This window comes from Sphingomonas sp. CFBP 13720 (genome assembly GCF_014842075.1).
Classification (GTDB): Bacteria; Pseudomonadota; Alphaproteobacteria; order Sphingomonadales; family Sphingomonadaceae; genus Sphingomonas.
Map to the genome: position 1 here is coordinate 113,368 of NZ_JACYVA010000004.1, position 57,671 is coordinate 171,038.

Genomic DNA, 57,671 nt, shown 5'->3' on the forward strand with positions numbered 1-57,671 from the left:
CCAAGCTGGCAGTGGCGATCGCGGCGGCGGAGGAATCGGAGGCGAACGCAGCGGTAGCGGCGGAAGCCGTGGCGGAGTAGGACTCCGCCCACGCGTCACCCCGGCGCAGGCCGGGGTCGCTTACGGTGGAGCGCACCGCTGAACGGGAGCGGTCCCCCGGCGCTCACCCCTCGCCCAGTATCAGTCCCATCGTCACTGCCGTGATCCGAGCCGCCATCGTTGCGCACAGCCGGTGCGGATCGTCGCGTGCGGGGACATATTCCGCCAGCACCAGCCCGGCGATCGTGCCGCGTTCGGCAAGGCCGCGCAGTAGCAGCACGACTTCCTCGTACCGCATCCCACCGGGGGTGGGCATTGCCACCGCCGGGAACGCCGCCGGGTCGATGCCGTCGCAGTCGATCGATATCAGATAGCGTCCGCCCGCCGGCACCTGTGCGATGGCGGCGTCGATCCCATGCCGCAACAGGTCATAGCCGGTGACGATCCGGCTGCCCCAATCGTGCGCGTCGGCGATCTGCCATGCGCCACCGCTGCCAAGGCCACGGATGCCGACCTGTATCATGCCCGTGACATGCGGCATTTCCGCCAGTCGCCGCATCGGCGAGCCATAGCCCAGCGGTTCGTCGCGGATCACGTCGCCCCAATCGACATGCGCGTCGATCTGGACGATGGTCAGCGGACCGGCATCGGCAAAGCCTGCCGCGACCGGGATCGGCACCGAATCGTCCCCGCCCAACACGATCGGAACTGCGCCGGCCGCCAGCACGGTGCGCGTCGCCGCTTCGATCCGTTCCCGGTTCCCCGGCGCGTCGTCCGGGGATGTCGCGATATCGCCGACGTCAACCACGCCGCGCGCGTCGTCGGGATCGGGAAACGGGACAAAGCCCAGATCGAAATCCAGCTGCCCCAATTGCCGCGCGAATTCGCGCGACGCGATACGGATCGCAGCGGGGGCGTCGGCCGAATGGCTCGGTTCGGCGGGGTCATAGGGCGTCGCCTCGCTCGCGCCGAACAGGACGATGGTCGGCGATCCGAGCGAATCGAGGTCGGCGGCGGGCAGGGCGGCGAAGGTCGGGCGGGTCATCCGCCACAGAATGCTTCGCAACCGTAATGGTTCAGGAGCCGTGCTGCGCCAGCACGGTGTAGGCCATCACCGCCGTCGCCACCGCCGCGTTCAGGCTGTCGGCCTTGCCCAGCATCGGGATCTTCACCAGCAGATCGCATTCGGCCGCCATGAAATCGGGCATCCCCTGCGCCTCGTTTCCGGTCAGCAGAAACGTCGGGGCAGGGTATGTCGGGGCGCGGTAATCATGATTGGTATCGAGGCTGAGGCCGACCAGCGTACCGGCACCACTGCGCAGCCAGTCGCGGAAGGCGCTCCATTCCGCCCGCGCCACGGGCACTGTGAAGATCGCGCCCATGCTGGCACGCACTGCTTCCACGGAGAACGGGTCGACGCAATCGTCGATCAGGATCAGCCCGCCCGCACCGGTCGCATCCGCCGTGCGCAGGATGGTGCCCAGATTGCCCGGATCGCGCAACCGTTCCGCCACCAGCCACAACGACGCCGCCGACCGGTCGATCGCCGTCAGATCGGTCGCGAATTCGTCGTACACCCCGACGACGGCCCCCGGATTGTCCTTTCCCGACAGTTTCGACAGGATATCGGTCGTGGTCGAAATGGCCATGCCGCCCGCCGCTTCGGTATCGGCGATCAGCCGTTCGAGCAGCGGATGCCGTTCATGCCCCGCGAAGAACAGTTCGGCGGGCAACCGCCCGGCCTCCCGCGCTTCGGTCAGTATCCGCAATCCTTCGGCAAGGAAGCGGCCCTGTTCACGGCGATGGCGTTTTTCGCGCAGCAGGCGCGCGGCCTTCACCAGCGGGTTGGAATAGGCGGTAATCTCACGGGGCATGGGCAGCCGTTAGCGTGCCGCCCGCTCCGCGTCGATCGAATCGATGATCCGCACCCCGGCCATGAACACCGCGATCGGGCAGATCGCGAACATCACCCAGCCCGCCGGGCCGGGATATTGTTCGACGTAGTGCACGCCGCGTTCGGCCGCGCCGACCCCAAGACCATAGATGACGAGGAACGCCTCGAACTTGGTCTTGATCGTGAACAGGCTTTTGAGACGGGTCAGCATAGGCGTCCTCTCGCAAGGAACGGACCAATGGCGGTTTTGCGCCATTGCTGCGCCGCCGCCATGGTTAGCTGTCAATTAACCCGACAAGGTCGAGCGTGTCCAGCAATGCCGCCCGAGCGCCTTCGATCCGCGCGATCAGGGTCGGATCGCCGATCGCACCGGGGGCGATCGCTTCGGGCCAGTGCGCCTCGATCACCGCCGCGATCCGGTCCAGCCGATCGGCATCGACGAGGAAGCGCGGATCGATCGTCGCGGGATCGGCGACAATGCGCAGGCGCAGACACGCGGGACCGCCGCCGTTCGCCATCGATTCGCGCACGTCGACCACCTCCAGCCGCCGGATCGGGCCGTTGCCCGCGACCAGTTCCTGTAACCATGCCCATACCGCCGGGGTCGCCCGCGCCTCGCCCGGCAGGATCAGTGCCATGCCGCCGCCGTCGGGCAGGGTGACGAGCTGCGCATTGAACAGATAGGAGGCGATGGCATCGGACAGGCTGACGCGGTCGGCGGGTACTTCGACGATCTCGACCGACGGCATCGCGGCGCGCAGATCGGCGAAGAAGCCGTCGCGGTCGTGGAACGCCTGTTCATGCGCGAACAGCACGCGTTCGTTGGCGACCGCGACCACGTCGTTGTGGAACGCACCCGCCGCGATCGCAGCATCGGACTGGCGAACGAAGAACGTGCGTGCGGCGTCGAGGCCGTGGCTGCGCGCGATGGCTTCGCTGGCGTCGCGATGCTGGCGCGCCGGAAAGGGGCCACCACCGATGCCATAGACGAAGATTTCGACGCCCGGCATGTCGTGCGTATCGCACAGCCGCATGTGATTGGCCGCGCCCTCATCGCCGAACGGGGCGGGGACGGGGCCATGCACGGTGAACGCCGGATCGGCGAAGGCGAGGCGTAGCTGCGCCAGCGTTCCCGGCCATTCGTGGCTGCGATGCGGCATCGTCACCAGATTGGCGACGGTCAGGTGACAGCGCCCATCCCCGCAATCGGCGGCGGGCGAAACGGTGGCGGCGTTGGCCGCCCACATCGCGGACGCCGACAATGCCTGCGCACGCAGATGCGCCGGTGCGTCCGCATATCGGGTGGAGAGGCTGTTCAGCCAGCGATGATCGGGTCGGGCATGCGGGAGCAGGATACCCTGATGCAGCCCCAGCGCGAGATTGGCGCGCATCTTCGCCACGCCCTGCAAGGTCGCCGCGCGCGGGTGCGATACCAGACCGGCGTTGCGGGTAGCGGCAAGGTTGCCGTGGCTGAGGCCGGCGTAATTGTGGCTGGGACCGATGATCCCGTCGAAATTGATCTCGACCATGTCAGCGCGCCACATGACAGATGGATTCGCCGATTTCGACATCCAGCGCCGCCGCCGCCGCCGCATCGATCGCGATGCCGTCGTCGCGCACCGTCACGTCGCCCAGACAGGCGCGGAACCCCGCCAGCCGCCCGGTCGACAGCAGCGACGGGGTGCCGCCTTCGGCGATCGCGACGATCGTGCCCTCGCGCCGGCCACGGATCGTCGCGATCTGGTCGGTCCGCGCAGTCATCGACGGGCCGCCGTCAAAGATGTCGACATAATTCTCGAACGCGAAGCCTTCGTTTTCCAGCATCCGCATCGCCGCGCGGCCATTGGGGTGGGGCAGGCCGATCACCGCCCGCGCGCTGTCGGGCAGCATCGCGATATAGACCGGGTGGCGCGGCATCAGATCGGCGATGAACTGGTTGCCGTGGATCGCATTGAACTGGTCCGCTTCCTGAAAGGTCATGCCGAAGAAACGGCCGGCGACCCCGTCCCAGAACGGCGATCCGCCCGCTTCGTCGATGATGCCGCGCAACTCCGCCAGCACCCGGTCGGCGAAGCGTCCGCGATGCCGCGCGATGAACAAATAGCGCGACCGGGCGAGCAGCAGACCCAGCCCACCCGCGCGCTCACCGGGGTGCAGGAACAGCCCGCCGACCTCGCTCGATCCTTCCAGATCGTTGACGAGGTTCAGGATCTCGGCGCGAAACGTGCGGCCCAGCGCTTCGCTGTGCTTGGTCAGGGTCGCCATGCGATAGGAATAGAAGGGCCAGCGCTGCCCGACCTTGGTAAAGATCTGCGACGTGCCGCGCACCTCGCCGGTCGCGGTGTTTTCCAGCACCAGGATGAACGCCTCGTCCCGCGGCGTATCCGCGTCGTGGCTGAAGGCAAGCTCGCTGCGTTCCAGCCGGGTGGCCAGCGCGCCGCGATCGGGCGGCAGGTTGGTGAAACCGCCCCCGGTCAGCTTGGCCATTTCATACAGATATTTGACGTCGCTTTCGCGCGCCGCACGGATTCGGAACGTCACAAGCCCCCCCGTTGCGCGATCCTTGCGATCGCCAGTGCCGACAGGCTCGCGCGTTCGGCAAGGCTGTCGACGATCATATATTCCTGATCCGAATGGATCGCGCCGCCCCGCACGCCCATCGTATCGATGACTGGCACGCCGCAGGCGGCGATGTTGTTGCCGTCGCACACCCCGCCGGTATCGCGCCATCCGATCGTCAGGCCAAGGTCGGCACCGCTGGCCCGCACCAGTTCGAACAGCCGTGCCGCGCCCGCATCGATCGGCTTGGGCGGACGATTGAAGCTGCCATGCACCGCGATGCGGACGTCGTGCTGCGCCGCGACCATCGCCACCGCCGCGTCGATATGCGCGCGGGCGCGTTCGATCTCGTCGGCACCGTGCGGGCGGAAATTGACGCGCAGCACCGCATGGTCGGGCACGACATTGTTGGGGCCGCCCCCTTCGATCTTCGCCGGATTGACCGCCAGCCGGGGGCCGCGCACCGCCGCCAGCCGCACCGCGATATCGGCGGCGGCGACGATCGCGTTGCGGCCTTCCTCCGGGTTGCGCCCGGCATGCGCGCTGCGGCCGGTCACGACGATCGAGAAATTGCCGGTGCCGCCGCGCGCGCCCGCCAGCGTGCCGTCGGGCAGTGCGGGTTCATAGGTGAAGGCGGCGACCTTTCCCGCCGCATGCCGTTCGATCAGCGCGGCGGAGGCGAACGATCCGGTTTCCTCGTCGGAATTGAGCACCACGTCATATCCGAACCGTGTGGCATCCGGTCCCGCCTCGACCGCCGACAGCGCGGCGAGCATTACCGACAGCCCGCCCTTCATGTCGGCCGCGCCGGGGCCGTTCAGCGCGCCGTCGTCGCGCCAGGTCGCGTGCTGGAACGGATGATCGACCGGGTACACCGTGTCCATATGGCCGGTGAACAGCATCCGCACCGGCGCGTCGGGCCGGACGCGCAGCAGCAGGTGGCGGCCATGATCGATCGCACGCACCACGCCGTCGGCGCCGACCTGTTCGACCGGCACCGGATTGATCAGCGCGATCTCGCCCGGCAGGACCGCGAACGCATCCGCCAGCAGCCCGGCCATCGTCGCCAGCCCGGACAGGTTGCGCGTCCCGCTGTTCACCGCGACCCAGCGTTCGACCTGCGCCAGCATCGCGGTCTGGTCGATATGGGCGATCAGGGCGTGTTCGGCGGGCGTCAGTGGCTGCATAGCCCGGTGTAGCGCCGCCGCGCCCGATCAGAAAGCGTATACGAGCGAGGCGCGACCGGTGGTGTCGGTATTGACCCGGCCGACCGGCGGCAGGCTTTCATACTGGATGTTGTACGAGAACCGCGCGGACAGCGGCCCCAGCAGCTTGGCGTCGACCGCGCTCAGGCTGGTCACCGTGCTGTTCGCCGCCTGGACATAGGCGGACGTATCCTGCCGGAACGTCAGCGCCGGGGTCAGTTTCCAGTCGAAATCGACCGATCCGCGTGCCGCGAGATTGCGTTCGGTATTGCCGCCGGTGAAGGCGGTATGCCGGAACGCCGGCCCCAGTTCGAGTTCGAGCGTCACCGGCCCGCGTGCGATCGCGGTATAGCCCGCGCCCGCCGACGCGGAATAGCGGTTGGTGTAGCCGAAGAACCGGTCCGATTCATACTGCGCCGCGCCATAGGCGTAGAGCCGGTCGTCGACCTTGTAGTTCGGTTCGAACGCCGCGAGATAATGTTCGCGGCTGCTGACGCCCTCGTTTTCCTGATAGTCCGCCTGAAGCTTCAGCTTGTGACGCCAGCGATAGCCCTCGCGTGACAGGTCGAGCACGCCGGTCAGGCCCATATTGTTCGAATTGCCGCTGTTGATCCAGCCGCCGATCTCGGCACGCCCCTTCAACAGCGCGCCGAACGACGCGGTGCGCAACTGTCGCACCGTCTTTTCGGAGCGTTCGGACGTGTAGTGCGACGCGAGGTCCGCGATCTTCTGCGAATGTTTCGGCGCGGCGCGACGGGCATATTTGACGATCGTCGCCACGTCGGCATCGTTGCGCGACGCCATCGCCTCTTCCAGCATCGTGCGGATCTCGATCGGCAGATCCGGCTCGGGCGGGGGTTCGGCGAAGAACAGGCCAAGCGGCAGGAGGATCGGATTCGGCATGTCCGCTACCTATCACCGATCGGTACGCGGGCGCACCAACGCACCGTCCGAAATTCGGCGCGGTTCATCGGCGCAGGTGATCCGCGAAACCGGCCAGCACCGCTTCGTACAGCGACCGTTTGAACGGGACGATCATCGACGGCAGGTCGGCCGGATCGGACCAGCGCCACGCGCGGAATTCGGGTTCAGGCGTGACGATGTCGATATCTGCATCGGTGCCTTCGAACGCGAACAGGAACCAGCGCTGCCGCTGTCCGCGCCATTTCCCCTTCCAGATCCGCCCGATCATGTCGTCGGGCAGGTCGTAGAGCAGTTCGTCCGGCAGTTCGGCGACCAGCCGCACCTTGTCGGCGGCGATGCCGGTTTCCTCCCGCAATTCGCGCACGGCGGCGTCGATCGGGGCTTCGCCGGGATCGATACCACCCTGCGGCATCTGCCATGCCTCCAGCATCGAATCGAGCCGTTGCCCGACGAAGACCCGGCCTTCGCGGTTCAGCAGCATGACACCCGCGCAGGGGCGATAGGGGAGCAGGGTCTTGTCCATGCCGCTTCCTAACCCCGCCGCCGATAAAGTCGAGGCGTACGGAAGCTTTGAAGGGGCGTGCCGGCAACCTATCTGTCCCACCGTGATCCCGGTCGTCCACCATCCCGATTATGTCGCCGAGGCTCCGGCGGGCAGCCGCTATCGCTGGGGCAAGAACGGGCTGGTCCGCGACCTGCTGCGCGAACGCACCGATATCGACTGGCACGACGGCATGGCGATGCCGCGCGCGTGGATCGAGGCGGTGCACGACCCCGACTATGTCGCGGAGGTGATCGAGGTGCGGGTGCCGCCGCACAAGGAACGCCGCATCGGCTTTCCCGTGACGCCGCCGATGGCGTTGCGCGCGGTCGCGGTGCCGGGCGGCACCTATGCCGCCGCGCGCGTCGCGATGGAACGGGGTTATGCCGCGAATACCGCCGGGGGCAGTCACCATGCGCTGGCGGAAACGGGTGCGGGCTATTGCGTGTTCAACGATCTGGCGATCGCGGCGTACCGGGTGGTCGAGGAGGATGCCGGGGCGCGGGTGCTGGTGATCGACGTCGACGTGCATCAGGGCGACGGCACCGCATCGTTATTGGCGGGGCGCGAGGATCTGGCGACCTATTCGATCCATGCCGAAAAGAATTTTCCGGTGCGCAAGGCGCAGTCGACGCTGGATATCGGCCTGCCCGACGGAGTGGGCGACGACGAATATCTGACGACTCTGGCCGCGACGCTGGTGCCGCTGATCGATTCGTTCGGGCCGACGCTGCTGCTGTATCAGGCGGGGGTCGATCCGTTCGCGGGTGACCGGCTGGGGCGGCTGGCGTTGAGCGAGGCGGGACTGGTCGAGCGCGACCGGTGGATGGGCGGGCTGGCGCGGGCGCGCGGGCTGCCGATCGCCAGTGCGCTGGGCGGCGGCTATGGCGACCTGATGGAGGTATCGCACCGCCACGTCGCGTCGATCGTGGCGGTCGCGCAGGGAACCGGACTCGTGCCGCCGGCGTAACATGCCGCGATGACCGAACCCGTCCTGCTCTGGCTCCGCCAGGACCTCCGCCTGAACGATCAACCCGCGCTGGTCGCCGCCGTGGCGGAGGGTGCGGTGATCCCGGTCTATATCCTCGACGACGAAACGCCGGGCGACTGGCGGATCGGCGGGGCGCAGCGCTGGTGGCTGCATCACAGCCTTTCCGCACTCGACGCGGCGTTGCGCGACAAGGGATCGCGGCTGATCCTGCGGCGTGGGGCGGCGACCGACGTGTTGCGGACGCTGTGCACGGAAACCGGCGCGGTCGCGATCCATGCGATGCGCCATTACGAGCCATGGTGGGTGAAGGCGCAGGACGCGCTGGGCGATGCACTGACGCTGCACGACGGCAACCAGTTGCGCCCGCCCGAAAGCGTCCGCACCGGATCGGGCGGCATGTTCAAGATCTATTCCAGCTTCTGGAAGGCACTGAACCAGATGCTGCCGCCCGACGAACCGGTCGCTGCCCCCGATCGCATTCCCGCGCCCGCAAAATGGCCGAAATCCGACGACCTCGCGGACTGGGCGCTGTTGCCGGCAAAGCCCGACTGGTCGGCGGCTTTCGGCGAGACGTGGCAACCGGGCGAGGCGGCGGCGGCGCGCACCCTCGACGATTTCACCGACAACGTCGACGACTATGAAACCGGTCGCAACCTGCCCTCGATCGACGGCAGTTCCAGCCTGTCGCCCTATCTCCATCATGGCGAGATCAGCCCGCGACAGGTGTGGGCTGCGTTGGACGGGCGGGGCGACGGGCTGACGACGTTCCGCAAGGAGCTGGCGTGGCGCGACTTCACCAGCGGCGTGGTGCTGGCCATGCCCGATTATGCCGACGCCAATGGCCGTCCGCGCTACGACCGGATGCCGTGGCGGACGGGGCCGGATGCCGATGCCGATCTGAAAGCTTGGCAACGGGGGCGCACCGGCTATCCGATCGTCGACGCCGGAATGCGGCAATTGTGGCAGATCGGGTGGATGCACAACCGGGTGCGGATGATCACCGCATCGTTCCTCATCAAGCATCTGCTGATCGACTGGCGCGCGGGGGAGCGCTGGTTCTGGGACTGTCTGATCGATGCGGATTACGGGAACAACGCGGTCAATTGGCAATGGGTCGCGGGCACCGGGGTGGATTCGAACATGTTCGGGCGGATCATGGCCCCCCTGACCCAGTCGGAAAAGTTCGACGCGGGCGACTATATCCGCCGCTGGGTGCCCGAACTGGCCGGGCTGCCGGATGCCGCGATCCACGATCCCGACGCGGCGGGGTGTCGGCCGGACGCCTATCCCGCGAAACGGATCGGCCACCGCGAGGCGCGCGAACGCGCGCTGGCAGCGGCAAAGGGGGTCTGAGCGAGCCGTCGCGCGCCGCGACTCAGGGTAGGATCACCCGCACAGCGGCTTGCCCCGAGGATCGCGCAGTGCCTCCGCTTCGGACACGCTGTCGCTCAACCGTTCCATCGCGATGCCGGCCAGCGATGCGCGTCGGGTACACAGCATCTCGCACGCCGCCGGGACGGTGCCGGCAAAGCGCAGGTGATCGCCGTCGAACGCCGCATCGAACGCGCAGCCCCGGCCGAAATCGATGCGCAGCCGTTCGCCGGTCTGCGTAACGCCGCCACGTCCGGTGCAGCCGATGCCGTTGCCATAGTCGATGAACGTGCCGATCCGCGTCGCGCCGCCGCGCTCGATCACGCACAGCCGGTCGCCTTCGCGCGCATACAGACCGGTCAGCGTCCGTGCCGCCGGATCGCGGATCACGCCGCGTTCGATCGCGGCATCCTCCAGCCCCGTGCCGGGCGGGGCGGGGGCCGGTTCGGGCGAACAGCCGGCCAGCAGCAGCGCCGGCACAAGCGCCGCCCATGCCTTCATTCGGCGGGCACCAGCGAATCGCCGTCGATCCGGCGGAAGAAACAGGTCCGCGCGCCGGTGTGACAGGCGGGGCCAGCCGGTTCCACGCGCAGCCACACGGCATCCTGATCGCAATCGATCCGCGCCTCCACGACGCGCAGCACGTTGCCCGACGTCTCACCCTTCTTCCACAGGCGGGCGCGACTCCGCGACCAGAAGGTCGCTTCGCCGGTTTCGATCGTCAGCCGCAGCGCGTCGGCATTCATATGCGCGACCATCAGCGGTTCCAGCGTCGCGGCGTCGACCGCGATCGCGGTCAGCAGGCCATCGGCATCATATTTCGGGTTCAGCGTCAGGCCGGTATCGCGTGGGGTCATCGCGAACCCCTATCGCGCAAACCGGTTCCGCCGCAATCGACGAACGGAGGGCGACAAATGTGAATCGCGTCCCTATATGGCGGTCGTGTGACACACGAACCCCCGAAGGGCCGATGCTGACCACCCATCCATTCGACGACGACAAGCTGCGCGAAGAGTGCGGCATTTTCGGTGTATCCGGCGCGGACGGCGCGGCGGCGCTGGTGGCCCTCGGCCTCCATGCGTTGCAGCATCGCGGGCAGGAGGCGGCGGGCATCTGCAGCTGGGATGGGGCGATGTTCCATACCCAGCGGGCGCAGGGCCATGTCGCAGGCAATTTCGACCGGCCGGAGATCATCGAATCGCTGCCGGGCGCAACCGCCTGTGGCCATGTCCGCTATTCGACCACCGGTGAAACGTCGAACCGCAACATCCAGCCGCTCTATGCCGAACTGGCGTCGGGCGGTTTCGCGATCGCGCACAACGGCAATCTTTCCAACGCCATGCGGCTGCGGAAGGATCTGGTGCGCACCGGATCGATCTTTCAGTCGACCAGCGACACCGAAGTCATCATCCATCTGGTGGCGACGTCCAACTACCGGACGCTGCTCGACCGGTTCATCGATGCGCTGAAACAGGTCGAGGGCGCGTACTCGCTGATCTGCATGACGCCCGAAGGGATGATCGTGTGCCGCGATCCGCTGGGCATCCGTCCACTGGTGATGGGCAAGCTGGGCGAAACCTATGTCTTCGCGTCGGAAACCGTCGGTCTCGACGTCGTCGGCGCGCAATTCGTGCGCGAAGTCGATCCGGGCGAACTGGTGATCGTCAAGAACGGCGAACTGCGCTCGATCCGTCCGTTCGCGCCGCTGTCGCCGCGTCCGTGCATCTTTGAATGGGTCTATTTCTCGCGTCCCGACTCGATCTCCGAAGACCGCTCGATCTATTCGGTGCGCAAGGCGATCGGCGCGGAACTGGCGGGCGAGAACCCGGTCGATGCCGATCTGGTCATTCCCGTGCCCGATTCGGGCGTGCCGGCGGCGATCGGCTATGCGCAGGCGTCGGGTATCCCGTTCGAACTCGGCATCATCCGTTCGCACTATGTCGGACGGACCTTCATCCAGCCGGGCGACAAGGTCCGCCATCTGGGCGTCAAGTTGAAGCACAATGCCAATCGCAAGCTGATCGAGGGGCGCAAGATCGTCCTGATCGACGACTCGATCGTGCGCGGCACCACCAGCCTGAAGATCGTGCAGATGATGCGCGATGCCGGCGCGGCCGAAGTGCATATGCGCATCGCCAGCCCGCCGACGCGGCATAGCTGCTTCTACGGCGTCGATACGCCCGAACGGGCCAAGCTGCTGGCGGCCAAGCTCGATCTGAGCGGGATGACCGAATATATCCAGGCCGACAGCCTGTCGTTCGTGTCGATCGACGGTCTGTACCGTGCGCTGGGCGAAGCCAATCGTGCGTCGGTTCGCCCGAAATATTGCGACGCCTGCTTCACCGGCGATTATCCTACGCCGCTGACCGATCAGGACGAAACCTGTTCGGTGGACCAGTTGGCGATGCTCGAAGAACGGGTCGGCTGAACCGATGGGTGAACGACTGGCGGGACAGCTGGCACTCGTGACGGGTGCCAGCCGCGGGATCGGGGCGGCGACGGCGATCGCGCTAGCGGCGGAGGGCGCGCACGTCGTGCTGACCGCGCGCACCACTGGCGGGCTCGAGGAGGTCGAGGACGCGATCTATGCCGCCGGGGGATCGGCGACGATCGCACCGATGGACTTCGCGGATCGCGACGGCATTCCCCGGCTGGTGGCCGCCATTGCCGAACGCTGGCGCGCGCTCGACATGCTGGTGCTCAACGCCGGGGTGCTCGGCACGCTGGGACCGGTGCCGTCGTTCGATTTCAAGGAATTCGAACGGGTGATGGCGGTCAATGTCGTTGCCCCGGCGGCGACGATCGCGGCTTTTTCGCCGATGCTGCGGCTGGCGCGGGCCGGGCGCGTGGTCGGCGTCACCTCTTCGGTCGGTGCGGTCCCGCGCGCCTATTGGGGCATGTACGGCGCGTCGAAGGCGGCGTTCGACAATATCATCGCCAGCTATGGCGCGGAAATGGCCAACATCTCCCCCGTCCGTACCGCAATCGTCGATCCGGGCGCGACGCGGACCAAGATGCGCGCGCGTGCCTATCCCGGTGAGAATCCCGACAGCGTCAAGCCGCCCGAACGCGTCGCCGATGCGATCGTCAAGCTGCTGGCCGATGGATTCGACACCGGCACGCGCATCCGCGTCGACTGACGAAGGTTCCGAACACCAACGAAAACATATAGTTGGCCGGCGACGGGGCCGCGCCCGGACTGGCTCGTTGACCCGCCGCTGCCATGGTGCAGCGACCGTTCGAGGAGCTTGTATCGATGGCCGTCAAATTCGCCGGAACGATGAACGCGATCAATCGCGGACTGGACGAAACCAAGCCCGCCAAGGGCGCCGACATGATCGAGGATTGGGAAGCGGCGCTGGCCGATACCGACGTCTCGGGCGCCAAGGGCATTCTGCGCGACCTCGCCTCGCTCCGCAAACAGCTGGAAAAGGACGCGCCCGATACCGACCGGGTCCACGACCTGCTCCACCGGCTGGGCACGGCGACGACGAAGATCGCCGACCGCAGCGACAAGTCGCAGGACAAGCTGCGCGCGCTGGGCGAAGCACTGACCGAAGCGGGCGAAGCGACGCCCGACGAGGAAGAAGACACCGTAGCCGCCGCCGCCCCCAAGCGCGCGCGCAAGAAGGCGTAACGCCCTTCGTCACTCCCGGACGGCCAGATCAAGGTCCCGTCGTCCGGGGGCGACTTCCCCCTTTCCTACACCGCCAGGACGTGCGCAGGCTGCGCGCCAATCCGTCGCATGGCCACTTTCGGCCGGTCTTTGGCAAGGAAGCAGGGGCGCATTTCCTACAGCGTCACGAGTGTGACTTTCGTGACCTTTGGACTTCAGTCACGGCTCGATCGTCGGAGTCCATGGCCGTTCGCGAAACCATTTCGTGATGATGTATTTGGTCCCTTCGACCACCGCCATGCCTTCGTGCAGCGTCGCCAGATTGGGGCTGCCATCGGCCATCATGTTGTCCCACGCGACCAGCATGCCCGGACGCGGATTGAACCGCACGCCCGCCTGCGGAAACCAAGTCGCGCCGCCCTGCTCGACATCGTTCAGATAGACCATGGCGGTCCATGTCCGCTGCCCGCCCTGCACCGCCATGCTGGCCCAATAGGGTTCGTTTTCGTTGAAATAATCATGGTGTGCGCGGAATTGCTGGCCACCCGCATAGCGCTGCCCCTGCATCGTCTCGCCATGTTCGGGCGCGATGCCCAGCGCGTGCGCGATCTTTTCGTCGATCGGTTGCAACAGCGGGTGCCAGCGGTCGAGATCGCAACTGTCCGACGTGCGGAAGTTCGGATCGTTGGTGCTGGACAACAAAGTCGATTTTCGGCGGCCGTGATCGATCGTCGCGATCAGCAGCGCGCAGTCCTCCGCCGACAGGAAGTCGGGCAGCGCGAACATGGTGACCGAGTCGGTCTTGGCGCGGCGGATGCCCGGCGTCGCAGCCAGCCGGGCGGCGACGCTGCGGCCATAGTCGGCGCGGACGGGGGAAGGGGTGCCGGGCGGCTTGCGAAGGGTGGTGGCCATGGAAAGCGTTCCATCAAATACGAACGTCGTTGTCGAGGGGTAGGGCCGTCCTTCCCGCAGGTTTCCGAACGACAAGGGCCGGATCGGCATCAATGCCCTGCCGGTGTCTCCATCAGTTCGATCAACACGCCGCCCATGTCACGCGGATGGACGAACACGACCGATGTCCCATGCGCACCGATCCGCGGCGCACCCAGCACGCGCGCGCCCTTCGCGATCAGGCCGGCGATGGCGACATGGATATCCGCTACCTCGAAGCACAAATGATGCTGCCCGCCGGCCGGGTTCTTCGCCAGAAAGCCCGCGATGGGCGACGTGTCGTCGAACGGCTCGATCAATTCGATCTGCGTATTGGGCGTGTCGATGAAGCACACCTTCACCCCCTGCGCCGGCAGGTCGAACGGCTTGCCGATCGCCGTCGCGCCCAGCAGCGCGCGATACGTCTCGATCGACGCCGCGATCGACGGCGTGGCGATCCCGATATGGTTGAGGCGGCCGAGGCCGGGGTCAGAGCGGGATGTTGTCATGCTTCTTCCACGGATTTTGCAGGCTTTTGCCCCGCAGCTTGCGTAGCCCCAGCGCCACGCGCCGCCGGGTCGAATGCGGCAGGATCACCTCGTCAATGAACCCCTTGCTCGCCGCGACGAACGGGTTGGCGAAGCGTGCCTCATACTCCGCCGTACGCGCCGCGACTTCGGCGGGATCCTTGGACCGGAAGATGATCTCCACCGCACCCTTGGCACCCATCACCGCGATCTCGGCGGTCGGCCATGCATAGTTGAGGTCGCCGCGCAGATGCTTCGATGCCATCACGTCATACGCCCCGCCATAGGCCTTGCGCGTGATGACGGTGATCTTGGGCACCGTCGCCTCGGCATAGGCGAACAGCAGTTTCGCGCCGTGCTTGATGATCCCCGAATGCTCCTGTCCGACGCCGGGCAGGAACCCCGGCACGTCGACGAAGGTCAGGATCGGGATATCGAACGCATCGCAGAAGCGCACGAACCGCGCCGCCTTCTTCGATGAATTGATATCCAGACACCCGGCCAGAACCGTCGGCTGGTTGGCTACTACGCCGACGGTGCGTCCCTCGATCCGTCCGAACCCGGTCAGGATGTTGCCGGCATGCGCCGGTTGCAGTTCGAAGAACTCGCCGTCGTCCAGCGTCTTCGCGATCAGCTCGTGCATGTCGTACGGCTGGTTGGCGCTGGGCGGGATCAGCGTGTCGAGGCTGGGTTCGATGCGGTCCCACGGATCGTCCGACGGCCGCTGCGGCACGCCGGTCCGGTTCGACGCCGGCAGGAAATCGATGAAGTCGCGCGCCGCCAGCAACGTGTCGATATCGTTGTCGAACGCACAGTCGGCGACCGACGAACGCGTGGTGTGGGTGATCGCGCCGCCCAGTTCCTCCTGCGTCACGATTTCGTTCGTCACCGTGCGCACCACGTCGGGGCCGGTAACGAACATATAGCTGGAATCCTTCACCATGAAGATGAAGTCGGTCATCGCGGGCGAATAGACCGCCCCGCCTGCGCACGGCCCCATGATCAGCGACAGCTGCGGCACGACACCTGATGCCAGCACATTGCGCTGGAACACGTCGGCATAGCCGCCGAGCGAGGCGACTCCCTCCTGTATCCGTGCGCCGCCTGAATCGTTCAGCCCGATGACGGGCGCGCCGACCTTCATCGCCATATCCATGATCTTGCAGATCTTCTGCGCATGCCGCGCCGACAGCGATCCGCCGAACACGGTGAAGTCCTGGCTGAACACATAGACCAGACGGCCGTTGACCGTGCCAGATCCGGTGACGACGCCATCGCCCGGATATACCTGATCCGCCATGCCGAAATCGACGCAGTCATGTTCGACGAACATGTCGGTTTCCTCGAACGACCCCGGATCGAGCAATATGTCCAGCCGTTCGCGCGCGGTCAGCTTGCCCTTGGCATGCTGGGCCGCGACGCGCCGTTCGCCGCCACCGGCACGCGCCGCCGCACGCCGTGTTTCCAGCGCCTCGATTGGTCCGGGCATCGTCTCTCCATCCGCTTGAGCGTTTGCCCTTTCAGACAGCAACCCGCGCAAAAGCGCAACCGCGCCCCATGGCGTCGCCGGCCGATCCGCCCTAGAACCCCGGCGCGATGAGCCGCCTTACCGTCAACAATCAGCCCGTCGAATATCTGATCGACCCGGCGACTCCGTTGCTGTGGGCGCTGCGCGACGTGTCGAACCTGACCGGCACCAAATATGGCTGCGGCACCGGGCATTGCGGGGCGTGCACCGTCGATATCGACGGGCGTGCGGTCAAATCCTGTCAGGTGGCGATCGGCAGTCTGGAAGGCACGTTCGTCACGACGATCGAGGGGCTGGCACGCGATCGCAGCCATCCGGTGCAGGCGGCGTTTGTTGCGGCGGGGGTAGTGCAGTGCGGATATTGCATTCCGGGCTTCGTGATGGCCGCCGCCGCGCTGATCCGCGCAAACCGCGATCCCGACGATGCGGCGATCACCGCGGCGCTGAGCAACCTGTGCCGCTGCGGCATTTATCCCCGGTTGATCGACGCGGTACGGCAGGCGGCCGCCGCCGCGCGCGGCGACGCGACGCTGGCGGCACCCCCGCGTCCGGGCATCGATCGCGACGAGGCGGCACGGGAGACGCCGGCGCTTACTCCGCCAGAACGCTGAATATCCTTTCAATTGCCTGTCATCGCCATTCAGCCACGGTTGATCGCACTCATCGCATAACGACACCATCGACGCCGGCGAGTTCCGGTGGTGGAGGAAGCATCATGAACAGCCGTTTCCTGCTGGCATTACTGACTGCAACGACCCTCGTCCCCGCTGCGGCGTCGGCGCAGGACGCATCCGAGCGTCGCGGTGGCCGCGCCGAACGCCGTGCCGAACGACCATCGGGCGAAGTACCGCGCGCCCGCGCCGAGTTCCGGGCCGGCGTCGGTCGCGAAGAGCGCGACGCCGCGCCGCAGCCACGCATCGAACGCACCCGCGACGCCGATGCCGCCCGTCCGCGCTGGCAGGGCGGGACGGATCGGCCTCAGCAGGTCGAAGGCGACCGCCCCGACCGCCCGCAACGGGTGCAGGGAGCGGAGCGGCCGCAATGGCAGGGCAACCGTCCCGATCGTCCGCAAGTCGTCGGCGGCGCGGGCCGTCCGCCGGTGCAGACCACCGGACAGGCGCGCCCCGACCGTCCCGATTTCCGCCGCGATTTTCAGCGCGCCCAACAGGGCGAGATCAGCCGGGAGCAGCTTCGCCGCGACTGGCAGGCGCGCGACGGTCGCGACGATCGCCGGGGCGACTGGCGGCAGGACGGCCAGCGCAACGGCGAATGGCAACAGCGCGAACGACAGCGCGAGCTGGAACGCGATCGTCAGCGGCGTGGGTATGACGGCGGATGGAGCCGCAGCAACGGCGACCGCCGCGACGACGACCGGTATCGTGGCGCCTTCAACGATCGGCGCGACTGGAACCGCAGCTGGCGGTCCGACCAGCGCTATGACTGGAACCGGTATCGCCAGTCGAACCGCAGCCTGTATCGCCTGCCACGCTACTATGCGCCACAGGGCTATGGGTACGGGTATCGGCGTTTCGGCATCGGGGTCCGGCTGAACCAGTTCCTGTTCGGAACGAATTACTGGATCAACGATCCGTGGTCGTTCCGACTGCCGGAAGCCTATGGGCCGTATCGCTGGGTCCGCTATTACAACGACGCGCTGCTGGTCGATCTGGAAAGCGGACAGGTAGTCGACGTCGAGTATGATATCTTCTGGTGATGCCATGGCGGCCGCGACGGGTTGAACCGTCGCGGCCGTTATCGCTTTCCTTCCGCGCCATCCTCCCGCACATCGTAACAAAAGATACGGGAGAGCGATTCGATGGCCGAACCGATCCGCGTGATGCGCGATGGCGATGTGCTGCGTCTCACGCTGACGCGCCCGGACCGGCTGAATGCCGCGCCCCCCGATATGTTCGATGCGATCCGCGCGGCGCTGGCCGGGATGGGCGATGCCCGTGCGGTGCTGATCGCGGGGGATGGGCGCGGGTTCTGCGCAGGTGCGGATATCGCCGGGGCGGGCGATGCCGCCGCGATCCATGCCGCGCTGACCGACCATTATCATCCCACGATACAGGCGATCGCCGATCTGGCGATCCCGGTGGTCAGCGCGGTGCACGGACCGGCGGCGGGGATCGGATGCAGCCTCGCGCTCGCTGCCGATTTCTGCGTTGCGACGCAGGACGCCTATTTCCTTCAGGCCTTCGTCCAGATCGGTCTGGTCCCCGATGGCGGCGCAAGCTGGATGCTGCCGCGTCTGATCGGTCGCGCGCGCGCCACGCGGATGATGATGCTGGGCGAACGGATACCCGCTCAGACCGCGCTCGACTGGGGCATGATCCATGCGGTGGTCGACGGTGCCGCGCTGGAGGACGAGGCGCTGGCGCTCGCGCGGCGGCTGGCGGCAGGGCCGACCGTCGCGCTGGGGCTGATGCGCCGTACGCTGACACGGGCGCTGGGCGAGGATCTGCCCGCGACGCTGGCACGCGAGGCCGATGCCCAATCGCGCGCCCGCGACACCGACGATGCCGTGGAGGGCGCGTCCGCCTTTCTCGGCAAACGCACGCCCCGGTTCCGGGGGCGTTGATGGCACCGATAGACTTGCCCCCCCGCCGGGCGCTAGGAATGACATGATGACCCGCCCGACGATCGACGATTGGCAAAAGCTCGCCGCGAAAGAAGTCCGCGATGCCGACCTGACGTGGCACACGCCGGAGGGGATCGCGGTCAAGCCGCTCTATACCGCCGCCGATGCGCCCGATCCGGGCCTGCCCGGCTTCGCCCCGTTCACGCGCGGGGTGAAGGCGTCGATGTATGCCGGGCGGCCATGGACGATCCGCCAATATGCAGGATTTTCGACCGCCGGGGAATCGAACGCCTTCTATCGCCGCAACCTTGCCGCCGGACAGAAGGGACTGTCGGTCGCGTTCGATCTGGCGACGCATCGCGGCTATGACAGCGACCATCCCCGCGTGGCGGGCGACGTGGGCAAGGCCGGGGTCGCGATCGACACGATCGAGGATATGAAGATCCTGTTCGACGGTATCCCGCTGGACACCATGTCGGTCAGCATGACGATGAACGGGGCGGTGTTGCCGTGCCTCGCCTTCTACATCGTCGCGGCGGAGGAGCAGGGCGTCGGTCCCGACAAGCTGTCGGGCACGATCCAGAACGACATCCTGAAGGAGTTCATGGTCCGCAACACGTACATCTATCCCCCCGCACCATCGATGCGGATCGTGTCGGACATCATCGCCTATACCGCGCAGCATATGCCGCGGTTCAACAGCATCTCGATCAGTGGCTATCACATGCACGAGGCGGGCGCGACGGCGGTGCAGGAGCTGGCGTTCACGCTGGCCGACGGCATGGCCTATGTCCGCGCCGCGATCGAGCGCGGGCTGGACATCGACGCCTTTGCCGGGCGGCTGTCGTTCTTTTTCGGCATCGGCATGAACTTCTTCATGGAAGTCGCCAAGCTGCGTGCGGCGCGGCTGTTGTGGAGCCGGATCGTCGCGGGGTTCGGCGGATCGGAACGCAGCCAGATGCTGCGGACGCATTGCCAGACCAGCGGCGTGTCGCTGACCGAACAGGACCCGTACAACAATATCGTGCGCACGACCGTGGAGGCGATGGCTGCGACGCTGGGCGGCACGCAATCGCTACACACCAACAGCCTCGACGAAGCGGTCGCGCTGCCCACCGAATTTTCCGCCCGGATCGCGCGCAACACGCAGCTGATCCTGCAGGAGGAAACGGGCATGACCCGCGTCGTCGATCCGCTGGGTGGCTGCTATTATGTCGAGGCGCTGACGCAGGAACTGGCGGACAAGGCGTGGGCGCTGATCGAGGAGGTCGAGGCGGCGGGCGGCATGATCGACGCGGTCGGCAAGGGGATTCCCAAGGATCACATCGAACGTGCCGCCGCCGCGCGGCAGGCGCGGGTCGACCGGGCCGAAGATGTGATCGTCGGCGTGAACAAATATCGCCTGACCGAGGAATCGCCGATCGACATCCTGTCGATCGACAATGCCCGCGTGCGTGCCGACCAGATTCGGCTGATCGAACGGGTCCGCGCGGACCGCGACGCCGATGCGGCGCAGGCGGCGCTGGGCGCGCTGACGCAAGGCGCGTTGGGCGACGGCAACCTGCTGGCGCTGTGCGTCGATGCAGCGCGGGCGCGGTGCACGCTGGGCGAGATGTCGGCGGCAATGGAGGTCGCGTTCGGACGGCACGCGGTCGCAGTGAATCCGGTGAAGGGCATTTACGGCCCGGCGCATGCGGACGATGCCGGCTGGCTTCGCGCGGGAGAGGGCGTCGCGGCGGTCGGGCGGCGGCTGGGGCGCAAGCCGCGCATGCTGGTGGCCAAGATGGGGCAGGACGGCCATGATCGCGGTGCGAACGTCGTTGCCAGCGCCTTTGCCGATCTGGGGTTCGACATCGTGTCGGGGCCGTTGTTCCAGACGCCGGGCGAAACCGCCGAACTGGCGATCGCGGAGGGGGTCGACGTGGTCGGCGCGTCCAGCCTTGCCGCCGGGCACAACACGCTGATCCCCGAACTGATCGCACGGCTGGCTGATGCGGGGCGCGCGGACATCCGCGTGATCGCAGGCGGAGTCATCCCGCCGCAGGATTATGCCGCCCTGCGCGAAGCGGGCGTGGCGGCGATTTTCGGACCGGGCACCAACCTGGTCCATGCGGCGGCAGAGGTGCTGAAACTGCTCGGCCACAACCTGCCGCCCGTTGGAGAAAGTGTGGAATGAACGTGATTGCGCCTGTCGTCGAAGCAATTGGCCGTACCCTCGCGCAGGCGGGGGGCCAGGGCAACGAGCGGAACGTTTGCGGCTCTGGATCCCCGCCCGCGCGGGGATACGGTCAGGACGTTCAGAGCGTCCCGGCGGTCCGTACCGACTGGACCCGTGCAGAGATCGCGGCACTGTTCGACCTGTCGTTCGACGAACTGCTGTACCGTGCGCAGACCGTTCACCGCGCGCATCATGCGGTGGGGCAGGTGCAGTTGTGCACGCTGCTGTCGATCAAGACCGGCGGCTGTCCCGAGGATTGCGGCTATTGTTCGCAATCCGCCAGCGCGGACACGCAGCTGAAGGCCGAAAAGCTGATGGACGTCGACGCCGTGCTGGCCAGCGCGGCACAGGCGAAGGCGGCGGGATCGCAGCGTTTCTGCATGGGCGCGGCATGGCGCAACCCCAAGGACCGCGACATGGACAAGGTCGTGGCGATGGTCGAAGGCGTGCGGGCGATGGGCATGGAAACGTGCATGACGCTGGGCATGCTGACGCCCGATCAGGCGCAGCGGCTAGGCGCGGCGGGCCTCGATTATTACAACCACAACATCGATACCTCGCCTGAAAACTACGCGAACGTCATCACGACGCGCAGCTTCGACGACCGGCTGGACACGCTGTCGCATGTGCGCGACGCGGGCATCAACGTATGCTGCGGCGGGATTGTGGGCATGGGCGAGACGCGCGCCGACCGCGTCGGTTTCGTCCATGCGCTCGCCACGCTGCCGCGCCATCCCGAAAGCGTGCCGGTCAACGCGCTGGTGCCGGTCAAGGGCACGGTGCTGGGCAACATGCTGGCCGATACGCCGCTGGCGAAGATCGACGACATCGAATTCGTCCGCACCGTCGCCGTCGCCCGTATCGCCATGCCGCTCAGCATGGTCCGCCTGTCGGCCGGGCGCGAAAGCATGTCCGATGCGACGCAGGCGCTGTGCTTCATGGCCGGCGCCAATTCGATCTTTACCGGCGACCGGCTGCTGACCACCGGCAATGCCGGCGACGATGCGGATGCCGCGCTGCTGGCGAAGCTGGGCATGACTGCCATGACTGGTGAGGAACCGATGCGGAAATCGTCATGCTGCTGAGCATCCTGCTGGCCGCTGCCGCCGCGCAGGGGGGCTGTGCCAATGCCTCCACCCAGTCGGCGATGAACCAGTGCGCGCAGGCGGCGCTGCAACGCGCCGATGCGGCGATGACCCGCGAATGGCAGGCGAGCTATGCGCGGATGAAGCGCATGGATGCCGCCGACACGTCGCGCGGCGGCGGGTTCGGCTATGCCGCGGCGGCGTTGAACAGCCAGCGGGCGTGGCTGAAATTCCGCGATGCGCAATGCGTGCTGGAAGGCGGGAAATATGCCGGCGGTTCGATGCAGCCGATGGTGCGCGCGAACTGCCTCGAACGGCTGACCACGGAGCGTGCGAAGCAGTTGCGCGATCTGCGCCGCGAACATTGATGCTGACCCCGGACGACGCGGGGCGGACAGGAGAGCGTGTTGTTCAACAAGATACTGGTCGCCAATCGGGGTGAGATCGCCTGCCGGGTGATGCGTACGGCCAAGGCGATGGGGATCGCGACCGTCGCGGTCTATTCGGATGCCGACGCGCGTGCGCCGCACGTGCTGATGGCCGACGAGCGCGTACGGCTTGGCCCCGCGCCGGCGGCGCAGAGCTATCTCGACCCCGAACTGATCCTTGCCGCCGCGAAGGCGACGGGCGCGGATTGTATCCATCCGGGCTATGGGTTCCTGTCGGAGCGCGAAAGCTTTGCGCGCGCCTGTGCCGATGCGGGCATCACCTTTGTCGGGCCGCCGCCCGCCGCGATCGCCGCGATGGGCGACAAGATCGAGTCCAAAAAGCTGGCCCGGGCGGCGGGGGTCAACGTCGTCCCCGGCTTCCTCGGCGAAATCGCCGATACCGAGGAGGCGGTGCGGATCGCCGCCGATATCGGCTATCCGGTGATGATGAAGGCGTCGGCGGGCGGCGGCGGCAAGGGCATGCGGCTGGCGTGGAGCGAACAGGACGTTCGCGAGGGGTTCGAAGCGACGAAGCGCGAGGGGCTGGCCAGTTTCGGCGACGACCGCGTGTTCATCGAAAAGTTCATCGAAAGCCCGCGCCATATCGAGATTCAGGTGCTGGGCGACCGGCATGGCACGATCGTCTATCTCGGCGAACGCGAATGCTCGATCCAGCGGCGACATCAGAAGGTGGTCGAAGAGGCACCGTCGCCGTTCGTCACGCCCGACATGCGCCGCGCGATGGGGGAACAGGCGGTCGCGCTGGCCCGTGCCGTCGGGTATCATTCGGCGGGTACGGTCGAACTGATCGTATCGGGTGCCGACACGACCGGACAAGGCTTCTATTTCCTCGAAATGAATACCCGGTTGCAGGTCGAGCATCCGGTGACCGAGATGATTACCGGCCTCGATCTGGTCGAACAGATGATCCGGGTGGCGGCGGGCGAGCCGCTGGGGTTCACGCAGGACGATGTGCGGCTGGACGGCTGGGCGATCGAGAACCGGGTCTATGCCGAGGACCCGTATCGCGGGTTCCTGCCAAGCACCGGGCGGCTGGTCCGCTACAATCCGCCGAAGACGTCGGTACGTGCGGGCGACGCCCCGATCGTCCGCGTCGATGACGGCGTGACCGAGGGTGGCGAGGTCAGCATGTTCTACGACCCGATGATCGCGAAGCTGGTGACGTGGGCACCGACCCGCGATGCGGCGATCGATGCGCAGATCGCGGCGCTCGACCGGTTCGAACTGTCCGGGGTCGGCAACAATCTCGATTTCCTGTCGGCGATCATGCAGCACCCTCGCTTCCGTGCGGGGGCGTTGACCACCGGCTTCATCGCGGAGGAATATCCCGACGGGTTTGCGGGCGCGCCGGCCGATGCGACGCTGCAACGGCAACTGGTCGCGGTGGCGGTCATCGCCGATCTGGAACGCAGCGCGCGCGCGGGCGGCATCGACGGCCAGCTCGGCGGGGCGGCGTCGCCGTCGACGACCCGCGTGGTTACGCTGGCGGGGCAGTCGTTCGCGGTATCGGTCGACGGGTATGACGGCGGCGCGCTGGTCCATATCGACGATGCGCCGCCGCTGGACGTCGTGCTGCGCTGGCGTCCGTCGCAGCGGGTGGTCGTGGCCCGGATCGACGGCGACGAAGTGGCGGTGCGGATCGCGCGGCGGATCGGCGGATGGCGGCTGACCACGCGCGGCGCGGCGCATGACGTCCGCGTCCTGCCCGCGCACGTCGCGCCGCTGACCCGCCACATGATCGAGAAGGTGCCGCCCGATACGTCGCGGCTGTTGCTGTGTCCGATGCCGGGGCTGCTCACCCGGCTGGAAGTGGGGGCCGGCGACCGGGTGGAAGCGGGACAGCCGCTGGCGGTGGTCGAAGCGATGAAGATGGAGAATATCCTGCGCGCCGAACGGCCGGGCGTGGTTGCGACGGTGCATCACGCGCCGGGGGACAGCCTGGCGGTCGACGCCGTGATCCTCGAGTTCGAATGATCTTGGCGGGGTGCGGGAACCCTTCGCCCCGCCCATGGCTTTGCCTCGCATGACCGTTCCGCATCCGAAACCATGGTGGGAAGTCGCCACCGTCTATCAGATCTATCCGCGATCGTTCGCGGATTCGAACGGCGACGGCATCGGCGACCTGAACGGCATCGCCGATCGGCTGGACTATCTGGTCGCGCTGGGGATCGACGCGATCTGGATATCGCCGATCTTTCCGTCGCCGATGGCCGATTTCGGCTATGACGTGGCGGACTATACCGGGGTCGATCCGCGGTTCGGGACGCTGGCGGATTTCGACGCACTGCTGGCAAAGGCGCATGCGAAGGGGCTGCGCGTGCTGCTGGATTTCGTGCCGAACCACAGTTCGGACCGGCATCCATGGTTCGTCGCCAGTCGATCGTCGCGCGACGATCCCAAGCGGGACTGGTATATCTGGCGCGATCCGGCGGCGGATGGCGGGCCGCCCAACAACTGGATCAGCGATTTCGGCGGCCCGGCGTGGACGTACGATGCGGCGACCGGCCAATATTATTCGCGTGCGTTCCTGCCCGAACAACCCGACCTGAACTGGCGCAACCCGGCGGTGCGCGCGGCGATGCTGGACGCCATGCGCTTCTGGTTCGAACGCGGCGTCGACGGGTTTCGCATCGACGTGCTGTGGCACATGGTCAAGCATGCGGACTTTCCCGACAACCCGCCCAACCCGGACTATCACGACCGGATGGGCGAGATGCACCGCGTGCTGCAACACCATTCGACCGACCAGCCCGAGGTGCACGACATCGCCGCCGACATGCGCGCGCTGGCCGATGCCCATGGCGCGGTGCTGGTCGGTGAAATCTATCTGCCGGTGCCGAAACTGATGACCTATTACGGCGCGGACGACGCGCCGGGGGTGCACCTGCCGTTCAATTTCCAGTTGATCGAGGCGGCGTGGGACGCGCCGGAACTGGCACGCCGGATCGTGGAGTATGAAGCCGCGCTGCCGCCGGGCGGATGGCCGAACTGGGTGCTGGGCAATCACGACCGGCCCCGGATCGCGACGCGAGTCGGCGCAGCGCAGGCGCGCGTGGCGGCGATGCTGCTGCTGACGCTGCGCGGTACGCCGACGCTGTATCAGGGCGACGAACTGGGACTGCCCGATGCGCAGGTGCCGCCCGACCGGGTACAGGACCCGCGCGAGCTTCGCGAACCGGGACTGGGGCTGGGGCGCGATCCGGTGCGCACGCCGTTGCCATGGGACGCGACCGGCGGATTTTCATCGACCGAGCCGTGGTTGCCGATCGATCCGGCGCACCTGCCGCTGAACGTCGTGGCGCAGTCGGACGATCCGGGGTCGATGCTGACGCTGTACCGTCGCCTGCTGGCGCTGCGCCGGGCCACGCCCGCCTTGTCGACCGGAGGCATTAGCGACGTGAGGGCCGATGGCACGGTGCTGACATGGTTGCGCGGCGACGGGGCCGAGCGCTACCGCATCGTTCTCAATCTGGCTGACGGAGACGTGCCGTTCCCGACGATCGAACCGGGCGACCGGTTGCTCTCCACCCATGACGGCATGTCGCCGACGCTGCGCCCGGCCGAGGGCGTCCTGTTGAAAGTCCGCTGATGCGTATCGCGATGCTTGCCCCGATCGCATGGCGCACCCCGCCGCGCCACTATGGTCCGTGGGAACTGGTCACCAGCCTGTTGACCGAGGCGCTGGTCGCACGCGGCATCGACGTGACGCTGTTCGCGACGCAGGACAGCTTCACGGCGGGGACGCTCGCCGGGGTAGTGCCCGCGCCGTACAGCGAAGACCCGTCGATCGACGCGAAGGTGTGGGAATTCGCGCACCTCGCCCATCTGTTCGGGCGCGCCGGCGAATTCGACCTGATCCATAATCAGGCGGACTTTCCGGCACACGCCTTTTCCGGGCTGGTCGACACGCCGATGGTGACGACGATCCACGGCTTCTCATCCGACCGCATCCTGCCGATGTACGCGCCGTATCAGGACCGGGTGCACTATGTCGCGATCAGCGACGCCGACCGGCATCCGTCGTTGCGCTATGCCGCGACGATCCACCACGGCATCCCGCTGGACGATTTTCCGTTCGATGCGGCGGGCAGCGACGACCTGTTGTTCTTCGGACGGATGCACCCGGACAAGGGCGCGGCGGATGCGATCGCGGCGGCGCGGTCGTCGGGGCGGCGGCTGCACATGGCGGGCATCGTGCAGGACGACGGATATTGGCGGACGCAGGTCGAACCGGCGATCGACGGCGATCGCGTGGTCTATCACGGTGCGGTCGGCGGCACGACGCGTACCGGCCTGCTGGGCAATGCGCGTGCGTTGCTGCACCTGATCCATTTCGACGAACCGTTCGGGCTGTCGGTGGTCGAGGCGATGGCGTGCGGCACGCCGGTCATCGCCTATAACCGCGGATCGATGCTCGAACTGATCGAACATGGCGTCACCGGGTTTCTGGTAGACACGCCCGAACAGGCGGTCGCCGCGATCGAGCGGGCCGGGGAAATCGACCGCGCCGCCTGCCGCCGCCGCGTCGCCGACCATTTCTCGGTCGAGGCGATGGCCGAGCGCTATCACGCGCTCTACCGGACGATCCTCGGCGGTTAGCCGCACGCCTCCGCCAGCGCGGCATAGATCGTGTCCAGATCGTCCTCGCCGATGCAATAGGGCGGCATGACGTACAGCGTCGACCCCAACGGGCGCAGCAGGACGCCCGCGTCGCGGAAGCGCGCGGTGAGCATCGGCGCCCGCTGCGACAGATAGCCGTCGTCGCCGTCCAGCTCGAACGCCGCGATCGTGCCCAGCGTCCGGGCGTTCGTCACGCGCGGATGACGTGACAGCGCCGCCAGCCGCGTGCGCTGTCGATCGCTTAGTGTCGCGATCCGTTCGCGCACCGGCTCGTCGCGCCAGATCGCGAGATTCGCATTGGCGGCGGCACAGGCCACCGGATTGGCGGTGTAGCTGGACGAATGGAAGAACATCGTCGCGCGGTCTGGCCCGTAATGCGCGGCATAGACCGGTTCGGTCGCCATCGTGACCGCCAATGGTATCGCGCCGCCGGTCAGCCCCTTGGACAGGCACAGGATATCGGGGACGACATCGGCCTGTTCGCACGCGGTCAGCGTTCCGGTGCGGCCCCACGCGGTCATGACCTCGTCCGCGATGAACAGCACGCCGTGGACCGCGCAGATGCGGCGCATTTCGGCCAGCACGGCGGGCGGGTACATCCGCATACCGCCCGCGCCGAGGACCAGCGGTTCCACGATGAACGCCGCCGCACCCGCCCGACATGCGGCGTCGAGCGCGTCGTACGTCGTCTGAGGATTGTCGGGAAACGGAATGGTGCCGACATCGAACAGCAACGGGGCATAGGCGCGGTTGAACACCCCGCGCGCGCCGACCGACATCGCGCCGATCGTGTCGCCATGATACCCGTGTTCGAGCACGAGGATGCGGTGGCGCGCTTCGCCGCGATGCTGCCAGTAGCCGAGCGCCATCTTCAGCGCGACTTCGACGCTGGTCGACCCCGAATCGGAAAAGAACACGCGGGTGAGCGCGTCGGGCAGCATCGCGCACAGCCCGGCGGCAAGCGTTTCGGCGGGTTCGTGCGTCCATCCGGCGAAGATGATCTGATCCAGCGTCGCGGCCTGTGCGGCGATCGCGGCGGCGATGCGGGGATGGCCGTGGCCGTGCGTCGTCACCCACCATGACGATATCGCGTCGATGATCCGCCGCCCGTCATCGGTCCATATCGCCGCGCCGTCGCCCCGCACGACTCGCGGGATCGGCTCCCCCAGTCCATGCTGCGTGAACGGATGCCAGATCGGTGAACCGGTCATCGGAAATCCGCCACGTCGAACGCTTCCGCAAAGGCGTGCGCCAGACCCTGCGGGGTCAGCGGATCGAGCCATGGCAGCCGGCCCAGCCGCCGGACGTCGCCCAGCCGCGCGATCGTTGCCTCGCTATCCTCGACCGCGTCGCCGACGAACGCAATGCCACGGATCGCCACGCCGCGCGCGCGCAACGCCTCGATCGACAACAGGCTATGGTTGATCGTGCCCAGACCGGTGCGCGCGACCAGCACCACCGGGCGTTCCCAACGCGCGAACAGGTCGGCAAAGGTTAGGGAACCGACGATCGGCACCAGCACGCCGCCAGCACCCTCGACCACCAGCGGTCCGTCGACCTGCGGCAGCGCCAGCAGGTCGAGGTCGATCGTCACGCCGTCGATCGCGGCGGCGCGATGCGGGGAACAGGGGGTGGCGAGCACATATGCTTCGGGAAGCAGTCGGTCGGGCGCGATCCCCGCAAGCTGCGCGATGCGCTGACGATCGGTGCCGTCGTCGGTCCCGGCCTGCACCGGTTTCCAGTATCGCGCGCCCAGCGCCCCGGTCAGCGCGCCGGCAAAGACGGTTTTGCCGATATCGGTATCGGTGCCGGTGACGACGATCGTGCTCACAGCAGCCGCCGCAGCACGTCGCCCAACGCCGCGATATCGTCGCCGTCGACGTTCAGCGTCAGCGAGATGCGCAGCCGCGCGGTTCCCGCCGGCACCGTCGGCGGACGGATGCCGCGCACGTCGAACCCCGCCGTCTGCACCGCATCGGCCACCCGCATCGTCGCGCGGTCGTTGCCAATCAGCAATGGCACGATCTGCGACCCGGTCATGGTCGCGCCATAGGGGGCGAGCCAGCGTTCGGCGGCGGCGATCCGGTCGTGCAGTGCGACGCGCCGGCCCGGTTCGTCGTACAGCGCGCGCAGTCCCTCCCGCGCCGCCGCCGCCATCAACGGGGAAGGCGCGGTCGAAAAGATGAAACCCCGCGCCCGGTTGATCAGGAAGTCGCGAACGACGGCGGGGCCGCAGACCAGCGCGCCCTCGCTTCCCATCGCCTTGCCGCAGGTGCGCAGGGTGACGACATCGTGCCGCCCGTCCAGCCCGGCGGCAAGGCCGCGTCCATGCGGGCCGAACACCCCGGTCGCATGCGCCTCGTCGATCAGCAGCATGGCGTCGTGCCGCGATGCGACTTCGGCCAGCGCATCCAGCGGCGCGCGGTCGCCGTCCATGCTGTACAGGCTTTCGACCGCGATCCACGGCGTGCCGATGCCGCCCTTGCGCCGCCAGTCGCGGATCGCGTCGTCGACCGCATCGGCGTCGTTGTGCCCCGCCGCCATGTGCGGCGCGCGGGCCATCCGCATGCCTTCGTGCGCGCTGGCATGGACCAGCGCATCGTGAACGATCAGGTCGCCACGCTGGGGCAGCGTCGCCAGCAGCGCGGCGTTGGCGGCGAACCCGCTGCCGAACCACAAGGCCGTTTCGCAGCCGAAGAACGCCGCCGCTTCGGCTTCCAGCCGTTCGTGTTCGGGATGATTGCCGCGCAGCAGCCGCGATCCGCCCGATCCCACCGCGACGCCGCGCGAGATCGCATCGGCCACTGCCGCCCGCATCCGGTGCGATCCGGCCAGCCCCAGATAGTCGTTCGACGCGAAGTCGCGCCCCGCGATCGGCATCAATCGCCGCCCGCGCCCGATCGCCGCCAATCCGTCCAGATCGGCGCGCAGTGCAAGCAATCCGTTCATCGCCGCCGCTGTATCGCCCATGATCGGCGGGCGCAAACCCGACACGGCTACCCATTTGCATCCGCGCCGCATAAGAGGCGCGGATGCGGATCGCGATCATCGACACCAGCACGACGCGTGCGGCGATCATCTCCGAAGGACTGCACGAAGCGGGGTTGAACGACGTCGTCGTGATCGACGGCACCGGCCCGCTGGTGGCGCAGCTCGAGGCCGCCGCGCCCGAAGTCGTGCTCATCAACCTCGAGAATCCCAGCCGTGACGTGCTGGAGGAATTCTTCGCCGTATCGCGCGCGCTGGCGCGTCCGATCGCGATGTTCGTCGATCAAAGCGATGCGGAGGCGACCGCCGCCGCTGTCGATGCGGGCGTGTCCGCCTATATCGTCGACGGCCTCGCCAAACAGCGGATCGCACCGGTCCTCGACCTCGCGATCCGCCGGTTCCAGGCGTTCTCGCGGCTACAGGCCGAACTGCACGAAGCGAAGACCGCGCTGGCGGATCGCGCGATCATCGACCGGGCCAAGGCGATCCTGATGAAACGCCGCGCGATCGACGAACCCGCCGCCTATGCGCTGCTGCGCGCCCAGGCGATGCGATCCAACCGCCGGATCGCGGAGATCGCCGATGCGATCGTCACCAGCGACGCATTGATGGGAGACCTGTAATGGCATTCGACAAGGTCCGCATCGGCTTCCTGCCGCTGGTCGACGCGGCGCTCCCGATCCTCGCGCGGCAACAGGGATTCGCTGAGGCCGAAGGGCTGGAGATCGAACTGGTCCGCGATATGACGTGGGCCACGGTGCGCGACCGGTTGCTCTATGGTCACACCGACGCCGCGCACATGGTCGCGCCGCTCGCCATCGCCACCGCGCTCGGGCGGGGGCGGCCTGCGGTCGAAATGGCGGTGCCGTTCGTGCTGGGGCTGAACGGCAATGCGATCACGCTGTCGCTGGCGCTGGCGGAACAGGTGCTGCCCGACGCCGGTCTTGCCGATCCGGTGGTGCTGGGCGCGCGGTTGAAGGCGGTGGCGTTGCAGCGCGCGGCGGAGGGGCGACGGCTGCGCTTCGGTGCGGTCCATCGTTATTCCAGCCACAATTACATGCTGCGCTACTGGCTGGCGGCGGTCGGCATCCGGCCCGATCACGACGTCGACATCGTGACGACCAGCCCGCCCTTTGCCGCCGATGCGCTGGCGGCGGGCGAGGTCGACGGCATCTGCGTCGGCGAACCGTGGAACGGGGTGGCGGTCGATCGCGGCGTCGGGCGGATCGCGCTGGTGACGGCGCAGATCTGGCAGCGCGGCGTCGAAAAGGTGCTGGCGATGCGCGCGACGACGCTGGCCGAACGGGGCGATACCGTACAGCGGCTGATCCGCGCACTCCATGCCGCCGCCGAGCATTTCGTCGATCCGGCGACGCGGGAGGAGAGCGCGCGCATCCTGTCGCTGCCGCAATATCTGGACGCGCCGGTGGACCCGGTCGCGCGGGCGATCGGCGACCGGGTGCGGCTGATGCAGGGCGCGACGCCGATCCACGTCCCCGATTTCATGTTCCAGTACCGTGAGGCGGCGAACTTTCCGTGGCGCAGCCAGGCGGCGTGGCTGTATTCGCAGATGGTGCGGTGGGACGGCATGCCCTTTTCCGCCGACGATGCGCAGGTCGCGCAGGACGTGTTCCGGCCCGGCGTCTATCGCGCCGCGCTGGCCGGGTCGGGCGCGCCGTTGCCCAGCGCAAGCTCCAAGCTGGAAGGCGCGATCGAGGGTGCGTCGATCGGTGCGGGATCGGTGCAGGGGCGGCTGATGCTGGGACGCGACGCGTTCTTCGACCGACGCGCATTCGACCCGGAGGATATCGCGGGATATCTGGCCGACTTGCCGTAAGGGGCGGGCAATACGAACGTCGTACGCTGCACCTGCGAAAGCCGCTTGCGTTGCCGTAACGAATCGGTCATCTTTACGGCGTTCGGCAAGGATGCCGGGCACGAGATAGATGCGATCCTGATCCAATGACGGGGCAGGGACGCAGCGGGCGGTCGATGATCGCCCACAGGCAACGAAGCCGCTTCGATACATCCATCACGGGTGTGTCGGAGCGGCTTTTTCTTTGTCCATCGCAGATGGGGGAAACGACATGGCGACCGCGTTCTGGAATGACGATACCGCAAGGAAGCCCGACGGCTTCTGGGCCAGCGGCCATACGCCGACGCTGATCGCGGCGTTCCTGTATTTCGATCTCGCCTTCATGGTGTGGGTGCTGTTGGGGCCGCTGGCGCCCGATATCGCGAAGTCGCTGATGCTGACCCCTGCGCAAAAGGGGCTGATGGTCGCCGTGCCGACGCTGGCGGGCGCGGTGTTGCGGGTCGTCAACGGGCTGCTGGTCGACCGGATCGGACCGAAGCGGTCGGGCGCGATCAGCCAGATCATCGTCATCGTCGGACTGTTCACCGCGTGGCTGCTGGGCGTGAACAGCTTTGCCGGCACGCTGGCGTTGGGCGTCATTCTGGGCTTTGCCGGGGCGAGCTTCGCCATCGCGCTGCCGCTCGCCAGCCGCTGGTATCCGCCGGAGCATCAGGGCAAGGCGATGGGGCTGGCCGGCATGGGCAATTCAGGCACCGTCTTCGCCGCGCTGTTCGCGCCGACGCTGGCCAAATGGTTCGGGTGGAACGCGGTGCTGGGGCTTGCCTGCATCCCGCTGACGATCGTGCTGGGCGTGTATCTGCTGATGGCGAAGGACGCGCCCAACGCCCCCGCGCCCAAGAGTCTTGGCCAGTATTTCACGCCGCTGCGCCAGGCGGACGCGTGGTGGCTGATGGGCTTCTATGCCGTCACCTTCGGCGGGTTCGTCGGGCTGGCGGCGTCGTTGCCGATCTACTTCACCGACCGGTTCGGTCTGTCGACGATCACGGCGGGATATTGCACCGCCGCCTGCGTCTTCGCCGGATCTTTGGTGCGGCCGATGGGCGGCGCGCTGGCCGACCGGGTCGGCGGCGTCAAGGCATTGTCGGCGGTGTTCGTCGTCGCCGCCGTGGCGCTGGCCGGAGTCGGCTTCGCATCGAGCGTGGCGGGTGCGCTGACGCTGTTCGTCCTCGCGATGCTGGCGCTGGGCACCGGCAACGGCGCGGTGTTCCAGTTGGTGCCGCAGCGTTTCGCGGCGGAGATCGGCGTGATGACCGGGCTGGTCGGCATGGCAGGCGGTATCGGCGGCTTCTACCTCGCATCGTCGCTGGGCATCGCCAAGCAACTGACCGGCAGCTTCCAGTCGGGCTTCCTGATCTTCGCCGCGCTGGCGCTGTTGGCGCTGGCCGGGCTGACGCTGGTCAAGACTGGCTGGCGTCGCCGCTGGACCGCCGCCGCCGGCGTGCGGATCTGATCCGACCTTTCCCCGAACCGTTGCAACGCGACTGGACGATCTGATGGAACATCAATTGATTATCGCCGAACGGGCCGATCCCCGCCCGCATCTCGTCGTGATCGGCAACGGCATGGCCGGTTGCCGCGCGGTCGAGGAACTGCTGGCACGCGACGCCACGCGCTATCGCGTCACGATCTTCGGCGCCGAACCGCATGTGAACTACAACCGCATCATGCTGTCGCCGGTGCTGGCGGGCGAGAAGACGTTCGAACAGATCGTCATCAACGGGCATGACTGGTATGCCGACCATGCGATCACGCTGGTCGCGGGCGATCCGGTCGCGTCGATCGATCGCGCCGGCCGCACGATCACCGCACGGTCGGGGATGCAGGTCGGGTACGACCGGCTGCTGATCGCGACCGGGTCCGATCCGTTCATCATCCCGGTCCCAGGCCGCGACCTGCCCGGCGTGATCGGGTTTCGCGACATGGCCGATGTCGATCACATGCTGGCGGCAGCGGGGCGCGGCGGCAGCGCGGTGGTGATCGGCGGCGGACTGCTGGGGCTGGAAGCGGCGCACGGCCTGACGTTGCGCGGCATGAAGGTGACGGTGATCCACCTGATGCCGACGCTGATGGAACGTCAACTCGACGAAGCGGCGGGATGGCTGTTGCGACAGGCGCTGGAGGCGCGGGGACAGACGATCCTGACCGGCGCGAACACCGCCGAAATCGTCGGCACCGATGCGGTCGAGGGCGTACGCCTTGCCGACGGCACGCTTATCCCCGCCAGCTTGGTGGTGATGGCGGTCGGTATCCGCCCCTCCGTCGCACTGGCGCGCGAAGCCGGCCTTGCGGTCGGACGCGGCATCCAGGTCGACGACCACATGGTCACGTCGGACCCCGCGATCCTCGCGGTCGGCGAATGCGTCGAACATGACGGCAACGTCTATGGCCTTGTCGCGCCGCTGTGGGACATGTGCCGCGCGCTGGCCGACGGACTGGTCGATACGCCCAGCGGCTATCGCGGGTCTGTCACGTCGACCAAATTGAAGGTGTCCGGCATCGATGTCTTTTCCGCCGGTGACTTTTCGGGTGGTGACGGAGCGGAGGACATCGTCCTGCGCGACGCAAGCCGCGGCGTGTACAAACGGGTGGTGGTCCGCGACGACCGGATCGTCGGCGCGGTGCTGTACGGCGATACGGCGGACGGCGGCTGGTATTTCGACCTGCTCAAGCGCGGCGAGGACATTGCCCCGATCCGCGACATGCTCATCTTCGGCCAGTCCTTCGCCTCGGGAGGGGGGCAGACGGACCCTAAATCGGCCGTTGCGGCGCTGTCGGACTCTGCGGAGATCTGCGGCTGCAACGGCGTGACGAAGGGACAGGTCGTATCGTGCATCGCGAAGGGCGCGCACAGCCTCGACGCGGTACGCGCCACGTGCAAGGCATCGGCATCGTGCGGGTCGTGCACCGGGCTGGTCGAAACCATTCTCGCGCTCACGCTGGGCGACGAGGTTCAGGCCGGTGCGAAGACGATGTGCAAATGCACCAGCTTCGGCCACGACGACGTCCGCCGCGAGATCGTGGCGCAGGGGATGCGATCGATCCCCGAGGTGATGCAGCGGCTGCACTGGACGACGCCCGACGGGTGTTCGTCGTGCCGCCCGGCGCTCAACTACTACCTGCTCTGCGCGCTGCCGGGCGAGTATAAGGACGATCAGCAGAGCCGCTTCGTCAACGAACGGATGCATGCGAACATCCAGAAGGACGGCACCTATTCGGTCGTGCCGCGCATGTGGGGCGGCCTGACCAACCCGCGCGAGCTGCGCGCGATCGCCGACGTGGTGGAAAAGTTCGACGCGCCGATGGTCAAGGTCACCGGCGGCCAGCGGCTCGATATCTTCGGCATCAAGAAAGAGGATTTGCCCGCCGTGTGGGCCGATCTGAACGCCGCCGGCATGGTCAGCGGCCATGCGTACGGCAAGTCGCTGCGGACGGTGAAGACCTGTGTCGGGTCCGAATGGTGCCGGTTCGGCACGCAGGATTCGACCGGGCTGGGCGTCAAGGTCGAACGGATGACGTGGGGATCGTGGATGCCCCACAAGTTCAAGATCGCGGTGTCGGGATGCCCGCGCAATTGCGCAGAGGCGACGATCAAGGATTTCGGCGTCGTCTGCGTCGACAGCGGATACGAATTGTCGGTCGGCGGCAATGGCGGGATCAAGGTCCGCGCGACCGATTTCCTGTGCAAGGTCGCGACCGAGGAAGAGGCGATGCATTATTGCGCCGCCTTCATCCAGTTGTACCGCGAAGAGGCCCGCTATCTGGAGCGGACCGCGCCGTGGATCGAGCGGGTCGGGGTCGACTATATCCGTGAGCGGATCGTCGACGATGCCCCGCTCCGCGATGCGCTGGCGCAGCGGTTCCTGTTTTCGCAGACCTTCATGCAGGACGATCCATGGGCCGCGCGGGTCGCGGGCGAGGATCGCGAACAACATGCGCCGATGGCGACATTCACCCCCCGGAAGGAACTGGCATGAACGGCGATTGGCTCGACATCGGCTGGGTCGACGAGATTCCGCTGCGCGGCAGCCGGACGGTGCAGGTGGCGGGGGGCGACGATATCGCCGTGTTCCGTACCGGTGAGAACGCGGTGTTCGCGTTGCTCGACCGTTGCCCGCACAAGCATGGACGGTTGAGTCAGGGGATCGTCCATGGCGGCGCGGTCGCGTGTCCGCTGCACAACTGGCGGATTTCACTTACCACCGGCGAGGCGCTGGGCGAGGACAAGGGCTGCACGCCGGTCGTGCCGGTGAAGGTCAGTGGCGGGCGGGTATTGCTGTGCCGCACCGCGACGATGCAGGCGGCGGCGTGACGGGGGCCGGGCCGCTTCCCGCTGTGTCGGCCGGCGGACCCTGCGCGGCGTGGCTGGACGGACTGGCGCGACAGGCGGCCATACCCGGAAAGGGATCGCGTTCCTTCGGCCCTGTCACCGGTCCCGTGCCCGGCTCCGGGGACGATCGGTGACCATCCGCACCACCTGCGCCTATTGCGGGGTCGGGTGCGGCGTCCTTGCCACGCCGACCGGTGGACGCACGGCCACCATCGCGGGCGATCCCGATCATCCCGCCAATGCCGGCCGGCTGTGTTCGAAGGGGACGCATCTGGGCGAGACGATCGGGCTGGACGGGCGTCTGCTGACCCCGATGATCGGGCAGAAGCGCGCGTCGTGGGACAGGGCGCTCGACCTCGTCGCGAAACGCTTTCGCGAAACGATCGCGCAACATGGTCCCGACAGCGTCGCCTTCTACGTCTCCGGCCAGTTGCTGACCGAGGATTATTACGTCGCCAACAAGCTGATGAAGGGCTTTATCGGATCGGCGAACATCGACACCAATTCCCGGCTGTGCATGTCCAGCGCGGTCGCCGGCCACAATCGCGCGTTCGGCGAGGATGTAGTGCCCGCCAGCTATGACGATCTCGACGCCGCCGAACTGATCGTGCTGGTCGGCAGCAATACGGCATGGTGCCATCCGGTCGTGTATCAGCGCATCCGGGCGCGGTGCGACGCAGGAGCGAAGCTGGTGGTGATCGACCCACGCCGCACCGAAACGGCGGACGAGGCCGATCTGCATCTTCCGATCCGCCCCGGCAGCGATGTCGCGCTGATGCAGGGGTTGCTGGCATGGTGCCGCGACACCGGGCTGGTCGATTACGATTATCTGGCGGCGCATGTCGCGGTGCCCGACGGGTTCTGGACGCTCGATGGCAGCGACCTGTGGTCGACGGCGCGGACCTGCGACGTGGACGTTGCCGACCTGCGCGCGTTCTTCGACCTGTTCGCGCAGCACCCGCGCACCGTCACGATGTTCAGTCAGGGCGTGAACCAGTCCCTGACCGGCACCGATCAGGTCAACGCGATCATCAACGTCCATCTGGCGACCGGCCGGATCGGCAAGCCCGGCGCGGCGCCGTTCTCGATCACCGGACAGCCCAATGCGATGGGCGGGCGCGAGGTCGGGGGGCTGGCATCGACGCTGGCGGCGCATATGGACTTCGCGCCCGACAACGTCGCGCGCGTCGGCCGCTTCTGGGCCGCGCCGACGATGGCGACCGCGCCGGGGTTGAAGGCGGTCGACCTGTTCCGCGCGGTGGGGGAAGGGCGGATCAAGGCACTGTGGGTCATGGCGACCAATCCCGCCGTATCGATGCCTGACGCGGGCCGGGTGCGACAGGCGCTGGCCGACTGCCCGTTCGTCGTCGTGTCGGACGTGATCGCGCAGACGGATACCGGCGTCCACGCACATGTCCGCCTGCCCGCCGCCGCATGGGGCGAAAAGGACGGCACCGTCACCAATTCGGATCGTACCGTCAGCCGCCAGCGCGCGTTCCTGCCGCTCCCGGGCGAGGCGAAGCCCGACTGGTGGATCGTGACGCAGGTCGCACGGCGCATGGGGTGGAAAACCGCCTTCGCCTATGATCGTCCGGCGGAAATCTGGCGCGAGCATTGCCGGCTGTCGACCTATCAGAACGACGGCGCGCGCCGCTTCGCGATCGATGGACAGGCGGCGAAGGGCAACGACGATTATGCCGAGATGGCCCCGTTCCGTTGGGGCGGCACGCCGTTCGCCGACGGACGCTTTTCGCACCCCGATGGCCGGGCGCGGATGATCGCGGTGGCGCAGAAGCCGCTGGCCGATCCGCTGCCGCACTGGCCGATGACGCTCAATACCGGGCGCTATCGCGACCATTGGCACAGCATGACGCGTACCGGGCTGTCGCCGAAACTGGCGCGTCACCGGGAGGAGCCGCTGGTCGAGGTGCACCCAGACGATGCGGCGCGGCTGGGCATCACCGATGGTCGGCTGGCGCGGGTGGCGACGCCGCAGGGGAACAGCCTGTACCGCGCGCGGGTGGTCGATACCCAGCGTGCGGGCGAATTGTTCGTGCCGATCCACTGGACCGATCGCACCGCGACCGGCGGGCGCACCGGACTGCTCCCTCGACCGCTGGCCGATCCCGTGTCGGGCCAGCCGGGGTTCAAGGCGACGCCTGCGCGGCTCGAGGCGGTGGCGGTCGAATGGCGCGGCTTTGTCGTGATGCGCGGCGAACTGGACACGCGGCCCGATTGCCTGTGGGCGACGCGGATCGCGGTGCCGTGCGGTACGGCATGGGACGTGGCGGGGCAGGGCGATGCCGCCGCGCTCGACGCGCTGCTGCCGCGCGGGCAGCGGATCGAGGCGATCGACGCCGCGCGGGGCACGCGCCGGATCGCGATCCTCGATGACGGACGGCTGGTCGCGGCGCTGTTCGTCACCCGCGACGGGACGCTGCCGCCGCGCGACTGGCTGGTCGGGCAACTGGCCGAACCGGTCGCCGCGCCGACGCTGCTCGCCGGTCGCGCGCCGGGGGTGCAGGTCGATCGCGGGCCGATCGTCTGCGCCTGTTTCGACCTCGGCCTCCAGACCATCCTGCGCGCGATCGCGGCGCAGCGCCTGACCGACGTCGCCGCGATCGGCGCGGCGATCGGGGCGGGGACCAATTGCGGATCGTGCCGCCCCGCGCTTGCCAAACTCCTCCAGTCGGATGCCCATCATGCAGCATGACGTTTCCCCTCCGGTGTGGCTGGTCGGGGCCGGTCCCGGCGATCCCGACCTGCTGACGCGCAAGGCCGAACGGCTGATCGTACAGGCCGACATCGTGTTCTACGACGCGCTGGTCGGGCCGGGCGTGCTGGCGCTGATCCCGCCGCACGTCGAACGGGTGTCGGTCGGCAAGCGATCGGGCCGCCATTCGAAGGATCAGCGATCGATCAACGATCTGCTGGCCGACGCCGCGTTGGCGGGACGACGCGTGGTGCGGCTGAAGGGCGGCGATCCGTCGATCTTCGGCCGATCGACCGAGGAGATCGAGCATCTGGCGGCGCTGGGCGTCGCGACCCGCATCTGTCCCGGCATCACCGCCGCCAGTGCCGCCGCCGCATCGGGCGGAGCGTCGCTGACGCTGCGCGGACTAGCGCGCAAGCTGACCTTCGTCACCGCCCATGCCCGCGCGGGCGAGCCGCTGGACCTCGACTGGAACGCGCTTGCCGCCCCCGATGCGACGCTGGCGGTCTATATGGGCCGCGCCGCCGCCGGAGAGGTATCGCGCCGGCTGATCGAGGCGGGCCGCGCCCCCGACACGCCGGTGATGGTGGCGGTCGACGTGTCGCTGCCGACCGAACGTATCCTGCGCGGGCGGCTGTCGGCGCTGGCGTTCCTCGTGGAAGCGATCAGCGACGACGACCCGTCGCTGCTGCTGATCGGCGAGGCGCTGGCCGCACCGCTACCGGTGGCACAGTTGCAGGCGCTGGCCGCCGCCTGACCTTCACCCGACCATGCGGTCGAGGAACGCGGCATGCGGTTCCCCATGCGCCAGCGTCGTATCGATCGCGGCCCGCATCCTCGCCATCGTCGCGGTCAGGTCGTCCACGTCGAACTGGTCGGCCAGCGGCGAATGGCGGCGCGGCAGGTCGTCGAACCCGGCATACATGCTCAGCCAGCTCGGGTCCTGGAACGTATCCCACTCGTTCCGCACGAACTCGCCGCCGCTGCGCCACGCGTCCAGCTTGATCTGCAACCCCTCGGTCGGCGCGATCGCGCGCATCCGGTCCCAGAACGGCTCCCCGACGCGACCGTTGGCGCGGTAATGGAGCAACAGGAAGTCGCGAATCCGTTCGATTTCTAGCTGCGACTGTCGGTTGAACGTCGCCGCCAGCCGGGGATCGAAGTCACGGTCCGGGAACAGCGCGACGAAGCGTTCCAGCCCCGACTGGATCAGCGTGATGCTGGTCGATTCCAGCGGTTCGAGGAACCCCGACGACAGCCCCAGCGCGACGACGTTCTTTTCCCAGAACCGCGCGCGATGCCCCGTCGTGAAGCGCAGCCGGTTGGGTTGCGCCAGCGGCTTGCCCTCCAGCGATCCGATCAGCACCTCCTCCGCCGCCGCATCGTCGATATGGTCGGAGCAATAGACATAGCCGTTGCCGACGCGGTGGCGCAGCGGGATATGCCATTGCCACCCCGCCGCGCGGGCGGTGGCGGTGGTCATCGGTCGGGGATCGGGGTTCGCGCTTTCGCACGGGATCGCCACCGCGCGGTCGACCGGGAGCCACTGGCGCCAGTCGACATAGGGCACGCCCAGAGCCTCGCCCAGCAACAGGCTGCGGAAGCCCGAACAGTCGATCCACAAATCGCCTTCGACCCGGCGACCGTCGGCCAGCGTCACGGCGTCGATCCGCCCGTCGGCATCCTGTTCGACCCGGTCGATGCGCCCGTCGATATGATCGACATGGTTGGCGAGCGCGAGGCGGCGGAGCATCGCGGCGAACTTGCTCGCATCGAAATGCACCGCGAAGTTGAAGACGCCCAGATCGTTGGCCGGCCGATCACTGGGCGGCAGGAACAGTCCGCGTTCGGCAAGCTGCGTCGCAAGGCAATAGGCCGACAGCGGCGTCGTGTCGCCCGCCGCACGCAGCTTCAGCCAGAAATGATGAAAGGCCACGCCGCGTGCCGGCACGCCATATAGTCCGAACGGGTGGAAGAACGCATCGCCCGGCTTCGACCAGCCATCGAAGCGGATGCCGTATTTGATCGTGCCGCCGGTTTCGCGCAGCACCTCGATCTCGCTCAGCTCGATCGCGGCAAGGAAGTCGCGGATCGCGGGCACCGTCGCCTCGCCCACGCCGACCGTGCCGATCGCGGCGCTGTCGACCACGGTGATGGCGATGCGCAGATGCGTCAGCCGACGCGCGAGATACGTCGCCGCCATCCACCCGGCGGTCCCCCCGCCGACGATGACGATCGATCGGATGGGTTCGGCCTGCATGGAATGCGTGTCTTTCCTGAAGTTGGCTCTACGAACCGTCGCCCGTCCGATCGACGGGCGACGGTCCGCAGGGTATCAGAACTTCGCGCGGACGCCCGCGATGAAACGGCGTTCGTAGATGTTCTCGTTCAGCACCTGATCCGGGAAGGTCAGATAATAGCGTTCGGTTTCGGCGGTCAGGTTCGATGCCTGTCCGTACAGCGTGATCTGCGGCAGCAGATCGTACGAGATCGACGCATCGAGATAGTTGGTCGGCTGCTGATACTGCGCCAGTCCGGTGAAACCGGAATAGTCAGACGATACCAGCCGCTTCGAACGGTAGTTGTACGCAACGCGCGTCTGCAATCCGTATTTCTCGAACCACAGCGCCGCGTTGACCTGATGCCGCGAATTGTCCTGGAACGGCTGGTCGTTGCCGGCCAGATCGGTGCGCCCGGTATCGCCCAGCGACAGGGTGTAGTTGGCATCGACGCCGAACCCGCCGAGGAAACCGTCCACGCCGTAATCCGCCAGCGACTGACGGGCCGACACTTCAAGCCCCTTCAGCGTACCGCCCTTGCCCTGCACCACGGTGTTCACAGGCACGGTGCGACGGATCACGCCGTCATTGTCGGGGATATCGTCGCGCGTGATCGTCGCGTTCTCGATGAAGCTGGCGACGTTGATGTAGAACACGCCCGCCGCGACCAGGCTCGACCGGCCGGTGTAATATTCGAGGCTCGCTTCCAGATTGTCGGCGCGCCACGGGTTGAGCTGCGGGTTGCCGCGCGAATTGGCGGTCGTCGCTTCGAAGCGCGGCGGGTTGAACGCGGTGTTGATCGCGTATCCGACGTTCAGACCGCCACCCCATTGCAGGAAGTCGAGCAACGTCATCGTACGGGCATAGGCCGCACGGGCGCGCAGCTTGTCGGTCACATCGAACGCGATGTTGAACGCGGGCAGGAAGTCGGTGAACTCCCGCTTGGTGAACACGTCGCCCGCATCGACGCCGGATACGCCGTACGGTTGCGGATCGCCGACGACGTTCTGGCGCACGGTGAAGCGCGTGTTGACGACGCGGACGCCGCCATTGGCGCGGAACGGCATGCCCAGCAGCTCGCCTTCGCCCGATACCTGACCATAGCCGGAAATCTGACGCAGCGTGATGCTGAACGAATCCGCCGGGTTCACATTGTTGATGCTGCCCGGATAGAAGCTGTTCTGGAACGCTTCGGAATCGTCCATCGCCTTCGGATCGATCGTGTACAGCTTGGGCGTACCCGCTGCAGGCAGATCATATTGCTTCACGATACCCGCGAAGCGCGGATCGTTGCCCTGCCGGGTATAGCCGGCGGTATAGGCATTCCCGGACGCATCGAGCACGCTGCACTTGGGATCGCCGAGGTTGACGTCGAACGCCTTCCATTTGACCAGGCAGCCGCCCGCCGGGTTCGCGGGATTGTCGGTATTGCCGGCATAGAAGGGCGAAACGCGTTCGAAGCTGAACTGATCGACGCTGCGTTCGCCATAGCGGCCACCGAACGATACCTTGATCGCGTCGCTGGCTTCCCATTCTGCGTCCGCGCGCAATGCCCAGATATCGCCGTCCTGATAGACGTTGTTCTCCGACGAAATCGTCTTGAGGCCATAACGGCCCAGATTCTGCGTCTGGTCGAGGAATGCCTGCGGGAAGGTGAAGACCGGTTCGCCGCTCGAATAATCGACGGTCGCCTTCTGGCTGAACACGCGGTAGCCGGTCGGGTTGAAGCGTACATCGCCGCCCAGCGAGGCGGGATAGTTTCCGACGCCGGCATAGCCCCATTGCGACCCGTCGGTCAGGCTGAACTGCGCATAGGACTGGTCGAGCTTGCGGCTGGCCTTGCCATAGATGCCGCGCACGGTCGCCTTGAACCGGTCGCTCGCTTCCCAGTCGAGTTGCAGGTTGTAGTTCTGCGACTCGCTCTTGACCCGGAAGGTTTCGGCATAGCTGTCGAAGCTCGGAAGGTCGTACGCATAGGTCTGGACGGTGTTCAGATTATACCCGCCGACGACCGCGCCGGTATCGCGCGATGCGGAGGGCAGATACGGGGACGACAGCCAGTCGACGTTCTGGAACTGGAAGCCCGCGGTACGGTCATACTGCGTCTGCTTCGTGTAGAAGCCATCGGCGGTCAGGCGCAGCGCGTCGTTCAGCTGGAATTGCAGCGACGCGTTGATGCCCAGCCGCTTGCGATCGGTGATGCGGTTCCACGCGGTATGCGACTGCGGCGTGATGAACGCGTCGTTGGCGTCGCCATCGCCGTTCACGTCATATCCGACGATCTGCCCGGCGCCGTTGCGAACGGCCGTGCCACGGCTGACGCCGTTGTTGCCGACCGCGAAGTCGCCGGGGTTCGTCGCGCTGCCACCTTCGTTGCGCAGCGAGACGCCGTAATCCTGAATGCCGCGGAAGCTGTTGCCCAGCGACAGGTCGCTATAGGCTGCCGACACCAGCAGCCCGAACCCTTCGGAGTTATAGGCGACGAGACCGTTGACCGACGGGCTGAACTTCTCCGTCTGGTCGCCATATTGCGCTTCGGCGGCGGCCGACAGCGTCAGGCCGCGCTTCAGGTCGAACGGACGGCGCGTCAGCAGGTCGACGGTGCCCGACAGGCCCGCCTGTTGCAGGGAAGCGGTCGGCGACTTGAACACCGTCGCGCCCGAAAAAAGCTGCGACGGAATGTCGGTGAAGTTCGGCTGGACGGTCGTGACCGAATTGGCGCCCAGAAACTGTTCGCCGTTCAGCAGCGTCGTGACCTGCGGCAGGCCGCGGATGTTGACCGCGCCGCCTTCACCCGCCTCGCGCCGGATCTGGACGCCCGGAATACGCTGGAGCGAATCGGAAATAGTGACGTCGGGCAGCTTGCCGATGTCCTGCGCGCTGATCGCTTCGACCACGCTGTCGGCGTTGCGCTTCACCTCGATCGAACGGGCCTGCGACGCGCGGATGCCGGTGACGACGATCTCGCCCGAATCGTCGGACTGCGTCGGGGCGGCGACCGCGTCCTGCGGGGTGGCGTTGACGTCGGGCGTGTTGCCGACCGGAACGGCCTGCGCCAGCGCGGCGGTGGACGCCATCCCGATCACCAGCGGCGATGCCGCCGCATACAGAATGGCACGATTCACAAAACCGCGTTCGTAGCGCATGATAACCTCTCCCGACGTGAGTGGACTCGTTCGGCCCAATACTCATAAACCAAGTTTCTCTATTGGGTTGTCCAGCGCTGTCAAGTTGCCGTTGGTGGCCTTGTGGCAAAGCCGGGAACCATTGTTGCATGTCCGCCACATGTGTCTGGCCTGACCGGTGGCGGCACGAACCGTGCATGGTGCGCAGGGCGCGTGCAATCCGGGTCGCGGCCCATGGCGAAGTGCCGCCGGATCGCGTAGGCCGTTGGTTCTACAGGAGTACGATGTGTCGACTGACCCCATTCCACGTCCCGCGACGGTATCGACCGGTGTTTCCGGCCTCGACGACGTTCTGGCGGGCGGCCTGACGCCCGAACGGCTATATCTGGTGCAGGGAACACCGGGGACGGGCAAGACCACACTCGGCCTCAGTTTCCTGCTCGACGGGGCGACGCGCGGCGAAACCGGGCTGTACATCACGCTGGCCGAGACCGAGGTCGAACTGCACGCGGTCGCGGCAAGCCATGGCTGGTCGCTCGATCCGATCAGGCTGGTCGAAATGGTGCCCGCCGACGAACTGGGCAGCGAGAACGAACAGAGCCTGTTCCACCCAAGCGAGCTGGAATTGGGGGAAACCGTCCGCGACATCATCGCGCATGTCGAACGGATCGCACCGGTCCGCGTCGTGATCGACAGCCTTTCCGAACTGCGCCTGCTGGCCCAGACCCCGGTCCGCTATCGGCGGCAGATCCTTGCGCTCAAGAACTTCTTCGCGTCCCGGCGCTGCACCGTGCTGATGCTCGACGACAAGAGTGCAAGCAGCAGCGACCTGCAATTGCAAAGCATCGCGCACGGCGTCGTCATCCTCGACCAGACCCTGTCGGGGTTCGGGGCGCAGCGGCGGCGGCTGCACGTCGTCAAGATGCGCGGCGTCCGGTTCCGCGGCGGGTATCACGATATCGAAATCCGGCAGGGCGGGCTGTGCGTCTATCCGCGGCTGGTCGCGCTGGAACATGGCGAACCGTATGATGATACGCCGCTGTCGACCGGCTCGGCGCAATTCGACGACCTGCTGGGCGGCGGGATCGTTCCGGGCACCGCGACCTTGCTGTCCGGGCCGGCGGGCGTGGGAAAGACGACGACGGCGGTGCAGGCGATGGTCGGCACGCTGCGCGCCGGGCACCGCGCGGCGTATTTCCTGTTCGACGAACGCCTGCCTACGCTGCTGAAACGGTCCGCCGCGATCGGCATGGACCTGCGCCCGTTCGTCGACGACGGGACGCTGGTGATCCGCAGCATCGATCCCGCCGAACTGTCGCCGGGTGAATTCGCCAACGAAGTGCGCGAAGCGGTGGAGGATCATGGCGCACGGGTCGTCGTGATCGACAGCCTGAACGCCTATCTGCAATCGATGCCGAACGAACAGCATCTGGCGCTCCAGATGCACGAACTGCTCGGCTATCTCGGTGCGCGCGGGGTGGTGACGATGCTGGTCCTCGGCCTGCACGGCATCACCGGCGATATCCGTTCGGACGTCGATCTCAGCTATCTGGCGGATACGGTGATGCAGCTGCGATATTTCGAGGCGAACGGCGAAGTGCGTCAGGCGATATCGGTCATCAAGACGCGAACGGCGCGGCACGAACGCACGATCCGCGAGTTTCAGATTACCGATGACGGACTGCGTCTCGGCGATCCGTTACGCGAATTTCAGGGGGTGCTGACCGGCGTGCCGACATTCTCGGGCGAAACCAAGACCCTGATGGCCAGCCGCGGGCAAACCGGCTCCGGACCGAACGCCGCCTAGTGGAAGATCGTGTCCTGATCCTGGCGCCGCATGGCCGCGACGCCCAACTTGCCGCCGACCTGTTGCGTCAACATGCCATCGCGTCGTGCGTCTGCCACTCGCTGGACGCGCTGTTGGTGGAAATGGATCGCGGCATCGGTGCGATCCTCGTGACCGAAGAAGCGATCGCGACGCAGGACGCGTCCGCCCTGACGGCGTGGATCGCGGCCCAGCCGACATGGTCGGACGTGCCGTTCGTCGTGCTGGCCAACGGATCGGCGCGTCCGCGAACGGCGGCGGCATCGCGGCGGCTGGACGATCTGGGCAACATGCTGTTGCTCGAACGGCCGCTGCATACCGATGCGATGCTGGGCGCGGTGCGATCGGCGCTCAAGGCGCGGCGGCGGCAATATCAGGTGCGCGATGCGTCCGCACGGCTCGAACAGGCGGTGGCCGACCGCACCCGCGAACTGGAGAATGCACGCGCCAGTCTCGAAGTCGCCCTGGAAGCGGCCGACATGGGCAGCTGGGACATCGATCTGGCGAGCGGGATGGCGCGACGGACGCTGCGCCACGACCGGATTTTCGGCTATTCCGAACTGCAACCGCACTGGTCGATCGAAACGATGGTCCAGCGGGTCGATCCCGAATGTCGTGAAAAGGTCGCGCAGGCGTTCGACACCGCACTTTCGACCGGACAGGTAGAATTTGAATGTCCGATCACCACCGTCGGCGGCGACCAACGCTGGATCGCCGCGAAGGGACTGGTGTTGTACCATGACGGCGCGCCGGCCCGCATCACGGGGATCGTCGCCGACATTACCAGCCGAAAGGAAGCCGAGGCGCAACTGGCGCAATCGGCGAAGATGGACACCATCGGGCAGTTGACCGGCGGCGTCGCGCACGACTTCAACAACCTGTTGCAACCGATCGTCGGTACGCTCGACCTGCTGCGCCGCCGCCATGCCGACGACGAACGGTCGCAGCGGCTCATCGGCGGCGCAGTGCAGGCAGCGGAGCGGGCTGCGACGCTGACCCAGCGGTTGCTGGCGTTTGCAAGGCGACAGGCGTTGCAGCCGCGATCGGTCGACGTCCCTGCGTTGATCCACGGCATGACCGACCTGATCCGCCGGTCCTTGGGTCCGACGATCCAGATCATCGTCGAACTGCCGCCCGCGCTGCCGCCGGCGCGGGTCGATCCTAATCAGTTGGAGCTGGCGCTACTCAATCTTGCGGTCAACGCACGCGATGCGATGCCCGGCGGCGGGCGTCTGACCATCACTGCTGCGAACGACCAGGTCGAAGAACGCAACGCGGTGGGCCTGTCGCCCGGCAGCTATGTGCGTATCGTCGCGAGCGACACCGGGGTCGGCATGGACCGGGCGACGCTGGCCCGCGCGGTCGAACCGTTCTTCTCGACCAAGGGCGTCGGGAAAGGCACCGGCCTCGGCCTGTCGATGATCCACGGACTGGCGGCGCAGTCGGGCGGTACGCTGCGCATCGACAGCGAACCGGGGCGGGGTACGTCGATCGAATTGTGGCTGCCGGTCAGCGACGAAGTGGTGACGGCAGCCGATGCCGAGCCTGGCGAACCGGTGCCGGCACCGCACGGCGCACGGGTCTTGCTGGTCGACGACGAGGATATGGTGCGGACGGCCACGGCGGATATGCTGCGCGATCTGGGCTACGACGTCGTAGACGTGGCGTCTGCTGGGCAGGCGCTGTCGGCGATCCGGTCGGGGATCGACGCCGACGTGCTGGTCACCGATTACCTGATGCCCGGCATGACCGGCGCGGCGCTGATCGCCGAACTGCGCAATTGTGGGATGTGGCTGCCGACGCTGCTCGTCACCGGATATGCCGCAACCGGCGAGGACGTTCCGCTGGATATTCCACGCCTGTCCAAGCCGTTCCGCCATGCCGATCTCGCCACGCGGGTTCACGGACTGCTGACCACGCGTCGTCCGAATGGTGTCAAACGTCGCGGCGAAGCGACGGCGGCTTCGTCGGCCTGATCCGATACGCCGGTCGGTACTGATCGTTGCGGCGGTGACTGGATCGGACAGGATGCGGTTCCGGTGCGATCACGGGAGTATGTTGATGACGGATATCGGCGTTGATGTTGATCTGCCACGCGTTGCCTGCGTTTGATGGGTGGATGACGACCACCGATCCATCCGCCGGCTGGGAAGCGATCGCCGACCGGTTCGTCGCGATCCGGTCCGGGGTCGGGGCATCGCTAGTGCGTGCGTGGGCAGAGGAGCATCTACTGGGCGGCGCACCGATCGTCGATGTCGGTTGCGGGTCGGGCGTACCGATCGCAAGAGCGCTGGCCGATGGTGGGTTTGCGGTATGGGGCATCGACGCTTCCGCCTCGCTGGTCGCTGCGTTCCGCCGCAACGTGCCACAGGCATCGGCGATCTGCGAACCGGCGCAGGACAGCATCTTCTTCGGACGCAGCTTCGCCGGCGCGGTCTCGATCGGGCTGATCTTCCTGCTCGATCCAGCAGACCAGTACAGGCTGATCGCGCGCGTGACCGATGCGCTCGAACCTGGCGGACGGTTTTTGTTCAGCGCGCCGCGCGAAGCCTGCGAATGGCGCGACACGCTGACGAACCAGCGATCGATCTCGCTGGGGGCGTTGGAATATACCCGCGTTCTCGACCGAACCGGACTTCGCCTCGACCGCTGTCATCTGGATGAAGGTGGCAATCATTATTACGACGCGGTGAAGCCGGCCTGACCTCGGCGTTCTCCTCCATTCGAGGAGGATGGTTACGGGTCGCGTTGGGCACCGCAAGCCTGAACGGGAATACCGTTCCTTGCGAATACAGACCGGACGTACGCCGCCCCGCCATCATGCGCTGCGACGGCGGGGCGGAGGACGATCAGGCGCGGGTTAGGTAGCGTGCGCGCAGTGTCCTGATCGCCGCCGCGTCGAGGCCGAGCTGGTCGCGCAGATAGCCGTCGAAACCGCCGCGCTGCGCACGCATCGTGGCGAAGGCCGCATCAAGATAGCGGCGATCGACCCCCATCAACGCCTTGAGCGCGTCGGGCGGCAGGCGCTTCATGAACGCCGCGGTCTGATCGTCGGCGGCGGTGCCGCTTGCGCCCTTGCGGGGGTCATAATAACGGTTCGACAGCAGGTAATCCTCCATCACCGTCGCCTGCGGCACCCCGAGCACAGTGAGCACCAGTGCGGCAGCGATACCGGTTCGATCCTTGCCCGCCGAACAGTTGAAGGCGAGCGGGACGCGTCCGGCGACCATTTCCGCGAACATCCGGCGATATTGGCCAGCGAAGCGCAGCGGCATCTGCGCATAGGCCTGCGTCATCGCATCGGCCGCCTGCGCGCCGGTCAGGTTCGGGCGCATCAGTCCGGCAAAATCGCGATCCATGCTATAGTCTTCGGCGAAGATCGCGGGTTTGGTCTTGCCGGGCCAGCGGACGGGAGCGCCGTCGCGCTCGCGGGTCGCGCGGAAGTCGCAGACCGTGCGGATGCCGCGCGCTTCCAGCTGCGCGAAGTCGCGATCGGTCAGGTTGTTCATCGCGCCGGACCGATAGAGCAGCCCCCATTTCACCTGCCGGCCATCGTTCGTGCGATAGCCGCCTAGGTCGCGGAAATTCTGTCCGCCCTCCAGCGGCAGAACCCGCTGATGTTGCGTTGCGGGCGCAGGCCGTTGAGCGATTGCAGCGGTCGGATGGGGCAGGGCGACGGCGAGCAACGCCGCCGTCAGGCCGAGGAAATGGCGCATATCGATATCCTTTGGTCGCGGACGGATCAGAAATTGAAGCGGACACCGCCGAGGTAGCGGCGGCCGATCTGTTCGACCTCGGTCGGGCGGCCCTCATTGCCCTGATAGGCCGAATAGACCGCGTCGGTGAGGTTGCTCAGGTCCGCGTAGAGCGAGAAATTCGGCGTCACCGCGTAGCGCAGCGCGACGTCGACATTGTCGTAGCCGGCACGATATTCATCGCCGCCGCCACCCAGTCCCAGACCCCCCAACGTATCGAGCCAACGGGTACGGTGTTGGTAGCTGACTCGCGCCGACAGTCCGAACTTCTCGTAGTAGAGCGAGGCGTTGGCGATGCGGTTCGACGTGCCGGGGAAGCGGATATCCTTCCGTTCGGCGGTGTCGAAGCTGCCGTCGAGCAGCGTCACATTGCCCTGAAACCCGAAGCCGTCGAGGATACCCGGCAAGAAAGTGAATTGCTGCTGGTAGTTCAGTTCGACGCCGTACAGCCGACCACGTCCGCCGTTGAACGTGGACGACAGCAGATAGCCCGAACGGTCGATGCCCCCGGCGTCGAACGCATCGCTGCCCACGGCCTGCGTATTGCCGTACAGGACGTCGTCGACCCAGCGGTGGAAGCCCGCGACCGACAGGATTCCGCTGCCGGGCAGGTAGTATTCGAGGCTGGAGTCGAGACCCCAGGTATATTCCGGGCGCAACGTCGGGTTGCCGCCGCCGATCTGGCCGGGCGAGGCGGTGTCGTCGATCGACGATCCGACGCGCACCTCTCCGAACGACGGACGGGCGACCCCACGCTGCCCGGCCATGCGGAACACGAGGCGATCGGTCAGGTCGAACCGCGTGTTCACGCTGGGGAACAGGTCGGTATAGCGCTGTCCGACCGACAGCGGTTCGAGCCGACCGCCGGCCAGCGTCGCGGTGCCGCGATTGTCGAGGTCGAAATGCTCGACGCGCAGGCCGGCCACGACCTGTCCGCCATCGAACGTAAACTTCGCCATGCCATAGCCGGCCAGCAGCTTTTCACCGAGCGCATAGCGGTTGCTGACCGGTACGTCGCGCGACGGGTCGTAGGTGCCGAGCGTGCGCAGGCGGGCGAGGATGGTGTCGATGTCGCCGCGCATCGCTTTGTTGTCGATGTTGTTCAGCGTGAAGCCTAGCGGGAAGCCGGTGTCCCAACGCTGGTCGGTGACGTAGCTGTTGATGTCGAAGCCAAGCCCCGATCCAGCGGGAAAGCTGGCGAGGTTGACGACATTGGCGGTGGCGAAGGTAAAGCCGGTGATCGACCGGTCGGCATAGAGGCCGCCCGCAGACAGCGTGACCGCGCCCAGTTCCTGCGATACGTCGAGCTTCATCGTATAACTGTCGGTGAAGCTGTCCTGCCGCCCGATAATGACCATCGGCGCCGCGAGCGTTCGCTGGTCGAAGCCCGAAAGCGCGCTGCCCCGTGAAGGCACCGCCCCCGCATTGGTCGCGTACAACTGCACGACCGGGAAGCGTGGGTCGCTGAAGTCGAACGACAGCGAAGGGGAGGCGGATGTCGGCGTGCTTGCCTGCACCAGCGGCAGATCGGTCGTATTTTCGGTACGGGTATAGTTCAGTGCGACCGCCGCCTTGAACCCGTTCGCACCGTCCACTTCGCCGCCGATCGTGTTGATGTAATTGCGGGTCCGATACTGGCCGTCGTTGAAGGTGCCGCGCACCGGCACGCGCACCAGATCGCCGCCGGTCAGGTCGCGGGTCCCCGACGCCGCGCGGTCGAGCCGCAGCTCATACTGGTTGCGCTGTTCGTCATCGTTGAAACCGGTGTAGATCGCCTTGGCCCACATGCGCTGACCATCGGCTGGCTGATATTCCAGCCCCGCGAACAGACCGTTATTCTCACGGATGAGGCGATAGCTGCGGATGTCGATCTCGGTCGGGCCGGACTGCGTGTCGGTGGCTCCGGTCGGTTCGTCGTACAGTCCGACCTCACGATTGTCGGTCACCTGGTTCCGGCGATAATGCGATCCGCCGACCACGATACCGAACACGTCGTTCGACCAGCTTGCACGCAGCGATCCCTGCCGCTGTTCGCCGCTGCCCAGTCCCATGACGCCGTAGCCGACGTCGCCCTGTACGTTCAGCCCCTTCTCGCTCATCGGGGAATAGGTGCGCAGGTCGATATTCGCGACGATCGCTTCCGCCTGAAGGTTCGAGGTCAGCGATTTGTTGATGGCGAGGCCACTCAGCAGCACCGCCGGAATCGCGTCGAAGCGAAAGGCGCGGGTCGTGCCCCCTTCGTCGACGCCGATGACGGGGACGTTGTCGATGCTGACCGACGTCCAGCGGTTCGGCGCGCCGCGAACGTGGACATAGCGTTCCTGGCCCTGATCGCGCTGCACCGCGACGGCGGGCAGCCGGGCGAGGGCCGCCGCGCTGTTCTGATCGGGGAAGCGCCCGACCGCGTCGGCTGCGGCGATATCGACCAGATTGTCGGCCATCCGCTTTTGCAGGATCGACGATCGTTGCGCCTCGACGATCGAACCGGTGACGACGATGTCGTCCGACGCACCCGGATCCTCGACCGGTGCCGTCGCCGCCGCGTCGGCCGGGCGCGGATCGTCGGTGACGAGCTGCTGTCCGAAGGTCGGGGCGGATGCGAACGTCGCGACGACGATGGCGATGGTGGACGCTGCGGTCCGGCGAACGATGGTCATGAACTGCCCCCAGGAATTAACTTGGGGTCGCCTCTAGAACGTATGTATTTCACCTGACCGTCAGTATGGGGTCATTTCTGTTACACTTGTACGCAGCGTTTCGCTCTCTCCTCCATCTCTCCAGCGCCTGATCGAGGTAAGGCGCGGTGGCAAAACCAAATCTTCTGTAACGATCGTATTGAAGGGACAAGGCCGGTCGGACGCGCTAGTCCCTTCGCATGAACGACGTCGAGACATCCCGCAGCCGCCTGTTGGCCGCAGTCATCGCGCAATGGGAAGCCGTGGGGACTGCCGGCATCACCGCGCGGCGTGTCGCGGGCGATGCGGCGATACCCGTATCGTCGATCTATCACCATTTCGGGGGCATGGACGGCCTGTTGACCCATGCCGCCAGCGCAGCGCTGGATCGCGCGGCGGCTTGGTTTCGGGCGCAGCAACGCCTGCTGGACGGTGCGGACGGCAGTGCGGCAGACTTCGCGCTTCTGCTCGGCGCGACGATCGACGACTGGTGTGAACATCAGCGCACGCTCGCCTATGCCATGCGTGAGGTGCTGTCGGTGTCGATGCGCCAGCCGGCCTTTCGAGATGTGGCGCAGGCATGGTGGCAATCCCTTTTCGATTTCTGGCAGCCGATCTGCGACCGGTTCGGCATCGGGGAACTCACGGCGTCGGTCGTGCTGTTGTTCGATGGCGAGACGTCGCTGCACATGGTTCGGTGGCGCCGATTGATCGACCGCGCCGCGGTATCGGAATTATGCGCGACGTGGGCAGGGTGGGTCGAAGGACGCGTGGGCACGCCGGCACCGTGGCGGACGCTGGCAGTGCGCGAGGTGCTGGCAGGTCAGCCCGCAATTCCCGATTGGGACGCGGTTACCGAACAGATCGCGTCCGCCGCGGCGCGGACGGTCGCGCATCGTGGGGTTTCCGGGCTGACCCATCGTTCGGTCGCGGAGGAGGCCGGTCAGACGCTTGGCATCGTGTCCAACCGGTTCCGCACCAGCGCCGACCTGTTACGCGCGGCGTGCGAGGCATTGTACCGGCAGATCGTCGCGCCGCTGGGGAAGGGCGACGCGCCGGTCGACCTGATCGTCGGCCGGACGCACCGCTCCGGCGACGACTCCGCGTTGCGGGCCTTCTTCGAACTGACGCTGGCGGCATCGCGCGATCCCGCATTGCACCCCTTTGCCGCGCAACTCCGCTATCTGCGCGGACGTACATCGATCCGCCATCTGCGTGCAATATCAGCGCCGGGAACCGAAGTATCGGTCGCGGACGGGGCGCTACTGTCGGCGCTTTTTTCGGGTCAGGCACGTGCCCGGCTGTGCGGTATCGATTTGCCGGGGCTGCACGGCGGCATCGAAACGATGCTCGACCGGCTGGGATGAGGGTCGCGGCTTCGCGGTCTGCGCAGGATGTGGGCGAACCGAAAGCGGACGACCATCGGTTGACGACCAGCGGTCCGGGCGACCCTTCCGAACGAGGGTAGGACCGAACGGCGGAACGCTGTCGCGTCCGTCCGCCCGGTTGTGCGTCGCGAAACCGCAGTGGATGGTCGGAATCAGCGACGAAGGCTCCGGCATTCTGCCGGCGCGATCGGACCAATTCCGCCGGTCCCATACGACAAAGCCGGTGCGGACATCGACCTGCGCCCTGCCCGTCAGGTAGCACATGCGCACGAAGGTTCGCGCATGCCGGCATCGACGGTGCTTGCCGCTCCTGCCGTTGCGCTCACGCATTCCATCGGCGCATGCCCGTATCGTCGTGCTACAGGAACGGTCGTCCGCCGGTCACCGGGATCGTGGCACCGGTGATGTAGCTTGCTTCGTCGCTGGCCAGCATCACGTAGGGCGGGGCGAGTTCGGCCGGCTGCGCCGCACGGCCGAGCGGCGTATTCTCACCGAAGGTCTTTACCGCTTCGGGCGGCATCGTCGATGGAATGAGCGGGGTCCATACCGGCCCCGGCGCGACCGCGTTCACCCGGATCTTCCGTTCCGCCAGCATCTGCGCCAGCCCGGCAGTGAAGTTATGAATCGCACCCTTGGTCGTAGCATAGGCCAGCAGTTGCTGGTTCGGGTCCTGCGCATTGATCGACGTGGTGTTGATGATCGAGGAACCTTCGCCCATGTGCGCGATGGCCGCCTTCGACAGGTAGAACATCGCGTGGATGTTGGTCGCGAAGGTCTGTTGCCATTCCTCGTCCGCAATGTCCTCGATCGCCGAAAAACTGCGTTGATGCGCCGCATTGTTGACTAGCACGTCGATCCGCCCGAACGTCTCCGCCGCCGTCGCGACGACCTTTCGGCAATGATCCGGGTCGGACAGGTCGCCCGGCACCAGCACCGCTTGCCGCCCTTCCGCCTCGACCAGCGCCTTCGTCGCTTCAGCGTCGTCATGCTCGTCCAGATAGGAGATGAGCACGTCCGCGCCCTCCCGTGCAAAGGCCAGCGCGACGGCGCGGCCGATGCCGCTGTCGCCGCCGGTAACGATCGCCTTTTTGCCGGTCAGCTTGCCCGAACCCCGGTAACTTTCTTCGCCATGGTCCGGCCGTGGCTCCATCGCATCGGTCCGGCCGGGAATGGGCTGTTGCTGTTCGGGGTAGGGCGGGGTGGGATATGCGGTCATCGCTTGTTCTTTTCTCCAAGAGGAACGCCGTTTCGTCCGGGGCGCGGTCCAGACCATCAGAACGCGTCGCCGACCGGCGGGGGTCAGACCTTGGCTTCGCCCATGCCCGCGTCGCTGCGCAGCGCGGCATATCGCCGTGTCACGACGGGCAAGGATTCATCGATCCACGCCGCCATCGATTCCTCTTCGGCCAGCGACTGGCGCAGCGCCGTCTCCGCCTGTGCGAACCCACCGTCGTCGGCCAGCGTCAGCAGCGATTTGTAGGAAGCGATTTCGAAATGCTCGAAGGCGTAATTGGCGAAGCTGTTCTTCAGGATTTCGTCGCCCGCGACGCTATGGACGATCGCGGCCATGCCGCCGGACATGCTGAGCGCCGTATCCTTCAGGACCGATCCCGACGTGTCGAGGCTGGCGAGGATGTCGTCGAGCCGGGCGATCTGTCCGTTGGTCTCTTCGATGTGCAACCGCAACCGATCGGCGACTTCGGGATAGTTGGCGATGCGTTCGACCTGTGGGGTCATGATCGACAGCGCCTGCTTTTCGACCGCATGGGCGTTACGCAGGCCGACGATGAACAGTTCGCGCAGGATATCGGGATTGGTGGTCATGACATTCTCCTTGGAAGACAGGGGTGGCGGCGGCAGGCGTTAAAGGGGTCGTCCGGCCTGACAGCGTTCCAGTTCGACCGGATCGTGGGCGCAGGCGACGGTCAGTTCCTCCCGTCGTTCGATCGACAGCGCGCGCAGTCGCTGCTGGTTGGCCATGCGGCTTTCCGCATCGACTTCCATCAGCCGTTGATATGCCCGCAGTCCGGGCGTGCAGCGGCGGCGCGCCTGCCGCATCTCGCCCCGGTAGAAATAGGCATCGCCGGCATGGAGCAGCCACCGGCCATCGTCGCGGCGCACCGCGACACCGGCATGGCCCCAGGTGTGGCCGGGCAACGGCACCAGCAGCAGTTCGGGCGGAAGCCCTTCGAGGTCGCGCACCGCGTCGAAGCCGTACCATGGCGCGCCGCGCGCACCGTAGCGGCGCCAGTTCGTGACGCCGTTCAACTGGCGCCCGCGCCAGCGGTTGCGCGCGACGAAGCCGGCGGCAGGGCCGGTCGCATCGTCATATTCACGTTGCATGACGTGAACGATCGCGTTCGGAAAGTCCTCCAGCCCGCCGGCATGGTCGAAATCCAGATGCGTCAGAACGATATGACGGACGTCGGAGGCTTCAAACCCCAGCGCCTCGACCTGCCGGATCGCCGTTTCGCGTTCGCGCAGGCGGATGTTGAGCATCATCCGCCATGACAGGGTGATCCGCGGATCGGGCCGGGCGTGGGGGTGCGCGACATCGCGCAGGCCGAAACCGGTATCGACCAGGACCAGCCCATGCGCGTCGGTCTCGATCAGCAGGCAATGGCAAACGATGTGGCCGAACGGCCCGAGGCTGCGTCCGTCGAACAGCGCGCCGCCCAACGGGCAATCGGTGCCGCAGTTCAGATGATGGATCCGCATCGTGCAATCCCCGGATTAGGCGGTACGTCGAGCGTTGCCGGTGCCGCTGAAGACGCGGCGCGCGATGCGGCAGTGCGCATCACAAAGGGACACGGCAGGCCGATCGGCACCGATCCCTATGGAACCCTCGAACCGCGCCGTCGGATGGGGCGACCGCCACATGGCGACCGCCCCCTTCGCGTCACGCTATCTGATCGGCCTGTGCGCCACTGTCCGGGCGTGCCGGCCCGAGCACCGGCTCTTCGCCCAGCGGCTTGTTCTGGAACACGGTGAATTCACCGCGCCCGTCGACCGAGGGGCCGCTGGTCCAGCGGCCTTCGGGGAACGTGCCGTCGACCGAGGTCGCATAGAAATTATAGTTGTTCGCCTGATCCTCCATCTCCTGCGGAAAGGAGTTGGGGATGGGCAGGTTGGCCGATGGGCCGCCCAATTCTTCCAGCACGGACAGCCACTGTTGCTGGTGCATGGTGTCGCGCGCGATCATATAGTGCAGCATCCGCTTCATGCCGTCGTCATCGGTGGCGTTGAACAGCCGGACGGCCAGCACGCGACCGGTGCTTTCCGCTGCGACGTTGCAGTACATATCGGCCGACACGTTCCCGCTGGCATAGATGTGGCTCATATTGAACGGCACACCGTCCGAATCCATCGGCATCGCTGCCAGACCGCTCGACAGCAGGTTCTTGTGGATGAGCCCTTCAATCGATGCCTTGGCACTGCCGCCGCCCATTACCGCGCCGACGATCGAATCCGCGGCACCATCCTGTTGCAGCGACGCCGGGGCCGTTTCGAGGTTCATCGCCACGGCAGTCGCCAGCATCTCGATATGACCGATTTCCTCGGTCGCGGTGTGGAGCAGCATGTCGCGATATTTCGTCGTCGGCGCACGGTTGCCCCACGCCTGGAAGAAATACTGCATGCAGA

50 protein-coding genes (2 of these 50 only partly in view) are annotated in these 57,671 nt (G+C 66.8%); 26 read left to right on the plus strand and 24 right to left on the minus strand.

Going from position 1 to position 57,671, the window contains the following annotated elements:
* A protein-coding gene (locus IFT55_RS10280; protein ID WP_192091722.1) for a DNA recombination protein RmuC crosses the window boundary here: on the plus strand, positions 1 to 80 show its 3' end. It extends 1,345 nt beyond the left edge of the window; 80 of the gene's 1,425 nt are visible here — the last part of the coding sequence; its start codon lies beyond the left edge, outside the window; it ends in the stop codon at positions 78 to 80.
* 83 nt (positions 81 to 163) lie between these two features.
* Here the strand turns inward: IFT55_RS10280 and IFT55_RS10285 are convergent, their stop codons facing one another.
* From IFT55_RS10285 to IFT55_RS10320, 8 genes are all read right to left on the minus strand, one after another.
* Positions 164 to 1,084, minus strand: a complete 921-nt coding sequence (locus IFT55_RS10285; RefSeq protein ID WP_192091723.1) for an arginase family protein — start codon at positions 1,082 to 1,084, stop codon at positions 164 to 166.
* 31 nt (positions 1,085 to 1,115) lie between these two features.
* Positions 1,116 to 1,913: a TrmH family RNA methyltransferase gene (locus IFT55_RS10290; protein ID WP_192091724.1), complete on the minus strand. Its 798-nt coding sequence runs from the start codon at positions 1,911 to 1,913 to the stop codon at positions 1,116 to 1,118.
* Positions 1,914 to 1,922: 9 nt separating this feature from the next.
* Complete coding sequence (locus IFT55_RS10295) at positions 1,923 to 2,144, minus strand: hypothetical protein (RefSeq protein ID WP_192091725.1); 222 nt, start codon at positions 2,142 to 2,144, stop codon at positions 1,923 to 1,925.
* A gap of 64 nt (positions 2,145 to 2,208) precedes the next feature.
* Positions 2,209 to 3,462 carry an N-succinylarginine dihydrolase gene (locus IFT55_RS10300; protein WP_192091726.1) on the minus strand — a complete coding sequence of 418 codons (1,254 nt, stop codon included), beginning with the start codon at positions 3,460 to 3,462 and terminating at the stop codon, positions 2,209 to 2,211.
* Position 3,463: 1 nt separating this feature from the next.
* Positions 3,464 to 4,474 carry an arginine N-succinyltransferase gene (locus tag IFT55_RS10305; protein ID WP_192091727.1) on the minus strand — a complete coding sequence of 337 codons (1,011 nt, stop codon included), beginning with the start codon at positions 4,472 to 4,474 and terminating at the stop codon, positions 3,464 to 3,466.
* Complete coding sequence (locus tag IFT55_RS10310; RefSeq protein WP_192091728.1) at positions 4,471 to 5,679, minus strand: hydrolase; 1,209 nt, start codon at positions 5,677 to 5,679, stop codon at positions 4,471 to 4,473. The genes IFT55_RS10305 and IFT55_RS10310 overlap by 4 nt, the downstream gene beginning before the upstream one ends.
* Positions 5,680 to 5,706: 27 nt before the next feature.
* Complete coding sequence (locus IFT55_RS10315) at positions 5,707 to 6,600, minus strand: DUF481 domain-containing protein (RefSeq protein ID WP_192091730.1); 894 nt, start codon at positions 6,598 to 6,600, stop codon at positions 5,707 to 5,709.
* A 64-nt stretch (positions 6,601 to 6,664) separates the two neighbouring features.
* Positions 6,665 to 7,144 (minus strand): RNA pyrophosphohydrolase, encoded by a 480-nt coding sequence (locus tag IFT55_RS10320; protein ID WP_192091732.1) that lies wholly within the window; start codon positions 7,142 to 7,144, stop codon positions 6,665 to 6,667.
* 82 nt (positions 7,145 to 7,226) lie between these two features.
* Here IFT55_RS10320 and IFT55_RS10325 point away from each other — a divergent pair, with 82 nt between their 5' ends.
* On the plus strand, positions 7,227 to 8,132 hold the full coding sequence (locus IFT55_RS10325; RefSeq protein WP_192092088.1) for a histone deacetylase: 906 nt from the start codon (positions 7,227 to 7,229) through the stop codon (positions 8,130 to 8,132).
* 9 nt (positions 8,133 to 8,141) lie between these two features.
* The gene (locus tag IFT55_RS10330) at positions 8,142 to 9,506 is read left to right on the plus strand and encodes a cryptochrome/photolyase family protein (RefSeq protein WP_192091734.1); all 1,365 of its coding nucleotides are present in this window, start codon (positions 8,142 to 8,144) and stop codon (positions 9,504 to 9,506) included.
* A gap of 33 nt (positions 9,507 to 9,539) precedes the next feature.
* Here IFT55_RS10330 and IFT55_RS10335 read toward each other — a convergent pair whose 3' ends face one another.
* Both IFT55_RS10335 and hisI read right to left on the minus strand, forming a co-directional pair.
* A complete protein-coding gene (locus IFT55_RS10335) occupies positions 9,540 to 10,025 on the minus strand; it encodes a hypothetical protein (protein WP_192091736.1) in 486 nt (161 codons plus the stop codon).
* Complete coding sequence (hisI, locus tag IFT55_RS10340; RefSeq protein WP_192091738.1) at positions 10,022 to 10,381, minus strand: phosphoribosyl-AMP cyclohydrolase; 360 nt, start codon at positions 10,379 to 10,381, stop codon at positions 10,022 to 10,024. Before hisI ends, IFT55_RS10335 begins: the two co-directional genes overlap by 4 nt.
* Before the next feature lie 113 nt (positions 10,382 to 10,494).
* Between hisI and purF the strand changes: the two genes are divergently transcribed.
* From purF to IFT55_RS10355, 3 genes are all read left to right on the plus strand, one after another.
* A complete protein-coding gene (gene purF / locus IFT55_RS10345; RefSeq protein ID WP_192091740.1) occupies positions 10,495 to 11,952 on the plus strand; it encodes an amidophosphoribosyltransferase in 1,458 nt (485 codons plus the stop codon).
* Between the two features lie 4 nt (positions 11,953 to 11,956).
* The gene (locus IFT55_RS10350; protein ID WP_192091742.1) at positions 11,957 to 12,664 is read left to right on the plus strand and encodes an SDR family NAD(P)-dependent oxidoreductase; all 708 of its coding nucleotides are present in this window, start codon (positions 11,957 to 11,959) and stop codon (positions 12,662 to 12,664) included.
* A gap of 116 nt (positions 12,665 to 12,780) precedes the next feature.
* The gene (locus IFT55_RS10355) at positions 12,781 to 13,161 is read left to right on the plus strand and encodes a hypothetical protein (protein ID WP_192091744.1); all 381 of its coding nucleotides are present in this window, start codon (positions 12,781 to 12,783) and stop codon (positions 13,159 to 13,161) included.
* Positions 13,162 to 13,359: 198 nt separating this feature from the next.
* Here the strand turns inward: IFT55_RS10355 and IFT55_RS10360 are convergent, their stop codons facing one another.
* From IFT55_RS10360 to IFT55_RS10370, 3 genes are all read right to left on the minus strand, one after another.
* Complete coding sequence (locus tag IFT55_RS10360; protein WP_192091746.1) at positions 13,360 to 14,052, minus strand: prolyl hydroxylase family protein; 693 nt, start codon at positions 14,050 to 14,052, stop codon at positions 13,360 to 13,362.
* 89 nt (positions 14,053 to 14,141) lie between these two features.
* Positions 14,142 to 14,579 carry a methylmalonyl-CoA epimerase gene (gene mce, locus IFT55_RS10365; RefSeq protein WP_192091748.1) on the minus strand — a complete coding sequence of 146 codons (438 nt, stop codon included), beginning with the start codon at positions 14,577 to 14,579 and terminating at the stop codon, positions 14,142 to 14,144.
* Entirely contained in the window at positions 14,560 to 16,086 is a 1,527-nt protein-coding gene (locus IFT55_RS10370; protein WP_192091750.1) for an acyl-CoA carboxylase subunit beta, read from the minus strand. The genes mce and IFT55_RS10370 overlap by 20 nt, the downstream gene beginning before the upstream one ends.
* A 107-nt stretch (positions 16,087 to 16,193) precedes the next feature.
* Between IFT55_RS10370 and IFT55_RS10375 the strand changes: the two genes are divergently transcribed.
* The 9 genes from IFT55_RS10375 (at position 16,194) to IFT55_RS10415 (ending at position 27,057) form a co-directional block, all read left to right on the plus strand.
* Positions 16,194 to 16,736, plus strand: coding sequence for a (2Fe-2S)-binding protein (locus IFT55_RS10375; RefSeq protein WP_192091752.1), 543 nt, complete (start codon positions 16,194 to 16,196; stop codon positions 16,734 to 16,736).
* Between the two features lie 104 nt (positions 16,737 to 16,840).
* Positions 16,841 to 17,839, plus strand: a complete 999-nt coding sequence (locus IFT55_RS10380; RefSeq protein WP_192091754.1) for an RcnB family protein — start codon at positions 16,841 to 16,843, stop codon at positions 17,837 to 17,839.
* 102 nt (positions 17,840 to 17,941) lie between these two features.
* A complete protein-coding gene (locus IFT55_RS10385; protein ID WP_192091757.1) occupies positions 17,942 to 18,706 on the plus strand; it encodes an enoyl-CoA hydratase-related protein in 765 nt (254 codons plus the stop codon).
* A 43-nt stretch (positions 18,707 to 18,749) separates the two neighbouring features.
* The gene (gene scpA, locus IFT55_RS10390; RefSeq protein ID WP_192091759.1) at positions 18,750 to 20,882 is read left to right on the plus strand and encodes a methylmalonyl-CoA mutase; all 2,133 of its coding nucleotides are present in this window, start codon (positions 18,750 to 18,752) and stop codon (positions 20,880 to 20,882) included.
* A gap of 26 nt (positions 20,883 to 20,908) precedes the next feature.
* Complete coding sequence (bioB, locus tag IFT55_RS10395; protein ID WP_446740721.1) at positions 20,909 to 22,009, plus strand: biotin synthase BioB; 1,101 nt, start codon at positions 20,909 to 20,911, stop codon at positions 22,007 to 22,009.
* Entirely contained in the window at positions 22,000 to 22,377 is a 378-nt protein-coding gene (locus IFT55_RS10400) for a lysozyme inhibitor LprI family protein (protein ID WP_192091763.1), read from the plus strand. The genes bioB and IFT55_RS10400 overlap by 10 nt, the downstream gene beginning before the upstream one ends.
* A 39-nt stretch (positions 22,378 to 22,416) precedes the next feature.
* Positions 22,417 to 24,432 (plus strand): acetyl-CoA carboxylase biotin carboxylase subunit, encoded by a 2,016-nt coding sequence (locus IFT55_RS10405; RefSeq protein WP_192091765.1) that lies wholly within the window; start codon positions 22,417 to 22,419, stop codon positions 24,430 to 24,432.
* Between the two features lie 49 nt (positions 24,433 to 24,481).
* Positions 24,482 to 26,047, plus strand: a complete 1,566-nt coding sequence (locus IFT55_RS10410) for an alpha-amylase family glycosyl hydrolase (RefSeq protein WP_192091767.1) — start codon at positions 24,482 to 24,484, stop codon at positions 26,045 to 26,047.
* Entirely contained in the window at positions 26,047 to 27,057 is a 1,011-nt protein-coding gene (locus IFT55_RS10415; RefSeq protein ID WP_192091769.1) for a glycosyltransferase family 4 protein, read from the plus strand. Before IFT55_RS10410 ends, IFT55_RS10415 begins: the two co-directional genes overlap by 1 nt.
* On the opposite strand, the gene IFT55_RS10420 is transcribed toward IFT55_RS10415, so the two are convergent.
* The 3 genes from IFT55_RS10420 to IFT55_RS10430 are packed head-to-tail and all read right to left on the minus strand — an operon-like array spanning position 27,054 to position 30,027.
* Positions 27,054 to 28,289 (minus strand): adenosylmethionine--8-amino-7-oxononanoate transaminase, encoded by a 1,236-nt coding sequence (locus IFT55_RS10420; protein ID WP_192091770.1) that lies wholly within the window; start codon positions 28,287 to 28,289, stop codon positions 27,054 to 27,056. The two genes, IFT55_RS10415 and IFT55_RS10420, sit on opposite strands and share 4 nt — an antisense overlap.
* A complete protein-coding gene (gene bioD / locus IFT55_RS10425) occupies positions 28,286 to 28,909 on the minus strand; it encodes a dethiobiotin synthase (RefSeq protein WP_192091772.1) in 624 nt (207 codons plus the stop codon). Before bioD ends, IFT55_RS10420 begins: the two co-directional genes overlap by 4 nt.
* On the minus strand, positions 28,906 to 30,027 hold the full coding sequence (locus IFT55_RS10430) for an 8-amino-7-oxononanoate synthase (RefSeq protein WP_192092090.1): 1,122 nt from the start codon (positions 30,025 to 30,027) through the stop codon (positions 28,906 to 28,908). Before IFT55_RS10430 ends, bioD begins: the two co-directional genes overlap by 4 nt.
* Before the next feature lie 83 nt (positions 30,028 to 30,110).
* On the opposite strand from IFT55_RS10430, the gene IFT55_RS10435 reads away from it, so the two are divergent.
* From IFT55_RS10435 to cobA, 7 genes are all read left to right on the plus strand, one after another.
* Positions 30,111 to 30,689 carry an ANTAR domain-containing response regulator gene (locus tag IFT55_RS10435; RefSeq protein WP_192091774.1) on the plus strand — a complete coding sequence of 193 codons (579 nt, stop codon included), beginning with the start codon at positions 30,111 to 30,113 and terminating at the stop codon, positions 30,687 to 30,689.
* Positions 30,689 to 31,903 carry a CmpA/NrtA family ABC transporter substrate-binding protein gene (locus IFT55_RS10440; RefSeq protein WP_192091775.1) on the plus strand — a complete coding sequence of 405 codons (1,215 nt, stop codon included), beginning with the start codon at positions 30,689 to 30,691 and terminating at the stop codon, positions 31,901 to 31,903. Before IFT55_RS10435 ends, IFT55_RS10440 begins: the two co-directional genes overlap by 1 nt.
* A 250-nt stretch (positions 31,904 to 32,153) precedes the next feature.
* A complete protein-coding gene (locus IFT55_RS10445) occupies positions 32,154 to 33,392 on the plus strand; it encodes a nitrate/nitrite transporter (protein WP_192091776.1) in 1,239 nt (412 codons plus the stop codon).
* A 43-nt stretch (positions 33,393 to 33,435) separates the two neighbouring features.
* Positions 33,436 to 35,916 (plus strand): nitrite reductase large subunit NirB, encoded by a 2,481-nt coding sequence (nirB, locus tag IFT55_RS10450; protein ID WP_192091777.1) that lies wholly within the window; start codon positions 33,436 to 33,438, stop codon positions 35,914 to 35,916.
* Complete coding sequence (gene nirD / locus IFT55_RS10455; RefSeq protein ID WP_192091779.1) at positions 35,913 to 36,251, plus strand: nitrite reductase small subunit NirD; 339 nt, start codon at positions 35,913 to 35,915, stop codon at positions 36,249 to 36,251. The genes nirB and nirD overlap by 4 nt, the downstream gene beginning before the upstream one ends.
* 148 nt (positions 36,252 to 36,399) lie before the next feature.
* The gene (locus IFT55_RS10460) at positions 36,400 to 38,982 is read left to right on the plus strand and encodes a molybdopterin-dependent oxidoreductase (protein WP_192091781.1); all 2,583 of its coding nucleotides are present in this window, start codon (positions 36,400 to 36,402) and stop codon (positions 38,980 to 38,982) included.
* A complete protein-coding gene (gene cobA / locus IFT55_RS10465; RefSeq protein ID WP_192091782.1) occupies positions 38,972 to 39,739 on the plus strand; it encodes a uroporphyrinogen-III C-methyltransferase in 768 nt (255 codons plus the stop codon). The genes IFT55_RS10460 and cobA overlap by 11 nt, the downstream gene beginning before the upstream one ends.
* Positions 39,740 to 39,742: 3 nt before the next feature.
* Here the strand turns inward: cobA and IFT55_RS10470 are convergent, their stop codons facing one another.
* Positions 39,743 to 41,242, minus strand: coding sequence for a tryptophan halogenase family protein (locus IFT55_RS10470; RefSeq protein ID WP_192091783.1), 1,500 nt, complete (start codon positions 41,240 to 41,242; stop codon positions 39,743 to 39,745).
* A gap of 75 nt (positions 41,243 to 41,317) precedes the next feature.
* Entirely contained in the window at positions 41,318 to 44,386 is a 3,069-nt protein-coding gene (locus tag IFT55_RS10475) for a TonB-dependent receptor (RefSeq protein ID WP_342029283.1), read from the minus strand.
* Between the two features lie 286 nt (positions 44,387 to 44,672).
* Between IFT55_RS10475 and IFT55_RS10480 the strand changes: the two genes are divergently transcribed.
* From IFT55_RS10480 to IFT55_RS10490, 3 genes are all read left to right on the plus strand, one after another.
* On the plus strand, positions 44,673 to 46,193 hold the full coding sequence (locus tag IFT55_RS10480; RefSeq protein ID WP_192091784.1) for an ATPase domain-containing protein: 1,521 nt from the start codon (positions 44,673 to 44,675) through the stop codon (positions 46,191 to 46,193).
* Positions 46,193 to 48,187: an ATP-binding protein gene (locus tag IFT55_RS10485; RefSeq protein WP_192091785.1), complete on the plus strand. Its 1,995-nt coding sequence runs from the start codon at positions 46,193 to 46,195 to the stop codon at positions 48,185 to 48,187. Before IFT55_RS10480 ends, IFT55_RS10485 begins: the two co-directional genes overlap by 1 nt.
* 143 nt (positions 48,188 to 48,330) lie before the next feature.
* Positions 48,331 to 48,915, plus strand: a complete 585-nt coding sequence (locus IFT55_RS10490; protein WP_192091786.1) for a class I SAM-dependent methyltransferase — start codon at positions 48,331 to 48,333, stop codon at positions 48,913 to 48,915.
* 145 nt (positions 48,916 to 49,060) lie between these two features.
* Here IFT55_RS10490 and IFT55_RS10495 read toward each other — a convergent pair whose 3' ends face one another.
* Together IFT55_RS10495 and IFT55_RS10500 are read right to left on the minus strand one after the other, a co-directional pair.
* Positions 49,061 to 49,927: a tyrosine-protein phosphatase gene (locus tag IFT55_RS10495; RefSeq protein ID WP_192091788.1), complete on the minus strand. Its 867-nt coding sequence runs from the start codon at positions 49,925 to 49,927 to the stop codon at positions 49,061 to 49,063.
* Between the two features lie 26 nt (positions 49,928 to 49,953).
* Positions 49,954 to 52,623, minus strand: coding sequence for a TonB-dependent receptor (locus IFT55_RS10500; protein ID WP_192091790.1), 2,670 nt, complete (start codon positions 52,621 to 52,623; stop codon positions 49,954 to 49,956).
* A gap of 218 nt (positions 52,624 to 52,841) precedes the next feature.
* Here IFT55_RS10500 and IFT55_RS10505 point away from each other — a divergent pair, with 218 nt between their 5' ends.
* Complete coding sequence (locus tag IFT55_RS10505; protein WP_192091792.1) at positions 52,842 to 54,008, plus strand: TetR family transcriptional regulator; 1,167 nt, start codon at positions 52,842 to 52,844, stop codon at positions 54,006 to 54,008.
* 379 nt (positions 54,009 to 54,387) lie between these two features.
* On the opposite strand, the gene IFT55_RS10510 is transcribed toward IFT55_RS10505, so the two are convergent.
* From IFT55_RS10510 to IFT55_RS10525, 4 genes are all read right to left on the minus strand, one after another.
* On the minus strand, positions 54,388 to 55,245 hold the full coding sequence (locus IFT55_RS10510; protein WP_192091794.1) for an SDR family oxidoreductase: 858 nt from the start codon (positions 55,243 to 55,245) through the stop codon (positions 54,388 to 54,390).
* An 83-nt stretch (positions 55,246 to 55,328) separates the two neighbouring features.
* Entirely contained in the window at positions 55,329 to 55,853 is a 525-nt protein-coding gene (locus IFT55_RS10515; protein ID WP_192091796.1) for a ferritin-like domain-containing protein, read from the minus strand.
* Between the two features lie 39 nt (positions 55,854 to 55,892).
* On the minus strand, positions 55,893 to 56,747 hold the full coding sequence (locus tag IFT55_RS10520) for an MBL fold metallo-hydrolase (RefSeq protein ID WP_192091798.1): 855 nt from the start codon (positions 56,745 to 56,747) through the stop codon (positions 55,893 to 55,895).
* Between the two features lie 181 nt (positions 56,748 to 56,928).
* On the minus strand, positions 56,929 to 57,671 hold the 3' portion of the coding sequence (locus IFT55_RS10525; protein ID WP_192091800.1) for a manganese catalase family protein. Its footprint extends 112 nt past the window's final position; only the last 743 of its 855 coding nucleotides appear in the window; its start codon lies off the right edge, out of view; its stop codon occupies positions 56,929 to 56,931.

What these genes read in the sequence shown, in the direction of transcription:
- IFT55_RS10285 (WP_192091723.1), bottom strand. Translation starts at nt 1,084, where the DNA reads ATGACCCGCCCGACCTTCGCCGCCCTGCCCGCCGCCGACCTCGATTCG.
- IFT55_RS10290 (WP_192091724.1), bottom strand. Translation starts at nt 1,913, where the DNA reads ATGCCCCGTGAGATTACCGCCTATTCCAACCCGCTGGTGAAGGCCGCG.
- IFT55_RS10295 (WP_192091725.1), bottom strand. Translation starts at nt 2,144, where the DNA reads ATGCTGACCCGTCTCAAAAGCCTGTTCACGATCAAGACCAAGTTCGAG.
- IFT55_RS10300 (WP_192091726.1), bottom strand. Translation starts at nt 3,462, where the DNA reads ATGGTCGAGATCAATTTCGACGGGATCATCGGTCCCAGCCACAATTAC.
- IFT55_RS10310 (WP_192091728.1), bottom strand. Translation starts at nt 5,679, where the DNA reads ATGCAGCCACTGACGCCCGCCGAACACGCCCTGATCGCCCATATCGAC.
- IFT55_RS10315 (WP_192091730.1), bottom strand. Translation starts at nt 6,600, where the DNA reads ATGCCGAATCCGATCCTCCTGCCGCTTGGCCTGTTCTTCGCCGAACCC.
- IFT55_RS10320 (WP_192091732.1), bottom strand. Translation starts at nt 7,144, where the DNA reads ATGGACAAGACCCTGCTCCCCTATCGCCCCTGCGCGGGTGTCATGCTG.
- IFT55_RS10330 (WP_192091734.1), top strand. Translation starts at nt 8,142, where the DNA reads ATGACCGAACCCGTCCTGCTCTGGCTCCGCCAGGACCTCCGCCTGAAC.
- IFT55_RS10335 (WP_192091736.1), bottom strand. Translation starts at nt 10,025, where the DNA reads ATGAAGGCATGGGCGGCGCTTGTGCCGGCGCTGCTGCTGGCCGGCTGT.
- hisI (WP_192091738.1), bottom strand. Translation starts at nt 10,381, where the DNA reads ATGACCCCACGCGATACCGGCCTGACGCTGAACCCGAAATATGATGCC.
- purF (WP_192091740.1), top strand. Translation starts at nt 10,495, where the DNA reads ATGCTGACCACCCATCCATTCGACGACGACAAGCTGCGCGAAGAGTGC.
- IFT55_RS10350 (WP_192091742.1), top strand. Translation starts at nt 11,957, where the DNA reads ATGGGTGAACGACTGGCGGGACAGCTGGCACTCGTGACGGGTGCCAGC.
- IFT55_RS10355 (WP_192091744.1), top strand. Translation starts at nt 12,781, where the DNA reads ATGGCCGTCAAATTCGCCGGAACGATGAACGCGATCAATCGCGGACTG.
- IFT55_RS10360 (WP_192091746.1), bottom strand. Translation starts at nt 14,052, where the DNA reads ATGGCCACCACCCTTCGCAAGCCGCCCGGCACCCCTTCCCCCGTCCGC.
- mce (WP_192091748.1), bottom strand. Translation starts at nt 14,579, where the DNA reads ATGACAACATCCCGCTCTGACCCCGGCCTCGGCCGCCTCAACCATATC.
- IFT55_RS10370 (WP_192091750.1), bottom strand. Translation starts at nt 16,086, where the DNA reads ATGCCCGGACCAATCGAGGCGCTGGAAACACGGCGTGCGGCGGCGCGT.
- IFT55_RS10375 (WP_192091752.1), top strand. Translation starts at nt 16,194, where the DNA reads ATGAGCCGCCTTACCGTCAACAATCAGCCCGTCGAATATCTGATCGAC.
- IFT55_RS10380 (WP_192091754.1), top strand. Translation starts at nt 16,841, where the DNA reads ATGAACAGCCGTTTCCTGCTGGCATTACTGACTGCAACGACCCTCGTC.
- IFT55_RS10385 (WP_192091757.1), top strand. Translation starts at nt 17,942, where the DNA reads ATGGCCGAACCGATCCGCGTGATGCGCGATGGCGATGTGCTGCGTCTC.
- scpA (WP_192091759.1), top strand. Translation starts at nt 18,750, where the DNA reads ATGATGACCCGCCCGACGATCGACGATTGGCAAAAGCTCGCCGCGAAA.
- IFT55_RS10400 (WP_192091763.1), top strand. Translation starts at nt 22,000, where the DNA reads ATGCTGCTGAGCATCCTGCTGGCCGCTGCCGCCGCGCAGGGGGGCTGT.
- IFT55_RS10410 (WP_192091767.1), top strand. Translation starts at nt 24,482, where the DNA reads ATGACCGTTCCGCATCCGAAACCATGGTGGGAAGTCGCCACCGTCTAT.
- IFT55_RS10415 (WP_192091769.1), top strand. Translation starts at nt 26,047, where the DNA reads ATGCGTATCGCGATGCTTGCCCCGATCGCATGGCGCACCCCGCCGCGC.
- IFT55_RS10420 (WP_192091770.1), bottom strand. Translation starts at nt 28,289, where the DNA reads ATGACCGGTTCACCGATCTGGCATCCGTTCACGCAGCATGGACTGGGG.
- IFT55_RS10430 (WP_192092090.1), bottom strand. Translation starts at nt 30,027, where the DNA reads ATGAACGGATTGCTTGCACTGCGCGCCGATCTGGACGGATTGGCGGCG.
- IFT55_RS10435 (WP_192091774.1), top strand. Translation starts at nt 30,111, where the DNA reads ATGCGGATCGCGATCATCGACACCAGCACGACGCGTGCGGCGATCATC.
- IFT55_RS10440 (WP_192091775.1), top strand. Translation starts at nt 30,689, where the DNA reads ATGGCATTCGACAAGGTCCGCATCGGCTTCCTGCCGCTGGTCGACGCG.
- IFT55_RS10445 (WP_192091776.1), top strand. Translation starts at nt 32,154, where the DNA reads ATGGCGACCGCGTTCTGGAATGACGATACCGCAAGGAAGCCCGACGGC.
- nirB (WP_192091777.1), top strand. Translation starts at nt 33,436, where the DNA reads ATGGAACATCAATTGATTATCGCCGAACGGGCCGATCCCCGCCCGCAT.
- nirD (WP_192091779.1), top strand. Translation starts at nt 35,913, where the DNA reads ATGAACGGCGATTGGCTCGACATCGGCTGGGTCGACGAGATTCCGCTG.
- cobA (WP_192091782.1), top strand. Translation starts at nt 38,972, where the DNA reads ATGCAGCATGACGTTTCCCCTCCGGTGTGGCTGGTCGGGGCCGGTCCC.
- IFT55_RS10470 (WP_192091783.1), bottom strand. Translation starts at nt 41,242, where the DNA reads ATGCAGGCCGAACCCATCCGATCGATCGTCATCGTCGGCGGGGGGACC.
- IFT55_RS10490 (WP_192091786.1), top strand. Translation starts at nt 48,331, where the DNA reads ATGACGACCACCGATCCATCCGCCGGCTGGGAAGCGATCGCCGACCGG.
- IFT55_RS10495 (WP_192091788.1), bottom strand. Translation starts at nt 49,927, where the DNA reads ATGCGCCATTTCCTCGGCCTGACGGCGGCGTTGCTCGCCGTCGCCCTG.
- IFT55_RS10500 (WP_192091790.1), bottom strand. Translation starts at nt 52,623, where the DNA reads ATGACCATCGTTCGCCGGACCGCAGCGTCCACCATCGCCATCGTCGTC.
- IFT55_RS10505 (WP_192091792.1), top strand. Translation starts at nt 52,842, where the DNA reads ATGAACGACGTCGAGACATCCCGCAGCCGCCTGTTGGCCGCAGTCATC.
- IFT55_RS10510 (WP_192091794.1), bottom strand. Translation starts at nt 55,245, where the DNA reads ATGACCGCATATCCCACCCCGCCCTACCCCGAACAGCAACAGCCCATT.
- IFT55_RS10515 (WP_192091796.1), bottom strand. Translation starts at nt 55,853, where the DNA reads ATGACCACCAATCCCGATATCCTGCGCGAACTGTTCATCGTCGGCCTG.
- IFT55_RS10520 (WP_192091798.1), bottom strand. Translation starts at nt 56,747, where the DNA reads ATGCGGATCCATCATCTGAACTGCGGCACCGATTGCCCGTTGGGCGGC.